Source organism: Arenibacter arenosicollis (assembly GCF_014397245.1).
Classification (GTDB): domain Bacteria; phylum Bacteroidota; class Bacteroidia; order Flavobacteriales; family Flavobacteriaceae; genus Arenibacter; species Arenibacter arenosicollis.
Window position 1 is genome coordinate 1 of record NZ_JACLHY010000026.1, and the last position, 57,671, is coordinate 57,671.

54 protein-coding genes, 1 pseudogene and 1 riboswitch (1 of these 56 running past the window's edge) are annotated in these 57,671 nt (G+C 37.2%); of the genes and pseudogenes, 24 read left to right on the forward strand and 31 right to left on the reverse strand.

What is annotated here, in order from left to right:
• The first annotated feature begins 1,106 nt into the window (after positions 1-1,106).
• Together H4O18_RS18575 and H4O18_RS18580 are read left to right on the forward strand one after the other, a co-directional pair.
• Positions 1,107-1,259: a YqaE/Pmp3 family membrane protein gene (locus tag H4O18_RS18575; RefSeq protein WP_187587444.1), complete on the forward strand. Its 153-nt coding sequence runs from the start codon at positions 1,107-1,109 to the stop codon at positions 1,257-1,259.
• A gap of 24 nt (positions 1,260-1,283) precedes the next feature.
• The gene (locus H4O18_RS18580) at positions 1,284-1,856 is read left to right on the forward strand and encodes a hypothetical protein (RefSeq protein ID WP_187587446.1); all 573 of its coding nucleotides are present in this window, start codon (positions 1,284-1,286) and stop codon (positions 1,854-1,856) included.
• Between the two features lie 79 nt (positions 1,857-1,935).
• Here the strand turns inward: H4O18_RS18580 and hpf are convergent, their stop codons facing one another.
• On the reverse strand, positions 1,936-2,238 hold the full coding sequence (hpf, locus tag H4O18_RS18585; RefSeq protein WP_187587448.1) for a ribosome hibernation-promoting factor, HPF/YfiA family: 303 nt from the start codon (positions 2,236-2,238) through the stop codon (positions 1,936-1,938).
• Between the two features lie 352 nt (positions 2,239-2,590).
• Between hpf and H4O18_RS18590 the strand changes: the two genes are divergently transcribed.
• Together H4O18_RS18590 and H4O18_RS18595 are read left to right on the forward strand one after the other, a co-directional pair.
• Positions 2,591-2,761, forward strand: a complete 171-nt coding sequence (locus H4O18_RS18590; protein WP_187587450.1) for a hypothetical protein — start codon at positions 2,591-2,593, stop codon at positions 2,759-2,761.
• Positions 2,762-3,055, forward strand: coding sequence for a hypothetical protein (locus H4O18_RS18595; RefSeq protein ID WP_187587452.1), 294 nt, complete (start codon positions 2,762-2,764; stop codon positions 3,053-3,055). It abuts the gene before it with no gap.
• 169 nt (positions 3,056-3,224) lie between these two features.
• Here H4O18_RS18595 and H4O18_RS18600 read toward each other — a convergent pair whose 3' ends face one another.
• The 4 genes from H4O18_RS18600 to H4O18_RS18615 form a co-directional block, all read right to left on the reverse strand.
• Positions 3,225-4,139 carry a GlxA family transcriptional regulator gene (locus H4O18_RS18600; RefSeq protein ID WP_187587454.1) on the reverse strand — a complete coding sequence of 305 codons (915 nt, stop codon included), beginning with the start codon at positions 4,137-4,139 and terminating at the stop codon, positions 3,225-3,227.
• Positions 4,140-4,543: 404 nt separating this feature from the next.
• Positions 4,544-5,119, reverse strand: a complete 576-nt coding sequence (locus H4O18_RS18605) for a helix-turn-helix domain-containing protein (protein ID WP_187587456.1) — start codon at positions 5,117-5,119, stop codon at positions 4,544-4,546.
• 32 nt (positions 5,120-5,151) lie between these two features.
• Positions 5,152-5,553 carry a DUF6010 family protein gene (locus tag H4O18_RS18610; RefSeq protein ID WP_187587458.1) on the reverse strand — a complete coding sequence of 134 codons (402 nt, stop codon included), beginning with the start codon at positions 5,551-5,553 and terminating at the stop codon, positions 5,152-5,154.
• 44 nt (positions 5,554-5,597) lie between these two features.
• Positions 5,598-6,260, reverse strand: a complete 663-nt coding sequence (locus tag H4O18_RS18615; RefSeq protein WP_187587460.1) for an adenylate/guanylate cyclase domain-containing protein — start codon at positions 6,258-6,260, stop codon at positions 5,598-5,600.
• A 320-nt stretch (positions 6,261-6,580) separates the two neighbouring features.
• Here H4O18_RS18615 and H4O18_RS18620 point away from each other — a divergent pair, with 320 nt between their 5' ends.
• From H4O18_RS18620 to H4O18_RS18630, 3 genes are all read left to right on the forward strand, one after another.
• Positions 6,581-7,450: a DMT family transporter gene (locus H4O18_RS18620; RefSeq protein ID WP_281387370.1), complete on the forward strand. Its 870-nt coding sequence runs from the start codon at positions 6,581-6,583 to the stop codon at positions 7,448-7,450.
• Positions 7,451-7,602: 152 nt separating this feature from the next.
• Positions 7,603-7,714: riboswitch (TPP riboswitch) on the forward strand.
• Between the two features lie 60 nt (positions 7,715-7,774).
• Positions 7,775-8,377, forward strand: coding sequence for a nicotinamide riboside transporter PnuC (pnuC, locus tag H4O18_RS18625; RefSeq protein WP_187587463.1), 603 nt, complete (start codon positions 7,775-7,777; stop codon positions 8,375-8,377).
• Positions 8,346-9,365: an acyl-CoA dehydrogenase family protein gene (locus tag H4O18_RS18630; RefSeq protein ID WP_187587465.1), complete on the forward strand. Its 1,020-nt coding sequence runs from the start codon at positions 8,346-8,348 to the stop codon at positions 9,363-9,365. Before pnuC ends, H4O18_RS18630 begins: the two co-directional genes overlap by 32 nt.
• A 119-nt stretch (positions 9,366-9,484) precedes the next feature.
• Here the strand turns inward: H4O18_RS18630 and H4O18_RS18635 are convergent, their stop codons facing one another.
• From H4O18_RS18635 to H4O18_RS18685, 11 genes and pseudogenes are all read right to left on the reverse strand, one after another.
• Positions 9,485-11,746: a carbohydrate binding family 9 domain-containing protein gene (locus H4O18_RS18635; protein WP_187587466.1), complete on the reverse strand. Its 2,262-nt coding sequence runs from the start codon at positions 11,744-11,746 to the stop codon at positions 9,485-9,487.
• A 373-nt stretch (positions 11,747-12,119) separates the two neighbouring features.
• Complete coding sequence (locus H4O18_RS18640) at positions 12,120-12,290, reverse strand: Lacal_2735 family protein (protein WP_142189554.1); 171 nt, start codon at positions 12,288-12,290, stop codon at positions 12,120-12,122.
• Between the two features lie 5 nt (positions 12,291-12,295).
• Positions 12,296-12,835 (reverse strand): glutathione peroxidase, encoded by a 540-nt coding sequence (locus H4O18_RS18645; protein ID WP_187587468.1) that lies wholly within the window; start codon positions 12,833-12,835, stop codon positions 12,296-12,298.
• Positions 12,836-12,838: 3 nt separating this feature from the next.
• Entirely contained in the window at positions 12,839-13,522 is a 684-nt protein-coding gene (locus tag H4O18_RS18650; RefSeq protein ID WP_187587470.1) for an SDR family NAD(P)-dependent oxidoreductase, read from the reverse strand.
• A gap of 11 nt (positions 13,523-13,533) precedes the next feature.
• Positions 13,534-13,764, reverse strand: coding sequence for a hypothetical protein (locus H4O18_RS18655; RefSeq protein ID WP_187587472.1), 231 nt, complete (start codon positions 13,762-13,764; stop codon positions 13,534-13,536).
• 53 nt (positions 13,765-13,817) lie between these two features.
• Positions 13,818-13,949, reverse strand: a pseudogene (locus H4O18_RS18660) (TIGR03643 family protein); the annotation flags it as partial.
• Complete coding sequence (locus tag H4O18_RS18665) at positions 13,946-14,377, reverse strand: hypothetical protein (RefSeq protein ID WP_187587476.1); 432 nt, start codon at positions 14,375-14,377, stop codon at positions 13,946-13,948. The pseudogene H4O18_RS18660 and the gene H4O18_RS18665, both read right to left, overlap by 4 nt.
• A gap of 117 nt (positions 14,378-14,494) precedes the next feature.
• Entirely contained in the window at positions 14,495-15,919 is a 1,425-nt protein-coding gene (locus H4O18_RS18670) for an SDR family oxidoreductase (protein WP_187587477.1), read from the reverse strand.
• 42 nt (positions 15,920-15,961) lie between these two features.
• Positions 15,962-17,272 carry an ABC1 kinase family protein gene (locus H4O18_RS18675; protein ID WP_187587479.1) on the reverse strand — a complete coding sequence of 437 codons (1,311 nt, stop codon included), beginning with the start codon at positions 17,270-17,272 and terminating at the stop codon, positions 15,962-15,964.
• A gap of 9 nt (positions 17,273-17,281) precedes the next feature.
• A complete protein-coding gene (locus H4O18_RS18680) occupies positions 17,282-17,938 on the reverse strand; it encodes a TetR family transcriptional regulator C-terminal domain-containing protein (RefSeq protein ID WP_187587481.1) in 657 nt (218 codons plus the stop codon).
• 285 nt (positions 17,939-18,223) lie between these two features.
• On the reverse strand, positions 18,224-19,123 hold the full coding sequence (locus tag H4O18_RS18685) for a MerR family transcriptional regulator (protein ID WP_187587483.1): 900 nt from the start codon (positions 19,121-19,123) through the stop codon (positions 18,224-18,226).
• Positions 19,124-19,329: 206 nt separating this feature from the next.
• Here H4O18_RS18685 and H4O18_RS18690 point away from each other — a divergent pair, with 206 nt between their 5' ends.
• Both H4O18_RS18690 and nhaA read left to right on the forward strand, forming a co-directional pair.
• On the forward strand, positions 19,330-21,564 hold the full coding sequence (locus H4O18_RS18690) for an FUSC family protein (RefSeq protein ID WP_187587485.1): 2,235 nt from the start codon (positions 19,330-19,332) through the stop codon (positions 21,562-21,564).
• A 240-nt stretch (positions 21,565-21,804) separates the two neighbouring features.
• Positions 21,805-23,112 carry a Na+/H+ antiporter NhaA gene (gene nhaA / locus H4O18_RS18695; protein ID WP_187587487.1) on the forward strand — a complete coding sequence of 436 codons (1,308 nt, stop codon included), beginning with the start codon at positions 21,805-21,807 and terminating at the stop codon, positions 23,110-23,112.
• 47 nt (positions 23,113-23,159) lie between these two features.
• Here nhaA and H4O18_RS18700 read toward each other — a convergent pair whose 3' ends face one another.
• From H4O18_RS18700 to H4O18_RS18710, 3 genes are all read right to left on the reverse strand, one after another.
• The gene (locus tag H4O18_RS18700) at positions 23,160-24,314 is read right to left on the reverse strand and encodes a PepSY-associated TM helix domain-containing protein (protein ID WP_187587489.1); all 1,155 of its coding nucleotides are present in this window, start codon (positions 24,312-24,314) and stop codon (positions 23,160-23,162) included.
• A gap of 20 nt (positions 24,315-24,334) precedes the next feature.
• Positions 24,335-26,713, reverse strand: a complete 2,379-nt coding sequence (locus tag H4O18_RS18705; protein ID WP_187587491.1) for a TonB-dependent receptor — start codon at positions 26,711-26,713, stop codon at positions 24,335-24,337.
• Positions 26,714-27,055: 342 nt separating this feature from the next.
• A complete protein-coding gene (locus tag H4O18_RS18710) occupies positions 27,056-27,898 on the reverse strand; it encodes a universal stress protein (RefSeq protein ID WP_187587493.1) in 843 nt (280 codons plus the stop codon).
• Positions 27,899-28,256: 358 nt separating this feature from the next.
• On the opposite strand from H4O18_RS18710, the gene H4O18_RS18715 reads away from it, so the two are divergent.
• Together H4O18_RS18715 and H4O18_RS18720 are read left to right on the forward strand one after the other, a co-directional pair.
• Positions 28,257-29,339: a DUF6544 family protein gene (locus tag H4O18_RS18715; protein WP_187587495.1), complete on the forward strand. Its 1,083-nt coding sequence runs from the start codon at positions 28,257-28,259 to the stop codon at positions 29,337-29,339.
• A gap of 218 nt (positions 29,340-29,557) precedes the next feature.
• A complete protein-coding gene (locus H4O18_RS18720) occupies positions 29,558-30,526 on the forward strand; it encodes a bile acid:sodium symporter family protein (protein WP_187587497.1) in 969 nt (322 codons plus the stop codon).
• A gap of 80 nt (positions 30,527-30,606) precedes the next feature.
• Here H4O18_RS18720 and H4O18_RS18725 read toward each other — a convergent pair whose 3' ends face one another.
• From H4O18_RS18725 to H4O18_RS18755, 7 genes are all read right to left on the reverse strand, one after another.
• On the reverse strand, positions 30,607-32,028 hold the full coding sequence (locus tag H4O18_RS18725; protein ID WP_222942469.1) for a sulfatase family protein: 1,422 nt from the start codon (positions 32,026-32,028) through the stop codon (positions 30,607-30,609).
• A gap of 73 nt (positions 32,029-32,101) precedes the next feature.
• Positions 32,102-33,184 carry a phosphotransferase family protein gene (locus tag H4O18_RS18730; RefSeq protein WP_187587499.1) on the reverse strand — a complete coding sequence of 361 codons (1,083 nt, stop codon included), beginning with the start codon at positions 33,182-33,184 and terminating at the stop codon, positions 32,102-32,104.
• A 48-nt stretch (positions 33,185-33,232) separates the two neighbouring features.
• Positions 33,233-34,411, reverse strand: coding sequence for an acyl-CoA dehydrogenase family protein (locus H4O18_RS18735; protein ID WP_187587501.1), 1,179 nt, complete (start codon positions 34,409-34,411; stop codon positions 33,233-33,235).
• Between the two features lie 85 nt (positions 34,412-34,496).
• The gene (locus H4O18_RS18740; RefSeq protein ID WP_187587503.1) at positions 34,497-35,831 is read right to left on the reverse strand and encodes an enoyl-CoA hydratase-related protein; all 1,335 of its coding nucleotides are present in this window, start codon (positions 35,829-35,831) and stop codon (positions 34,497-34,499) included.
• A 69-nt stretch (positions 35,832-35,900) separates the two neighbouring features.
• Positions 35,901-36,689 (reverse strand): SDR family NAD(P)-dependent oxidoreductase, encoded by a 789-nt coding sequence (locus H4O18_RS18745; RefSeq protein ID WP_187587506.1) that lies wholly within the window; start codon positions 36,687-36,689, stop codon positions 35,901-35,903.
• 84 nt (positions 36,690-36,773) lie between these two features.
• On the reverse strand, positions 36,774-37,517 hold the full coding sequence (locus H4O18_RS18750; RefSeq protein WP_187587508.1) for an SDR family NAD(P)-dependent oxidoreductase: 744 nt from the start codon (positions 37,515-37,517) through the stop codon (positions 36,774-36,776).
• Between the two features lie 371 nt (positions 37,518-37,888).
• Positions 37,889-38,392 (reverse strand): hypothetical protein, encoded by a 504-nt coding sequence (locus tag H4O18_RS18755; protein ID WP_187587510.1) that lies wholly within the window; start codon positions 38,390-38,392, stop codon positions 37,889-37,891.
• 187 nt (positions 38,393-38,579) lie between these two features.
• On the opposite strand from H4O18_RS18755, the gene H4O18_RS18760 reads away from it, so the two are divergent.
• The 3 genes from H4O18_RS18760 (at position 38,580) to H4O18_RS18770 (ending at position 41,274) form a co-directional block, all read left to right on the forward strand.
• Complete coding sequence (locus tag H4O18_RS18760; protein ID WP_187587512.1) at positions 38,580-40,151, forward strand: hypothetical protein; 1,572 nt, start codon at positions 38,580-38,582, stop codon at positions 40,149-40,151.
• 89 nt (positions 40,152-40,240) lie between these two features.
• Complete coding sequence (locus H4O18_RS18765; RefSeq protein WP_187587514.1) at positions 40,241-40,648, forward strand: arsenate reductase family protein; 408 nt, start codon at positions 40,241-40,243, stop codon at positions 40,646-40,648.
• 134 nt (positions 40,649-40,782) lie between these two features.
• Entirely contained in the window at positions 40,783-41,274 is a 492-nt protein-coding gene (locus H4O18_RS18770; RefSeq protein ID WP_187587516.1) for a Dps family protein, read from the forward strand.
• A gap of 533 nt (positions 41,275-41,807) precedes the next feature.
• Here the strand turns inward: H4O18_RS18770 and H4O18_RS18775 are convergent.
• Positions 41,808-42,293 (reverse strand): YciE/YciF ferroxidase family protein, encoded by a 486-nt coding sequence (locus tag H4O18_RS18775; protein ID WP_187587518.1) that lies wholly within the window; start codon positions 42,291-42,293, stop codon positions 41,808-41,810.
• A gap of 480 nt (positions 42,294-42,773) precedes the next feature.
• Here H4O18_RS18775 and H4O18_RS18780 point away from each other — a divergent pair, with 480 nt between their 5' ends.
• From H4O18_RS18780 to H4O18_RS18805, 6 genes are all read left to right on the forward strand, one after another.
• A complete protein-coding gene (locus tag H4O18_RS18780) occupies positions 42,774-43,031 on the forward strand; it encodes a SemiSWEET family sugar transporter (protein ID WP_187587520.1) in 258 nt (85 codons plus the stop codon).
• A 282-nt stretch (positions 43,032-43,313) separates the two neighbouring features.
• Positions 43,314-44,327, forward strand: a complete 1,014-nt coding sequence (locus H4O18_RS18785; RefSeq protein ID WP_187587522.1) for a DNA topoisomerase IB — start codon at positions 43,314-43,316, stop codon at positions 44,325-44,327.
• Positions 44,328-44,487: 160 nt separating this feature from the next.
• Complete coding sequence (locus H4O18_RS18790) at positions 44,488-45,693, forward strand: NAD(P)/FAD-dependent oxidoreductase (protein WP_187587524.1); 1,206 nt, start codon at positions 44,488-44,490, stop codon at positions 45,691-45,693.
• Positions 45,694-46,136: 443 nt separating this feature from the next.
• On the forward strand, positions 46,137-47,825 hold the full coding sequence (locus tag H4O18_RS18795) for a hypothetical protein (protein ID WP_187587526.1): 1,689 nt from the start codon (positions 46,137-46,139) through the stop codon (positions 47,823-47,825).
• Between the two features lie 692 nt (positions 47,826-48,517).
• Positions 48,518-48,757, forward strand: coding sequence for a hypothetical protein (locus H4O18_RS18800; RefSeq protein WP_187587528.1), 240 nt, complete (start codon positions 48,518-48,520; stop codon positions 48,755-48,757).
• 24 nt (positions 48,758-48,781) lie between these two features.
• Positions 48,782-49,471, forward strand: a complete 690-nt coding sequence (locus H4O18_RS18805; RefSeq protein WP_187587530.1) for a hypothetical protein — start codon at positions 48,782-48,784, stop codon at positions 49,469-49,471.
• Here the strand turns inward: H4O18_RS18805 and H4O18_RS18810 are convergent.
• Positions 49,468-49,659: a hypothetical protein gene (locus tag H4O18_RS18810; RefSeq protein ID WP_187587531.1), complete on the reverse strand. Its 192-nt coding sequence runs from the start codon at positions 49,657-49,659 to the stop codon at positions 49,468-49,470. The two genes, H4O18_RS18805 and H4O18_RS18810, sit on opposite strands and share 4 nt — an antisense overlap.
• 476 nt (positions 49,660-50,135) lie before the next feature.
• On the opposite strand from H4O18_RS18810, the gene H4O18_RS18815 reads away from it, so the two are divergent.
• Positions 50,136-50,399: a hypothetical protein gene (locus H4O18_RS18815; protein WP_187587532.1), complete on the forward strand. Its 264-nt coding sequence runs from the start codon at positions 50,136-50,138 to the stop codon at positions 50,397-50,399.
• A gap of 14 nt (positions 50,400-50,413) precedes the next feature.
• On the opposite strand, the gene H4O18_RS18820 is transcribed toward H4O18_RS18815, so the two are convergent.
• Both H4O18_RS18820 and H4O18_RS18825 read right to left on the reverse strand, forming a co-directional pair.
• Complete coding sequence (locus tag H4O18_RS18820; protein WP_187587533.1) at positions 50,414-51,001, reverse strand: hypothetical protein; 588 nt, start codon at positions 50,999-51,001, stop codon at positions 50,414-50,416.
• 196 nt (positions 51,002-51,197) lie between these two features.
• The gene (locus H4O18_RS18825) at positions 51,198-51,644 is read right to left on the reverse strand and encodes an MgtC/SapB family protein (protein ID WP_187587534.1); all 447 of its coding nucleotides are present in this window, start codon (positions 51,642-51,644) and stop codon (positions 51,198-51,200) included.
• A gap of 562 nt (positions 51,645-52,206) precedes the next feature.
• On the opposite strand from H4O18_RS18825, the gene H4O18_RS18830 reads away from it, so the two are divergent.
• Together H4O18_RS18830 and H4O18_RS18835 are read left to right on the forward strand one after the other, a co-directional pair.
• On the forward strand, positions 52,207-52,413 hold the full coding sequence (locus H4O18_RS18830; RefSeq protein WP_187587535.1) for a hypothetical protein: 207 nt from the start codon (positions 52,207-52,209) through the stop codon (positions 52,411-52,413).
• A gap of 559 nt (positions 52,414-52,972) precedes the next feature.
• A complete protein-coding gene (locus H4O18_RS18835) occupies positions 52,973-55,321 on the forward strand; it encodes a glycosyltransferase (RefSeq protein ID WP_222942470.1) in 2,349 nt (782 codons plus the stop codon).
• Positions 55,322-55,640: 319 nt separating this feature from the next.
• Here H4O18_RS18835 and H4O18_RS18840 read toward each other — a convergent pair whose 3' ends face one another.
• A complete protein-coding gene (locus H4O18_RS18840; RefSeq protein ID WP_187587536.1) occupies positions 55,641-57,098 on the reverse strand; it encodes a glycoside hydrolase family 130 protein in 1,458 nt (485 codons plus the stop codon).
• 400 nt (positions 57,099-57,498) lie between these two features.
• On the opposite strand from H4O18_RS18840, the gene ku reads away from it, so the two are divergent.
• Positions 57,499-57,671, forward strand: the start of a protein-coding gene (gene ku / locus H4O18_RS18845; RefSeq protein WP_187587537.1) for a non-homologous end joining protein Ku. Its footprint extends 601 nt past the window's final position; only the first 173 of its 774 coding nucleotides appear in the window; it begins with the start codon at positions 57,499-57,501; the stop codon falls past the right edge of the window.

Sequence of the window (57,671 nt, forward strand, 5' to 3'; positions counted from 1 at the left end):
TACTCTAATATTCCTTCTGGTAATATTAAACTTAACAAGGATAACTCAGTGCCTTTATTCATCAATGTAATTTAAAGCACAAAGAAAATTATTTTTCTCTTTAGACCCAACTTTTGAGATTGATCCCAAAAAAGACTTACAGGCGTTAGCCTGTATCGGATTATCTTGAGCACCGACCCCCAAACAGGTTCACCGAACGCAGTGAGGTAATCCTGGAACGAACTCCATAATGATTTATAGTTGGCACCGCTAGGTGTATAAGCTGTGGAAACAAAAAAGACTTACAGGCGTTAGCCTGTGTCGGATAATCTTGAGCACCGGCCTCTAAACAGGTTCATCGAACGCAGTGAGGTAATCCTGGAACGAACTCCATAATGATTTATAGTTGGCACCGCTAGGTGTATAAGCTGTGGAAACAAAAAAGACTTACAGGCGTTAGCCTGTGTCGGATAATCTTGAGCACCGCCCCCCAAACAGGTTCACCGAACGCAGTGAGGTAATCCTGGAACGAACTCCATAATGATTTATAGTTGGCACCGCTAGGTGTATAAGCTGTGGAAACAAAAAGGACGTACAGGCGTTAGCCTGTGTCGGATTATCTTGAGCACCGCCCCCCAAACATGTTCACCGAACGCAGTGAGGAAATCCTGGAACGAACTCCATAATTATTCATAGTTGGCACCACTAGGTGTTTAAGCTGTGAAAACAAAAAAGACTTACAGGCGTTAGCCTGTATCGGATTATCTTGAGCACCGGCCTCTAAACAGGTTCATCGAACGCAGTGAGGTAAGGATAAAATTACCTCAAATCTTCCAAGGTTTTATTTTTTTCCTTGTTAGGTTGGGTGTGCCTTGTTTTAAATTTTCACTAGTCGCCAATTCCTTTGATTTCCACGTTTATCATGAGCATCCCAACGGGGCCATTTAATCTACCTTTTAATATCTTTTGAGAACGAAATTTTTTGGATTGAATTCTTGTTCGACTTGCCAGCACCTCAATAAATTCATAGGAGATGGTATAGTAATGTCGTTCGTTTTTTTCGGAATTGCGTCAATCTATTCCCTATAAATCCCCGACTTTTGTATTGAATCAAAAAATAAATAACGATGTCTTTACTAACTATAATTTTAAACATTTTGTTACCGCCTTTAGCGGTTTTTCTAAAGCATGGAGTCGGAACCACCTTGCTTATAAGTATTCTTTTAACTCTAGTGGGGTGGTTACCTGGAGTAATCCATGCATTTATTGTTAATAAATAATATAAACACTTAAAATTTAAGAACATGAAAAAAATAGTATTACCATTATTAATAGTTGCGCTGATTAGTAGTTGCAATGTAAAAAAAGATGAGAAGGGCGAATTACCTAATTTGGACGTGGATGTAAGCGCGGATGCCGGGGAATTGCCTGAATATGAGGTCAATTGGGCAGATGTAAATATTGGCACCACTACCAAAACCGTAGAAATTCCAAAAGTTATTGTGGTTATGGAGGAAGAGGAAGTTGAGGTTCCTGTGATTGATGTAGACATGCCGGGCGAAGATAAAATGGAACGCACTATAGTAGTTGAAGCGGAAGTGACAGGTAATGAGCACAATCTGGAGATTCAAGAAGTCAGGGCCTCCGATCGTAGGTTATATGTGATTTCAGAACTTGACAAATTGGAAACCAATTTGGGCGATAAAAAGATGCGTGTGCAGGATCAAATAGAAATCAACGCGCCAGATTTGGACGTCGTGCATATTATTGTTGGAGAGCATGCCGACAATGTATTGAACAACCAATACCGTTATGTAAATTCTATGAACGACTTGGATACCAAAGTGCGAGATGCCCATGTTATTTACTCTAAATAAAATTATAGTAGCTTTAGTTTATAAAGTGCCGATGAAAGCTCATCGGCACTTTATATTTTCAAGTAGAAGATATATTAGTTTAATATTCTTTCATTTTCTCTTTGCGTTTTCGAAGTTGCCGTTCAAGGTCGTTGATCGATTCTGAAATAGAACTAACAAAATCTTTATGACTTGCCTCGGCAAATAGTCGAGGGCCCGGCAAACTTAGTCGTATGTTACAGATTTTTCCAGTTTCCTCCGAAGTGGTATTTTCTTCCTTAAAAAATACATCGGCCCGGATGACCATATCATATTTGGCTCCCAGTTTTTCTAGTTTTTCCTTTGCAAGTTGTTCCAAGCGGTCGCTTTGGGATACATTGTGATATTCAAAAATTATTTGCATATTCATTATTTTTAATTTTTAGAGAGATAACTATTATCATTCAAGATTTTTTAAAATTAGGAGGAAATCAAGAAAAGGATTAATTCTAAAAACGTCAATTTTAATGCAAAACCTGAAGAGTGCTCCAGTTTTATAATTTTTAATTATTACCAATCTGGCCTAATGCAGAATCAGCTCATGGGTAGGTAGCCAAAAAGCTCAATTTAATCTTGACTATAATTAGAACAAAAATGGCGAACAGATGCTAGCTCATGCTGGATTTACTTGAGTACAGCCCCATAAACAGGTTCACCGAGCGCAGTGAGGTAATCCTGGATTGTGTTGTAACTTTGTTTTTTAATCGCCAACAATTATGAACAAAAAGGCCATAATCGTATTTAGTATATTTTTTATTGTAACTATAAGCTGTAAGGAAAAGTTCAGGGTTCAATTGGACGGGAATGAAGTAAATAAAGACATATGCTTCACCAGTGGTGAAAGGGAAAAAATTATTAAATCTATACTTGAAACTCCTGATTTTTAGATGTTTTTACATCCCAGCGTGGAAGGAAGACTTCCCATTAAACTGTTGGAAAATGAATTCATTACTCCTGATTTAAAAATCGAATCCAATGGTTATGCAATTGTATTCAAGGACTCGTTGAACATACTTGAAGGAACAACACACAGAATACGTTTTTCGGATATAGACTGTGAGAATAAAAGAGTTTCATATTCTATATTTTACCCTATCGAGGGTGCCATACTCACTGGAAATGTGGTGAATTCAGATACCCTGTGGTATGCTGAGCATACTAACTGGGGCATAAAAGATTAATTCACAAATAATGTTATTGGAATAGTTCTAATCCAAATTCATTTTTAGTGTCGTATCACAGAGTGTTTCTAAAATCATTTTAAACTTTTCCAAGGATGTAGTTGTCTCTAAAATCCATTAGGGAATTACACCTCAGGGCTGTGTTAAATATTTTTAGTTTCACCTTGGCTTACTGTTCCAAAATTCTTTGCAATTGCCTAGCACTTTTAAATCCACATTTAGAGGCTATATATTCGATAGTATAGTCGGGATTATTAAGCATGGTATTGGCATATTCCTTACGCAATAGTGTAAGGTATTCCAATATGGTTAACCCTGTCCTGTCCTTAAATACCCTGCTAAGATTTCGTGAACTCATTCCTACGAGTGACGCTAGGGACTCTATGTCATTCTCTTTCGAAAGATTCTCAATTAGGAAGTCCTGGACCTGATGCACATGTGGATTGATATGGTTTCTGTAATCGAGGTAAATACTTTGCTGTCTGTGTTTTCCGCTCCTTCTGTGATAAATAACCAAGCCTCTTGCTACTTTATGCGTAAATAGAGGCCCCTTTAAATCTTCAAGAATGGCCAAGGCAAGATCAATCCCTGCACTTATGCCGGCACTGGTGTACACATTATTACTCTTGAGATATAAAATATCGGCTATAACCTTAGCCTGTGGAAATTGGAGTTGCAGCTCATTTATTCTGCGCCAGTGTGTAGTACATTCAGTATCCTTTAACAACCCTGCATACCCCAAAGCAAAAGCTCCGTTACAAATGGAACACACCGTTATCCCTTTCTCAGAACAATCCTTGAGCCATATGAAAAATTCTTTTTCTGCCTTAAAAGCGATACTACTAACATAATCGAAATTCATTCCTGGAACAAAGACAAAATCCCCTTCATTTAGTTTTGCATCATTATAGTTATTGATTTTTTCAAAGCCTAATCCAGCCGTACTAATGGGGTTATCCTTAAATTGAAAAAATTCAATATCCATTTGAAGACCATAGAATTTGGCTTCGGTAAAAACCTGTACTGGACCTGCAAGGTCAAGTAATTCTAAAGTTGGTGGAATAATAAAAGCGAATTTTTGCATATTTTTGTTTTTGATCGGTTTAATAAATATAAGCCAAGTCAATTTTAATATCAGACATTAAGGCGTCAATTTCAGCCAATCCCTAATCGTTGACTGGAATTTGATAATTCCAAAGGATTAGTGGATCTAAATAGACAAAAAAAGCCGTCCACAAATGAACGGCCATAAAAATTTAAAAAAGTGTTGTTTAAATGCAATTTGCACAGGTACAAGTTGAACCGCAATTGCAATTGACACATTTACAATTTGGATTTCCGCATTTTACATTGTCTGTTTTTTGAGTACTATTGCTCATTATTGTTGTTTTCATAATACGTTTTTTATTGTTTCTTAATAAAGTAAAATTAGCCTATGCCTGGATGTATTTGTTATACTTCTTTGGGAATTGATTGTATAGTTTTGGGTTAAATCTTGTCAATTGGGAAACGGTGGGCAATACCCTGGTTCTTAAATAAAGAGGGTGTTAATCCAGTAATAATCTTAAACTGTTTTGATAGGTGTGATACACCACAATAATTTAGTTCACAGGCAATTTGAGATAATGTCATCTGGCCATAGGTCAGCAACTCTTTCGCTTTTTCAATGCGCTGTTCTATAAAATAATTCTCAATTGTTCTTCCTTCAATAAATGAGAATAAACCGCTTAAGTAAGTATACTCATGATGAATGTTGGCAGAGAGGTAAGTGGACATATTTATCCTGTTTACTTCTTCATCCACTTCATTGCGTGCCATTTTTATTACTAGGGTTTTAATTTTCTCAATAAGTTGCCCGGTATTATTATCAATAATTTCGAATCCAATTGTATTGAGTTCTTTATTAAGCCGTTCTTTTTCATTTCTTGAAGGCGCTACCATTAACCTAATTTCCCCAATATTGACTTTTCGAAAAGGGATTAAATTATTTTTTAAAATATTTTCGACTGCAAGTATACAGCGATGACATACCATATTTTTGACGAGTAGGGTAGTTGTAATCATAATACCTAATTATTGGTCAATGCTATTCACTTTTATTGGTCAATGCTATTCACTTTGAACTGGTTATTGAAGACTAAAATATAGGCACCTACAGTAAAATCAAGTGATGAGCAAAACATATCGTAGCTTGGAGGAATCAGTCCTGGGTCCGAAAAAAAATTATAGGCAACATCCCAACATCCATGCAAAAAATAGCCAAGAGCTAGTATATGAACTCCTTTTCTTATGCCGTAATAGGCTAAAAATAGGAACAAAACTGCTTGGATGGTATTTACCACCAATGTTTGTAAATCTGTCCATACAAAACCTACATAGAGGAATCCGATTCCGGATAGAATAAGTCCATAGATTATCATTTTATTCAATTGTTTTAATATGCTAAACACTAATATAATCAGTAGTCCAGAGGATATTCCGATAGTGATTGGTATCATAGTATTTTATTTTTTAGCTAGACTTAATTAGAAATTAACTGATTTTAAGATTGCTTTTGCATTTCTAAACCTTGAACTATACAGTGGGTTTTATTATATTCTTCGCGACATTGTGTGGAGCAAAAATAAAGTTCGTTTTCATTTGGATGATGGATTGCATTTTGAGGGTTGACGATCAACATTCGGCAAATGGGATCGATATAGGTGGTCCTTGCTTTTTCTATACCCACTTCAAATAATTCTTTTTGTCCATTAATATTTTTAAATAGATGACGGCCTAAGGATTTAAATGCGCAGATAGAGTTATTTGTTAATGACGCTACAAAGTCATCAGAACACCAGAAGGTGCCAGCTGCGGCCTTAGCGGCAATTCTGGCTGCGAGATTTACTGTAGATCCAAAATAACTATCGCCCCGGGTCAAAACATTGCCAAAATGTAAGCTCCCATGTATCTGAAGAAAATTTTCTTCGTTGGTTGTACTGGTTTCTAAATTAAGTGCTGTAGCAAGTAAAAAGTCGGGATAATCTGATATAAACATTATTTCATCCCCTGTTCGTTGATGAAGTTTGCTGTCACCCACTAGGCAATTTTCTGCGATTCTAATATATTTATCAATTAAATCGGCAGCAGAAGTGGCGCCGTGTGTTTCCGTAAGTGCGGTATACCCCGATAAATCTGCCATTAGAATAGCTATATTCTTTTCCATAATTAATGTTTTATAATACAAATATATCCCAGATTTTAGGCATGATACGGACAACAATATGTCAAAAACGGACAACATTAATTTTGTTTTTACAGAAGTTAGTTAGATATTGAATAACCAAATCCGAAACCAACTTCTCCTAACGCCTTAAGGTAGTATCACCACCTTCAATAAGCTTGAAAAATACAGACTGTGTAAAAACCTAAAAAATATTGAATCCTAGAATTTATACGGCTATAAGCGTAAGTAAAGGTGAGGTATTCATACCTTAGCATTTTTATGTCAATGGTCTTTGGCTTTGGCGAAACAACAGCGCTATTTTGTTAAATATTAAATGGAGTAAACCTTCCGGATTGGATTTTAAAAAAGCTGTGCTTTTTATGGTTATCAGCACCTTTTCATTTGCCTTGATGAATGTTTCAGTAAAATATTTAGCTCGTATCCCAACATTCCAAATTGTATTTTTTAGATGTTTTGGCTCCTTTGTGTTGGCAACTACTTTTATTCTGAGTAAGGGGATTCCAATATTCGGTAATAAACGAAGATTAATGTTGTTAAGAGCCATTCTGGGCTTAACGGCTATGAGTTTGTTTTTTCTTTCCTTAAAACACTTACATGTAGGGACAGCAGTTTCATTGCGCTATGTGGCCCCTATTTTTGCGGCTATTTTTGCTGTTTTCGTGTTAAAGGAAAAATTAAAAAATGTTCAATGGCTTTTCTTCCTAACTGCTTTTGCAGGGGTTCTGGTTTTAAAAGGATTTGATGGCAATATTAATACCACAGGATTAACTTTAATCCTAACTGCATCCGTTTTTAGTGGAATGGTATATGTGGTTATTAGAAAAATAGGGGTGTCTGACCATCCAGCAGTTGTAGTAAATTATTTTATGTTCGTAGGTACTGTTATTGGCGGACTTCTAGCTATTTCCGTATGGATACAACCCATTGGTTACGAATGGGCGTTTTTGCTTCTCTTGGGTGTTTTTGGTTTTATGGGGCAATTATATATGACCAAGGCGTTTCAAATTGCAAAAACAAATCTTGTAGCTCCTTTAAAATACATTGAGGTAATTTTCACTATTTCCATTGGCGTTTTTTGGTTCAATGAAGCCTACTCTATTTATAGCTTCATAGGATTATTTATGATTATCTCTGCTTTGGTATTGAATACTTTGGTGAAAAAAGATTAGAAAGATTGGAACCGAAGCATCTTTACTTTGTTAGGTCCTGCACATATCAAATTCTAAAATTGTTTTTTAGTTGTTGATTTTCCCGAAAGGGGCATTCTTTTTTTAATAATTGTACAAAAATGAATAACAAATCATAAATTAGTTTTAGCTTTGTTTTTGAAATGGGGTGCTTGCCATAAACCGCAGGCTGAGATGATACCCAGGAGTTTTTGCTCTGAACCTGATCCGGATAATGCCGGCGTAGGGATTTTGATTCGATGTAGCAATCTTGCCTATCGATACGATCTTCATCTTTCCATTTCACTAATTTAAGTAAGGAAATCGATGGACAATTTTTTCACGCATATTACCGTGTTGCAATCCTTGGGAACAGCTTTTGGCGTAACACAGGTGCTCCTGGCACGGAATAACAATATTCACAATTATTTATTTGGGATTACTTCAATTCTAATCGGTATCTGGGTGCTTTATCAATCAAAACTGTATGCAGATATTATACTCCATCTATATTATCTGGTTATGAGTATCTACGGTTGGTTTTATTGGAAATTCGGTATACAAAAAGAAGAAACTCCAATTTCTTATGCCAACACCACGGAACGTATAACAGCAATGGGCATTGTACTGCTTTGTTTCGCACTTATGTGTTTCTGGCTGGTATTTTACACCAATTCAGATGTTCCCATCTGGGATGCCGCCGTAAGCGCATTTGCATGGGCCGGAATGTGGCTCATGGCCAAAAGAAAGATGGAAAATTGGATCTATCTCAATATTAGCAATATTGTTGCTATCCCCCTTCTCTTCTATAAGGAACTTTACATATACGCCGGACTTACCATTTTCTTATTTATCGTGGGAACCTCAGGTTATTTTAAATGGAGAAAAATAATTACATATGATACAGGTAGACAAACTGCAAGAGCTTAGGAAACTTTGTTCGGGAGTAGAAATTTTTCCTAATGAAGTTTTGGATTGGATAGGGGAGGAAAACCTTTGGAGTATATGGGTCCCTAAAACTTTTGGAGGATTGGAGCTGTCCCTAACAGACGGACTTAATAAATTGAAGGAATTGGCTCGGATCGATGCAAGCCTTGGCTGGACGGTTACACTTTGCAGTGGTGCCAACTATTTTATTGGAAACTTGGAGGAGTGTGCAGCCCGGGATATTTTTCTAAGTTCCAAGGCTCCTGTTTGTTTGGGAGGAAGTGGAGGTGTTTCTGGAACCGCCGTGATATGTGACGATCATTATAAAATATCGGGTAAATGGCGCTATGCCACTGGAGCCCCTTATCTTACACATTTTACCCTAAATGCCGAAATTCTTAAAAAAGGAATTAAATTAATAAATGATGATGGATCACCAAAAGTGCGATCATTTGTTATCTCAAAAGATAAGGTTCAGATTATTGAAGACTGGAATACGATGGGATTGAAAGCTTCGGCTACCCATTCTTTTGAAGTAAAGGATCAATTGGTTCATAAATCCTGTAGTTTTCTGTATAACCAAAATTACTTGCCTCAACCCATTTTTAAAATTCCATTCAGCCTTTTTGCCGATCTAACACTGTGGGTAAACTATATTGGAATGGCCGAACATTTATTGGAGGAAGCTGCCTGTTTTGTGTCAAGTGCGAAAATGACAGATTTGGAAGGTGTGGTTGTAGTTTCCGAACAAAAGATAACTAATTACGCGGCGGAAATAGAGAAAAGAATAGATGAGGGAATGGTTTTTAAAACCGATTACATTGAGCTGATACATAATGAAGCTACAAATTCGGTGAAAAGTATTTCTAGGAATATCATAGAAATTTTCCCTCATTTGGGTGTAAAAGCAAGTAGAAAGAACCATCCGTTAAACCAAATTTTCTCCGATTATTTTACAGCGACACAGCATCATATTTTTACAAAAGAATAAGCAAAATTGCTGTAGGAGTACATTATGAAATACATCTTACTTGATGATTGAACAGGACTTTAGCTGGGGCAACACAAATGGTAGGATTGTTTTGTAGCCCTTTTGATATAAAAGGTTGATTAGAGATTGATCCAATAGGTAAGTTTAAAAACCAATGCCCTATTCTTGCTTGTGAAATTAGAGGGAAAATAATTTTCCGTATAAACTATGTAGAAATCCGAAGCGGGCTTATATCTCCATTGAAACCTTGCGTTCAAATTCATATTGTCCGTTAAATTATTGTACTGGTAATAACCTGTAAAGAAAAGTTTATCTGTAAAGGTGACATCCAACTTTGGTCCTAAAAGAATTAACTCTGCTCTTCCGTAGTCTTCCTCCAATTTTAGATTATTATAATCAAAACGCATAGCAATATTTACATAGGGTTGAAATCGCATATCCAGCTGCCCGGCTATATTTAGATTGGTACCGTTGTAAAACCCGCCATAAGTGGAGTTTAACAAGAAATTCATTTTTTTTGTAGTGTTACTCTGATAAGTGGCTGAAATAGTATTCCAGCGATATTCCTCTCCTTCCAAAAATTTTCTGGACTCGGCATCGTTCACAGGATTGAAATCAAAGGTCAGTTGTTGAAAAACATGTTCTACATCCAAACTTAGGTTAGAAGAGTTTTTAAATTCAAATGCATATCCTATGGCATATTCCCTATCCACCAAGGTACCGTTGGGTAAATAGGTGTCATTTATTCTAGCCTGGGGTCCAGCGTAAAGCAAACTATTGTTCTCTGGGTAAATTTTATAAGCTACTTCCGAATAATAGCCCATTTGTCCAGGATATACCATACTTCCAGGCACATAGCCAACTTCAGCATTAAAATTTTTATTAACGAAAAAGGTTCCCAAATTTGCCAAGAGACTACGGTCGGAATACTGGAAAAAAGCTGAGCCGGACATGGTCTTTGCCTTGTTTTTGTCGTCAAAGGATTGGGCTAAAAAAGAACTATGGTACCATCTGTTGTCTTTACTTCTCAGCACCAGATCAGCATCAATGACTCTATTGTACGTGTTTGGTCGAACACGCTCATCCATAGTAGGCCGGCCAAAAATACTGGGATGGTAATATTTCAGTGAATCGCTTTCAGAAACCCCTAAACTTTGTTTGTTCACAAAGGTCATGGAAAAACTGGATTGTTCATGAAACATTCTTTGAACGGTTGCTACAGTGTAGTTTTGGGCAGGTAGTCCCAATTCCAGCATTTTCTTTGTTTGCATATTCATGACCCCTAAGCGCCATTTTTCATTTATGGTTCCACTAAGTCTGGCCCCATACATTATGGGTACTTTCTGAGCAATTCCTGATGTATCCTGTATTATGCCAATACGTCTTGAGAAAAACGGTCGGGCAGAATCAAAACCGGCATTGTCAAAAAGATCACTATTTTCCAAGAAGAATTGCCTTCGTTCGGGAAATCGAAATTCGAATCGCGACAAATTAAGAATTTGCTCGTCCACTTCTATCTGGGAGAAATCCGGGTTAACGGTGAGGTCCAAATTCATAGAGGGCGTTATGCCTATTTTGGCATCGAAACCGGTCTGAAGTTCGGTAGAGGATTCAATGGGTTCTAGCTCCCGATCCTGAAATGCCCCTCCAGAAATATAGGGTATTAGTGAAATATTGGAACTAGCCTCGGGAATAGGATCTTCCCATACCAGCTGGCCCGCATAGGCAAAGGTGCCTGTGTAGAATTGTCGTGGAGTACGGACCCAGGCCGACTTAATATTTCTCTTTTTATCCAGCCTATCAAAAGTAACATTCCATTCTTTTACATCACTTTTATACTTAAAACTCTTAAATGGGATCGCCAATTCGGCAATCCATTTATCCTTGTATCTAACCACTTTGGAATACCACTTATTATCCCAGTAAATATTGAAGGCATTTTCGCCATTACCACCACTGGATACGGTACCTTCCCTTTGTGCCCCGATGGCTGTAACGTTAAAAAAGTATCCGTTCAAACGGTCATTGTAAGGCCCAAAAATAAAGGAAACATTATCGTTTATGGCATAATTGAAATCCCTTCGAAGTGTACTTACCACATCTGGGGTATCATCGTCGTAACAAACAAATGAGACATATAAAAATTCATCGTTATAAGTCAGGCGTGCCTCCGTTTGAAAAGGGGAAGGCAAACTATCCACGGGAAAGTTCTGATACCAATTATCGGCAACATCGGCCTCCTTCCAGGCAACTTCATCCAAGATACCATCCAACACAATTTCACCAGAGAATTTTTTGATTTTTAATTTGGTTCCAGGAAGGTTTTGGGCATTTCCAATTAAGTATAAAAAAAGTGTGGCCAAAAGTATTGATAACTTCATCTATTCCTAATTATTTAACTCATTGTCAGACTAACCGTACTAAAGATAGGGTATTTATGCTTATTTTTTCCAGTGTTGTCACACTCCATTTTTCTTGTAGATTTAATTTAAGGAATAATGAAAATGAAAATTAAGGGCAGGTAATTGTGTGTTTAAAGTACACAATAAAATAAAAAGTGGTCTTGAATGTTAAAACGAAATAGCTTCAGAACCTAGAGAAAATAATAAAGAAAGTGAAGTGGAAGGAGTAATAATGGCAAGTTAAGAACTTTAGGTCAATAACAGATATAGAGGGTGGTTATTGCAAGTACATGGCCAAAGGATTATGTGATGCTATAGAAGTAATTGGAATAAGTGCATTTGAATGTTGTGTTCAATTCTTTTGAAGGGCCACCAGTTCTTCCAAAACTTCCTGCGCCTCAGCATATTTTTTATCGCTTTCCGATCTATTGATACTGGAAAGTGTGTGCCATTCCTTCATTAGGCCGTTGTATTTTTCTTGAAGCTTTTCTTCTTTTGATTTATTTTTGAAAATTCCGAACATGACTATTATTTTAAGTGTTTTGTGATTTTGGAACTCATGGGGCTGGTATTTGAAAAGAAATAATCGACTAAATTTCCTTTGTCGTCCACAAGATATTTTTGAAAATTCCATTTTACCGTAGAATTTTTAAGGCCGTTTATAGATTTGTTTGTAAGCCATCTATACAGGGGATGCTGGTTTTTGCCTTTTACCTCAATCTTTTCGGTTATTAGGAATTTTACCCCATAATTTACTTCACAAAATGTTTCAATGTCCTTGGCCTTGCCAGGTTCCTGGCCCCCAAATTGATTGCATGGGAACCCAATGACCGCCAATTTATTTTTATAGGCTTCATGAAGTTCTTGTAGTTCTTTGTATTGGGGAGTAAAGCCGCATTTTGAAGCCACATTTACAAATAAAATATGCTTTCCTTCAAAGGCTTTGAGGTGTATCGGCTTACCGCTTAAGTCATTTATATTTATCTCATATAGGGTTTGCAAATCAATCTTTTCATCAGGTTTTGAACCCGAGAATAGAGTTGCCGCAAATATTTTAAACGGATTCATACATTAAATTTTAAAAGTTACAATTCCGCAGTCCATTTCAAAAATTTGACCGGAGATAGAGGAGGCTTTGTCCGATAATAAAAATTCTGCCATATCTGCCACTTCTTTGGGGTTTAGAAATTTCTTTAAAGGGTGTCGTTCTTTAATGTTTTCGATCATCTTATCGTTGCGCAGAAGCTTTGAAGCCAATTGCGTATCTGTAACCGTGGGTGCAATGGCATTTATGCGTAAGGTGGGTGCTAATTCCGCACCCAAGGATTTCACCAATCCTTCTACACCGGATTTGGCAGTGGCAATACTTGCGTGGTAAGGCATGCCTAATTTGGAAGCCACCGTGCTAAAGAGTAAAACCGAGGGTCGTTCGCTTTTTTTTAATATGTTCAAATACTTTTGAATAGCCTTTACGGCGCCAATAACATTTATTTCAAAGTCTTCCCTAAAGTCTTCCAAGCTTAACCTTGCAATAGGTTTTAAATTGATGCTTCCTGGACAGTATACCAAGGCATCCATAGCTGTAATTTCTGGTAATTCGTCCTTAAGTATATCACAATTAAAATGTGTTAAATTGGAGTGGGTTAGTTCTGGGACAGACCTACTAATGTTGATTACTTTATGGGAATCAACCAAAGTTTCAAGAATAGCATTACCTATCCCTTTGCTACCTCCAATTATAACTACTGTTTTCATTTTATGGATGTCTATATGTTGGAGACCAACTGCCTACCCTTTAATCTTTTTTCTACTTTTCGTTTTATTGCTGTTAAGCGCTTCATGATGTCCATGATCTTTTCATCCTTTTGGTGCTTATAAATTTCGTTCAAGCCCAAAATTAAAGCCTTTGCTTTTCGTGAAATTTCAATCCTGTCACTTGTTGAAAGCGATTTTAGTTTTCTTTGTTCAAATTCTAATGCTTCGTTAATGAGATCCATAATATTAATTTTTAAGATAGTTTTGTAATTCTGCTATTTTTGCCGGAGTATTAAATTTCCCTACGCATCAGTTTTATTACTTCCGTTTCAGAAATTGAAAACTGATATTCGATAGCTTCAAAAGGTGTTCTGTCTTCCCAAGCCATTTCAATAATTCGATCTATATCCCTTTCGCTTTTGATCATTTAAAATTTAGAAAATCATATTTGGCCTTATAATTTGCCTTTTGAATAAAAAGTTTGTCAAAGAAGTCTTTGTTTTCTTTGAAGTTCTTGTCTACTCCAAACCGTATAAAACGTCCTTGGGAATATATATGGTTGCTGTTACTTTTGTAAATAACCAATTGATAATAGGGAATTACCCAAGTAAAATTGCTCAGGCCTTTTATAATTCTTATAAGTATTCCCAAGGGGCGTAATTCTATATTTGCAAAGGTAGCGTCAATGGCCCGATTTTGGTAGGCTTTCAAATTTGGACTAGAATCTTCGATAATCATTTTTTTAGAAGTGCACCCTTTCATTTTTATGGTTTTTATAAAACTGAAAGGCTTCCCTACAACATCATTGATAAGTAGGGAAATGTCTTTGTTTTTATGTGAAGTTTCTAAAATCATCTTGATTTAATCCTGTTATCAAAGCTACAAAATGTTTAATAGTTTTGAAAATTAGTTAAACAAAAAGGGATTCTATTTGCTTATGACGGTATAGGCTATTACTATGCACGTAAAGTTTTAATTGGAAACCAGTTTATTGATCAACCCACTGAAGATTAAACCGTGGAACGGATAGACGCTATACCAATACAAACGGCCAGCAAGTCCACGTGGCCTAAAGGTCGCTGTTTGTTTTAAAAGGCCATCTTCAATTTTGAATTCCAACCAAGCCTCTCCCGGTAGCTTCATTTCAGCATAGAGCAATAGTTTTTTTTCTTTTTTATCACTGAAAATTACACGCCAAAAATCTAGGGCATCCCCCGCATTCAATTCGGAGATATGGGTTCTACCACGGCGTAATCCAATACCACCTACCAGCTTGTCTATATAACCTCTTATTTTCCAAAGGAAGTTTCCATAGTACCAACCCGTTGTTCCGCCAATAGACCAGATTTTATTAATGGTATCTTCCTCATTTTGGACTTCACGTTCTTTATAGTCTTTAAAACAGCCATATCTGGGAACATTAATATATTTGTGCAGGCTATTCCTTAAGCGACCACTGCTTACCATGGAATCTTTCCAACTGGATACAATGCTGTTCTGTTCAATTTTTTCAAAAGCCAATTCTACAGCTTCTTTGTAGGTTATGGGATTTACCTCCAGAAGTTGATTTATATTGCTGGGTTTCCCAACAATTTGGACGCCCATACTATCTACTAGTGCTGTTGCCAATTTGTAGGAGGTTGAGGTAACAAAGTACAGCCAATACGAAGAAAGTTTTGGGGTCATTACCGGCACTGTTAGGATATAACGCTTTAGTCCCCTTATCTCTGCAAACTCCAGGAGCATTTGTTTATAGGTCAAAATTTCGGGTCCAAAAATATCATAGGAAGTGTTGAATAGCTCTTTTTTTCCTTTTGCCCTTGATAAAAACGCCAACACATCCCTCACTGCCAATGGTTGTGTTTTGGTATTGAGCCATTTCGGCGCCACCATGACCGGTAATTTTTCTACCAGGTCCCTAATAATCTCAAAGGATGAACTTCCTGATCCTACAATGATACCAGCCTTTAAGACGGTAAGAGCGTATGAATCCGAAGCCAAAATGTCCTCTACATTTTTTCTGGATTGTAAATGTTTGGAAAGTTGCTCATCGTTGGTTATTCCACTTAAATAAATGACCTGTGTTAATTGGGTAGATTGAAAATAGGTTTTAAAATGTGACGCACAAGCGGCCTCCAAGCGTTCAAAATTGTTGGATGAGTTAGACATGGAGTGGATTAAATAATAAGCCACATCAATATCTTTAGGGATATTTTTGAGTGTTTCAGGTTTTAAAAAATCTGCCTCAACTATGGTGATGTGTTCATCCTTAAGATAATTTTTGTCGGCTCTCAATTTATCCCTTACCGCACAGACCACATGATGACCTTCGTTGATCAAAATGGGGATCAATCGTTTTCCGATATAACCTGTGGATCCTGTTACGAGAATTTTCATCTGTTACCTTAATTGGATAAATCATTAAATGGTAATACTGCATTACAAGCCAATAAAATTATTGATCTTAATATCGTTGGCTTTTAAATCGAACATGAGGTTATATAAGCCAAAAAAGGTCCTGTTGATATAAATAAAATGTTTGGAACCTCTATTTCCATTCATTTTTCGTAATTCGGTACTCTTAGAATAACGTTGTCCCAATTCGGTGATTTTTCCAAAGAATTCACCATCTGAAAAGTCAAAGGTTTCTTCATGAAACGGTTGGGTGAAAAGAGATAATAATTCATGGAACATATCCGTGAAGAATTTCGTTTCTTCCTTTGAATCGTCTTCACGTAAAATTTCCAATTCGTATAGTTTGGAAACAAAAAAATTATAATCCCTAATATTTTCCGGTTTGGCGAGTTCAAAATAAGGGATATAGAATTCATTGGGAATAATTTTCATACAACCAAAATCCAAAGCAATCAATTCACCTTCCTTGGACACCAAGAAATTACCTGGATGTGGGTCGGCATGCACTTTTCTGAGTTTATGAATTTGAAACATATAAAAATCCCATAGCGCTTGGCCTAATTTATTGGCTTTAGCTTGATCGGTATTGTAGGCAGCAAACTCGGAAAGGTGTTCGCCTTTCATATAGTCCATAGTAATAATGCGATCAGAGGATAATTCTTCATAATATTCAGGGAATAAAAGGTTGGGAATAAATGAGCAGGCTTTAGCAATTTCCTTGCTCTGTTGCATTTCCAACACATAATTTGTTTCCTCAACCAGTTTTCCTTCAACTTCTTTAAAGTACTTGTCCGAGTCTTTACCTTTTATGTTGAACATTTTTATAGCAATGGGTTTAACCAAGGCTAAATCGGACGCTATACTCTCTGCAACTCCAGGATATTGGATTTTCACAGCAAGTTTTTTCCCATCCTTAACTGCCTCATGGACTTGCCCAATGCTGGCGGCGTTGACTGAAGTTGTGTTGAAGGAATCATATAATTCACTTGGCAATTTGCCAAAATAATTTTTAAAGGTTTTAAGTACCAGAGGGGGAGACAAAGGTGGTACGGAAAATTGGGCCAAGGAAAATTTTTCTACATAAGCCTGCGGCATTATACTTTTTTCCATGCTTAGCATTTGTGCTACTTTAAGTGCACTTCCTTTGAGTTGTTTAAGGCTGTCATAGATATCCTCGGCGTTGTTTTCGTTGAGTCGCGTCCTGGCCTCAATTTCCGTTTTGGTAAGTTCATCGCCGTAGTACTTGAGATAATTAACCCCAACGCGGGCACCCGTGGAAACCAATTTTGAGGCACGATGTATTTTTGAAACAGGTATATTGTCTATTGTTTTCATCAACGGAATTTAGTTCGTGTGCATTCTTTCCTTGAAAATGAATTTTCCAAAATCGATCACACTTTTAAGAGGCGCAATATTTAAAACATCAAAACTAGCGTTGACCGATTTTTCTATAAAAATGTCGGTCTTTTCAAAAGAGGCAGAGGTGTCGTCCATCCAGAATTTCATGGTCAGCAGTAATTGCAACCAGGCCGATTCCCTTAGCGCGCGTCGCTGAATTTTATCTATTTGTTCCTGTTTAATATCAAGAGTCTCTATGTTAAGACCCTCAATGTATGAGGTAAAGCTCTGTTTTAGCTCCGATAGTAAGGTTAGACTTTTAAGACCGTTCTTATGGCGATCCAGTGCATGAACCACATAACTTCTATTGGCAGTCAAATTTTCAAAAAAAGTGAAGTAGAAACTCAATAGTTTATTACGGGCATCGAAAGATTTATAGTCTTCACTTTTTTCCAAAACAGAAAGAGTATTGTCGAAAAAGGCTTTGAAAACGCGTTTATCAATAGCCTCAAAAGAACCAAAAAATTGATAAAATTTTGATTCTTCAAAGTTGTTGGCTTTAGCAAAAGCGTAGACCGATTTTGGGTTTTCGTTATGTTCAAGGACAAAATCCATATAGGATGAAATAATGTCGTTTTCTGAAAGTGTTTTCTTTTTTGCCATGACTTAGGATTGTATGGCACAAGGTACAAAATGTTTAACCTTTTTATTTAAATATTAAACAAACTTTAACTTGATTTTAGAATATGGTGGTTTACTATGAGCTTTGAAGTCCTGAATTGCTTCCTTTTATAGTGGATAAAGTATCAAGTAAAATAGGTAGTCCAGGTTAAATCCCTTGATTTATATCCATGGAGTACGGATTTCTTAGCAAACTGGAGATAACATTAACAATTGGGCGCAGCAAATTTTTGGAGGTTCTCCTATTTTAATGAAGCAATATGTAGATTAGAGCTTTTGGACCAATTGATCTATTCGGGAAAAAGGAACGATGGCTTTGGGCAAGTCTTTTTGATTTATTTCCCGAAGCATATTGCCCAATACCCACAGCTCTGAGGTATTGTCTGTTAATAGCAAATCATGAAAATTTTTGAAATATGCCATAATATTGTCTTTGCCCGGTTGAACGGTAAAATAGGAAATGAATACAATATTGTCATATAAGGGCTTTAAATCCTTTAAACTAAATATTGGGATACTTTGTCCAAGAAAAATGGCATGGTAGCCTTTAGACAGGATTTCATAATTAAGAAACATTAGCCCCAACTCATGTATTTCATTATCAGGAAGATATAGCACAAAGGTTTTGGAAGTTTTGGTGGGTGTGTTAAATTGTAACTTTTCAGTATTCACCAAAACCTTTTGCTTGATCAAGGCGCAAATAAAATGTTCGTGGGAGGGTGTAATGGTATTAGTCTGCCAAAGTAGTCCCAATTCATGTAAAAAGGGAATAAAATCTTCATAGAAGATATTCCGAAAAGATTTTGCTTTTAATAGCTCGTTATAAGTTTTGAAGAACAGACCTTGGTCAAAATTCATCATCGACATTTTAAAAGAATTTAAAACATGTCCGTTGTTACTTTGCTCCGAAACCAAATCTCTCACAACGTTTGGAATTTTATCCTCTCCAAGTTGCGATATCTTTGAAATCTTATAACCGTTATTATAGAGAAACGTAACGTTCAGTAGTTTCTGTAGGTTCTCTATATTGTAGCATCTTATGTTGGTATCCGTTCTGTTTGGTTGAAAAAGATTGTAACGTTTTTCCCATATTCTGATAGTATGAGCCTTTATGCCAGAAAGATTTTCAAGGTCCTTGATGCTAAAGTTACTTTTAACGTTGTTCATTATTTTGGAAAAAAAGTTAAACAAAAGTATAATTTTTATGGCTCATTTCAAAGTTGGGGTAAAAGCTAAGCTCAACGGAGCTCAGTCCTTTCTTATTTTACTGGACTGTAGTGTTATCTTAAAATCCGGAAACCCAACAAATACTAAATTTTAATATTTGTTGTGCAATTGGCCAAATCGTATCTTTAGGGCTGAACAATTACATTTTGATATCAATTTCCCAATCCATTTCCTCTAATAGTAGGGAACTGTTGCAGTTCTTGAAAAGTACTAGTTTCTCCAAGGCAATACTCATCGCCATTGCGGTTACCTTGCCCATTTTAGGGGGTATTTTATCTGGACATTTAGAAATTGGACTGGCTCTTTGCTTAGGGGCCTTTTGGAGTTCACCAAGTGATGTCAGTGGAAGTTACCGCCACAAAAAATTTGGAATCCTGTTTTCTGCGGTATTGGTCATGGTAGTGAGTTTTATTGGAGGATATTTGAAGTTTGAGGCTTGGTTGCTACTGCCAATTTTAGGGATTTTGACATTTGCCATTGCGTTTATCTCGGTTTATGGGTTTAGGGCATCATTAATTAGTTTTTCGGGCTTGTTGGCCTTGGTGTTGAGTTTCGCCCATGATTCCCAGGAATTGGAGATCTATGAATATGCCTTTTTGGTAGGTGTTGGTGGACTTTGGTATTTGTCGTTGGCAGTCCTTTGGTACCGCATAAACCCAAAAGCTCAGACTGAGGAACTTTTTGGGGAAACTTTTGTTCTTACTGCTGAATTTCTTGAAACTCGTGGTAATTTGGTTGGACCGCAAACCGATCGAAAGGAATTGCAGACCAAATTATATGAAATACAAAGTAAATTAATTGAGCATCACGAAACCCTAAGGGAAATTTTGCTTCTGTCACGGAGAACCTCAGGCCGATCTAATTATCAGGCCAAACGATTATTGGTATTTGTTCAATTGGTAGATATGCTTGAAACGGCAATTGCCAATCCCGTGAATTATGATAAAATGGATGCGCTTTTCAACCACCATCCGGAATATATAAAGAGCTTTCAGAACCTAATATTCGAAATGTCCCGTCAATTAAGGGTAATGGCCGAGGTGGGAACCGACCAAAGTAAGTTTCCGAATAATTCTAAATTGGCCGATTGTTTTACCAAGGTGAAACAGGAAATTGATTTTTTTAGGAAGGAAAGGGAGGCTTCCGATTACGAGGGATTCCTAATGCTTCAAAACCTTTTGGAATATCAGGAAAAGCAATTTGAAAAACTTAAAAAGATAAAATGGCTCTTAGGGAATCCGGATATGGGTTCTGTCGATTTAGTGGACCGGAATGCTTCCAAACGTTTTATAGTGTCCCAAGATTATGATCCCAAATTATTGTTAAGGAACTTTAGTTTTAAGTCGACCATATTTAAACATTCGTTGAGGTTAGCGGTTACTGTCATGATTGGGTACGCTCTTGGTTCGTACTTCGATTTTCAGAATCCTTATTGGATTCTCTTAACCATAATCGTAATTATGCGCCCAAGTTATGGGCTTACCAAATCTCGATCAAAGGATAGAATTATCGGAACTCTCATAGGCGGTGCCATTGCAACCGGCTTTGTTTTTCTAACTCAAAATCCCTATGTATTTGGAGTTCTGGGAGTGGTGTCGTTGGTTATTGCCTTTTCAATGGTTCAAAGGAACTATAGGGCCGGGGCAACCTTTATAACCTTGAGTGTTGTATTTATTTACGCCATTATGCGTCCAGATGTCCTAACCGTAATTCAATACCGAGTATTGGATACTTTGATCGGAGCAGGACTTTCCCTTGTGGCCATGTTGTGGATTTGGCCGGCTTGGGGATTCATGGAAATAAGACATCAATTGGAAAATAGCGTTAAAGCCAATAGGGAGTTTCTTTCCCAAATAGCCAATTATTATGAACGCAAGGGAAAAGTGACCACTACCTACAAGGTGTCGCGCAAGGAAGCTTTTGTTGAAACTTCCAACCTTAGTTCTGCTTTTCAACGAATGGCACAAGAACCCGTGTCCAAACAAAAATATTTGGATAAAATTTATGAACTGGTAGTGCTGAACCATACCTTTCTATCATCATTGGCATCGTTCAGTACCTATATCCAGAACAATCCTACCACAGAAGCCTCTGTAAAGTTCAAAAACTTTATTTCTAAAATTGATCAAAACCTGGGGCAAGTACTACTCGCTTTGAAAGATTCAGAATCATACGAGGCACCTACGGAGCTTCAATTGGAAGAATTTTCCAAGGAGCAGCTTCCGACATTTTTACCCCAGAACATAGGGCTTTCCCCAATGTTGGATATTCAATTGGATCGGGATCTTCAAGAAGCCCACCTTGTTACGGAGCAATTGCAATGGCTATTTTCCTTAAGCGGGAAAATGCTTAAGTTGATATCAAAAATCGAGTTTGATTAAAATCCGTCCAGACATATATTAAATTGCCAATAGGAAAAGTAGGGAAGCCATGGCAGGCCTAATGCTTGAACGTTGTAATGGGATTTTTTGATCTAAACCAGGCCCTAATGCCTTTTTGATTGGTGTCAATATGGCTTGGAAGAGAAACCGCACTTAGGAATTAAAGCTTGTACTTTGGTATTTGTGGCATTTATGTATTTTTACATTTATGGCATTTCCGTTCACTCACTTTTAAATTATATGATTAAAAGAATTATTCTTACACCGTTTCAAAAATTTGTTAAAATAGAGAGTTTAAGTGGTATCCTCTTGTTTGGTGCCACGCTCGTAGCCCTGATCTGGGCCAATTCTGGGTTTAGTGAATCTTACAATTCTCTATGGCAATATAAAATTGGCATCGGCTCCGACGCCTTTCAGCTTACAAAACCACTTTCTCTTTGGATAAACGATGGGCTGATGGCCTTATTTTTCTTTTTGATCGGATTGGAGATAAAAAGAGAGCTGCTTATAGGAGAACTTAACGAACTGCGCAAAGCTATATTTCCCTTGTTTGCGGCACTCGGGGGAATGCTATTTCCGTTGGCCTTATTTCTTTTTTTAAATAATCAGCCTCAAACGGCTCCAGGTTGGGGAATTCCGATGGCAACGGATATTGCCTTTTCATTAGCAATTCTTCAGCTCCTAGGGAATAGGGTTCCCTTAAGTTTAAAAATATTCCTAACTGCCTTTGCCATAGTGGATGATTTGGGTGCTGTCTTGGTAATTGCTATTTTTTATAGCGGTGGGGTTGATTGGCTTTTAATTTTATATTCTTTAATTCCCTTACTGGTGCTTTCGTATCTCGGTTTTAAAGGTATTTATTCCAAATATCTGACGGTAATTCTTGGCTTTATTATTTGGTTGTTATTTTTAAAATCGGGCATACATCCTACAATTGCTGGTGTATTAGTGGCCTTTACCGTGCCCATACGGCAAAAGGTGGATATGAATTATTTCAAGGAGAACCTATCCAAAATAATTGAAGGTATTTCCCGATCTAATAACGAGAAGGTTCCTATCCTGTCCAAAGAACAAATAGAACATATGGACGACCTGGAAGATTTGACAGATAAATTTACCTCGCCACTTCAAAGGTTGGAACATCGACTTCATGGTTGGGTAGCTTATTTTATTATGCCGGTTTTTGCCTTGGCCAATGCAGGAGTGGTTTTCAGTGCCACAGTAGATTTTGATACCTCGTTGATGATAAATATCGCTATAGCTTTGTTTCTAGGTAAATTGATTGGGATCACTTTGATGTCTTGGTTGGGTGTTAAACTCAGGTTAGCATTATTGCCCGATGATATGAACTTTATTCAGGTTGCGGGAATAGCTATTTTGGCGGGGGTAGGCTTTACCATGTCCATTTTTATTGCCAATCTGGCATTTTCAGATAATGTAATGCTCATAGACTCTGCTAAGGTGGGTATTTTGATAGGCTCTGTTTTTTCCGGTTTGGTGGGATATCTGGTACTAAGATTTAGCGGTAGAAAGGAAAAGGGCCAATAATGGCCCTTATGTTCACTATATTTTTGTGAAATTATATTAAAATTGCTTTAAGCCAGTACCGGTTGTTTCTTTTTCGACTTTTTTATTTTCAGTTTTTTGATCCATATAATGGTTCCCGTAATGGGTAAACTAGTAGCGACCAAGCAAGCTAAAAAGTAAATGATCTTTGAAAATGAGCCGTATATAGTACCCATATGTATGGGTCTGATCAAGGAGGCTATCTGAACGTTCAATGGTTTGCTGGAAAAAAGTTCCTTATGGATTATTGTTCCGTCCCTGTCCAATACAAGCTTATCGGTTATCACAGGTGAAAATCTGGAAGTATTGGTTTTTGTAATCGTATAAACATCATTTTCTTGGACAGGAACAGCAACATTGGTCTCGCCCTTGTAAGCTAGTTCAGCAGAAGCAATGTACAGTATCTCTTCAAAAGATTTTATGGAAGCATTGGGCTTTACGGCCGACTCAAATTTAGGTCCGCCACCGCGATTGCCAAAAACTTTAGTCCCTAAAACGGCACTGCCAGCGTCCCTGTACCACTCAAAGGACCAAAAGAGTCCGGTAAGGGACATGATAACCAAAAAAATACAAGCGTAAAATCCAAGTGTGTTATGTAGGTCGTGGTTGATCCGTTTCCAATTCGCCTTAAACTTAATTTTAAAGCCTGGTTTAAAATTCTTCCATTTCAATTTTTTAGGAAACCATAATACTATACCACTGATAGCTAGCAAGATAAATATTATGGTGGCTACACCTACGATGGGTCTACCTATTTCGGTATCCATCAATAACCATCTATGCATTTTGAACATGGTTAAAAAAAATCCCTCCAATGAAGATTTTTGTTCTTTTTGGTATTCCCCTGAAAATGGATTTACAAAATAGGTAGTGCCCCGCCTCTCCTTAGAGGAAGTTTTTACACTGAATTTTAGCGCTTCTTTTGTTGATTCGGGAATGGTGATAGTGCTTACGATGCCTTCCGCAGCTAAAGATTCTGATAATTGCTCCATAGAAAGCGTATTGCCTGTGGCATCGGCAACAACAAAATCTTTGACAAAAAGGTCCTTGATTTCCTCTTCAAAAGTCAATACAGTACCACTTAAACAGACAAGGAATAAAATAATTCCACTGCCTATCCCCAGCCAGAGATGCGCATCATTGATAAACTTTCTAAAAGTATATTTTTTAACTTTTTTGGACATAATTCAAGAATTGTAAATTGTTAAAGTGTGTATCGCAGTATACCAGCGAAGGATCTAGGGTCTGTTTGATTGATATAGCTGGTACGATATGCATTGTATCCTATTTCATTAAAAACGTTGTTCATCATAAGCCGAACTTCCCAATGATTATTGAACCTATAACCTGCCTGAAGGTTGGTCAAGGTATAAGCTTCCACGTTGAATGGCTTTTCATTTGGAACTATTCCTTCGTGAGTAACCGGCCCTGACGACCAATCGTTTATAGGTCTTTCTCCTGTATAGTATACCCCACCACCCAAGGAAAGTCCTTCGAGCATACCTTCAAATTTATAGTCCAAATATACATTTGCGGTGTGTTTAGGGGTATTCAATGGGGCAGAACCGTATACGTAAGAGGTGTGTTCCTTGTATTGTGCATCTATATAGGAATAGCCTGCAACCGCAGTCAAGTTTTCCAAGATACGTCCTGTGAGTTCCACTTCCAGTCCCTGCCTCTGATCGTTACCACCCTTTTGGTAAAAACCTGTGGCTACCCAGTTTTCGTCATACACCGGTAAATTAATGTTCTTGTTATTGATTTTAAAAAGGGTAAGGTTAAACCTTAGGCGGTCTGTGAACCAACTGGTTTTTACACCTGCTTCCAATTGGTCAAAACGTTCATTCCCCAAAGCTTCGCCATTGACACCCAAGCGAGCGGCAGTTCTTGGGTAGGCACTATTGGTATAGGAGGCAAAAACGTTAATGTTCTTATAGGGGCTAACAATAATACCGCCAAGTGGACTAAAGGCATCACTTTTATTATTTTCTAGATCGGTGATGGTTTCTGTAGTACTATATCTAATTCCTAAAAATGATTTAAACCATTGGTTCCAAGAAACCACGTCCTGGGCTACAAGTCCCAAAGATTTGCTTTCTGCTCCCCCTGGGTTTCCACTGTTAAGAGTTACATTGGGCAAAGTACTTGAATTGTTCTCAAAAACATTGATGGTGTCTATGGCGCTTAAAGACTGACTAGTGGTGTTATATTTGGAAGTACGATAGTCGAATCCCACCTGAAAAGTGTGTGTAATGCTTCCGGTTTTAAAATCATCGCCTATAAGATCCACTTGTAAAACGCCGTTATCATCAGATCGGGTAGAGGTAGAGTATCCTCTGGTTCGCAGATTGTATTGCTCCACATCGTCTATTGAAACTACATTACCAAGGCTGGCTCCTTTGTCGTTCAATTTTAATTGGGATTTGTAAAAAGCAGTCTTTAGGGTTAGTTTATCGTTTAGTTGTCTATCAAAACGCAGGGAATAAGTGGTGTTTTTGGTAAGGGAGCGGTCGTTTTCATATCCTAGAAATTGATCTCTGGGAAGATCGTAAATGGCATTGACCTCGTTGGTGGCTAGATTTACGGTACCTACATCTGGGGTTCTACTGTCATCAAAATGGTCGAACTCCATGGTAATTTTGGTCTTATCGTCTATTTTCCATTGTAATGAGGGGTTTATATAGATACGCTCTGAACTGACTCCGTCACGGAAGCTATCTGCACGTTCCAAGGCACCGTTGATACGGAAGGCCATCGACTGATTGTCATCTAAAGGCCCATAAATATCGAATGTGGGTCTAACCTGTCCAAAACTTCCGAAACGTTGTGAAACTGAGCCACCAAATTGGTAGATAGGAGTTTTGGTCACTATATTGATTACCCCTCCTGGACTCCCCAAGTCCGTGGCAACACCTTGTGTAATCGAAGCTGCCCCTTTCAATACCTGAATATTATCTACCCCTTGCATATCTGTTAATATTCCCACACCCCTAAAATCGGAATGTACCCTTACGCCGTTTTTTAAGATAGGTATTCCTCTAAAACCTCGTGACGACATGCTCTCACGCTTGTTGCCATAGGTGGCGAATGTATATACGCCAGGGACGTTTTTGGTAGCTTCCGAAATGGTGAGGGCGCCCTGGTTACTGATCAATTTTTCAGAAATTACGGAAATGCTCTGTATCTGTTCGTAAGGTTCTAAGGGGAGGCGAGTAAGGGCTTCAATCTTGTCTGGGTGCGACAGTCGTCTTCCGAATACCTCTACTTCGCTCAGGGCATTGTCCATATTCAGTTTAATAACCAGATTGCTGATTTGGGATGAGGACAGGTTTAAAGGAAATTTTATAGTTCTAAATCCAACCGAACTAACTTTAATCTGCCATTCGCCATAGGGTATGTCGGTTAAGGTATAATGGCCAAACTCATCGGCCATACCACCTTTTTTCAAGTTCTCTATGAATACATTGGCAAAAGAAACAGGATTGTTTTCACTATCAACTATAGTACCGCTGACAGTGCCGAAATTCTGTGCGCAAATGACGGTTGTGACTAATAAATTGACAAATAAGAGTATTTTTTTCATTCTATTTTAATTTAGACTGGTTATAAATAAAGCGCTAAAATAGAATGGATAATTATATTGACCAAAATTATTTAGAATTATTTTAAATAAGGAGGTATGGAAGTTGATGGGGCTTTATTTAATGGGTGATTACAGCAGATAAGGGGTCCAAAAAAACCTACAGATATAAGTATTTAGGATGATTTTTGAAGTGAAATTATAATGGGATACCATTAGAAAGACCGCCTAAATGGTCTTGGAAAATAACAAAAAGGAATCAAAAATCAGGCCTCAAGACCTTGTAGGGATAATGAAACTTCTGGGCTTGACCATGTCGTGGAGCAAAGGGGTTTACATTAGATTTTATAAACCGGCAGTATTAAAACTTAAGAGGGGTATGGTAATACTCGACACCATTTTTTTTACCAAATCTTTTTGTAGGTATCTTTGAACAAAGGAGTTGTCCTTTCTTTCCAGCATAGCAAATAAGTTGGCTTCGGATTTATCCAAGTATCTATTTAATTCCTCAAAAATTTGATCGGAGAATATTAAATCGAAAGTTATTTTCCCATACTGTACTTTTTGCAGTAGCATGTCTTTAAACCATTCCATCTGTTGATCTCCTGCATATTCCTCTTTAGATGAAATATGTACTATCCTGATCTCAGCGTTGAATATATTGGCGATTTTTACAAGTTTATTGATGGCAAAAATATCGGCCTGTTCAAAATCGGTAGCATAGACCATGGTTTTAAAAGTTTCTAGTTTGGACATTTCAGGAACCGACAAAACTGAGCAAGGTGCTTTTTTGATTAGGCCCGTTGTTGTACTACCCAAAAGAAATTCCTTAATAGCACTAGCTCCCTTAGTCCCCAGAACAATAAGTTCAACATCAAATTCTGTAGCTTTCTCCATAATTGCGTCCACCACCGAAACGTTTTCCTCGACTATGAAATCAATATTGCTGTCTTCCCAAGTATCCCCCAGGTGCTGGGTATAAAACTCTCTTAACTTCAAGTGGTTTTCGGACAATAGCCTTTTTTCTTTTTGAATGTGGCTAACAGAGACCGTGCTAAGGGTTAGAGGAATATCAAAAACGTGCATTACAATTAATTTGCAATTGAATTTTTTTGCCATTAAATGGGCCAACCTTAAAGCGGCGACTGCCTGTAGGGAATAGTCTGTTGCGTAGAGAAAGGTTTTCATCTTTTAATGATTTGAATTTCATTTCCTAAACTATGTCATTAATGGCATTTGCAAAATGACCATTGTCATGAAAAGCCTATTAACCTGATGATATATGTCATTTTCATAATGCCTTAACTGGACTATATTTAATTTATTAAATCTTAAAATTTATTTAGTAATCAACAACGAAGATCAATTTGCGAAGGATAGACCCTGGGCTTAACTATATGTGACGCTTGAGCACAGGAAATTGGACTTGGAGTGTTATGGTGGCAATCTTCGTTTATTACATCATCTACTGGATAATTACTTTATATAGATATGTAAAATGAATTATGAAATTACTTAACTCTTATATAATTCAAAGGTGTAGAATATGCGTATTGCAGTGATAATTATCTTGGTCATTCATGGCCTCATACATTTTGTGGGTTTTGCCAAGGCTTTTCATTTAGGAGATATGGCGCAATTTACCAAAGAAATTTCAAGGCCTATCGGGTTGCTTTGGCTCTTAACGGCATTGTTGTTTCTGGTGACTGCCATTCCAATACTTTTAAAAAAAGATTGGTGGCCAATTCTTGGTATTTCAGTAGTGTTCCTTTCCCAATACTTGATTTTCACCGTTTGGGCAGATGCAAAATATGGTACTATTCCCAATGTCATTATTTTTTGCGTAGCAATCGCGGGCCTTGGCAACCTAATATTTGAAAATAGTTATAAAGAGGACGTAATATCTGTCATGACGGACAAATCACCGGTTAATGAAGTTTTAACGGAAAAGGACTTGGGGCCTTTGCCAATTTGCGTACAAAAGTATTTGAAATATGTAGGTGTGGTGGGAAAACCCAAAGTAATTAATGTGAGAATTGTTTTCGAAGGCGAAATGCGGGAAAGGGGAAAGGATTGGTTCCACTTTAGATCGGAACAATATAATTTCTTTGGTTCGCCAACTCGATTGTTCTTCATGAAGGCCAAGGTAAATGGAATTCCAACAAGTGGTTACCACAAATACAATAAGGACGGAGCGAGTATGCGTATTAAACTCTTATCCTTATTCCCAGTGGTGGACATTGATAAACCCCAATTATACCCTACTGAAACCGTCACTTTTTTTAATGACCTCTGCTTATTTGCCCCTGCTGCCCTAATTGATGATCGAATTACCTGGGAACCTATAGATTTACTGAGCACAAAGGCCATCTTTACAAATAATGGAACTTCCATATCAGCTATTTTGTACTTTAATGAAAAGGGGCAGCTGGTAAATTTTGTTTCCAACGACCGTTATTCCGTTTCAGAATTAAAAGTCTTTCCCTTTTCCACTCCTGCTAGTAGTTATAGAGATGTAAATGGCTATCAATTGCCCACCTATGGAGAGGCCATATGGCATTATCCAGAAGGGGAATTTGTTTATGGGAAATTCAGGGTTATGGATATAGATTATAATGTCACCGATTAAAAATTATAGATAGTAGGTGGAAAGATGAATAAGGAGGTGAAACAGTTTCCACCTTACAAAATAATATTTTAATTTTGATGCCGTAATGTCAGCTTGTTTGAAGGCAAAATAGTAAGGATTATAATTTGTATTGACCTTAGTTTCTGGTTGTATAAATTTATCCAACATGGAATTACTTCAAATATTTTACCAGACCTGTCGTAACATAGAAAACAAATATGAAAATTAAGATCGATGGGTTTGTCCTGTCCATTATAGCTGTCATTGGGATAGCTTATTTTTTTCCGCAATGGGGAACGTCGGAAAGTAGCATCCCGATCGATACGATTAGTGCTATGGGCATTTTCTTGATTTTCTTTTTTTACGGACTTAAATTGAGTCCTTCCAAGATAAAATCGGGTCTTAAAAATTGGAAACTGCATCTGTTGGTACAGGCCACAACCTTTATAGTTTTTCCCCTTATTGTATTGGCTTTTCATCCAATTTTGCAAAATGAAGAGCAGGAGATGCTTTGGTTGGTCTTCTTTTTTTTAGCAGCTTTGCCGTCTACCGTCTCTTCCTCAGTGGTTATGGTCTCCATGGCCAAGGGTAATATCCCGGCCGCAATTTTCAATGCCAGTATTTCCGGTATAATAGGTATCGCCATTACCCCACTTTGGATGGGACTCTTTGTACAGGCGGCCCAAGCAGATTTTGATTTTACAGAAATCTATACAAAACTAATTGTGCAAATAATTTTACCGGTAGTATTGGGAATTATTCTTCAGCGTTACTTTGGCGAATTTGCACAAAGAAATAATAAGCGGTTAACCCTGTTTGATAAATCCATTATCCTGCTTATCATTTATAAAAGTTTTGCAGGATCTTTCGAGGGAAATATATTTAGTTCAATATCCTTAATGAATCTATTGTTTCTCTTTTTTGCTGTGCTGGTATTGTTTTATACAGTGTTTTATTTAACAGGCTTTGTAGCCAACAAAATGAAATTCAACACTGAAGATCAGATTACTGCCCAATTTTGTGGCACAAAAAAATCCTTAGTGCACGGTACCGTTTTCTCCAAAATTTTGTTTGGAAATATGGCTTCCATAGGCATTATTTTGCTGCCGCTTATGATATTCCATGCTACACAGATTCTGATTTTAAGCATAATTGCCAGTAAACGTGCCAGCAGATCAGAGGAGTAGGAGCCTATCGCAGAAGCATAGCCTAAAAACACAATAGACTAAGCTTTTATTGAACTTTAGGGCTGTTGCCTCACAATAATTTATTCTATATCCACCAGTTGGTCTTTACCCTTTACCAATTTGGATTGGTGCTCCTTGACCATAAGATTAATTTCGGCAAGAATTTCTTGGTGACTTGCCCCCAAATCAAAGTTTTCAGATGGGTCCACACTTAAATTATATAAGATAGGTGGATTATGTACCTCCTTTTTGCCAAACTGGCCGTAGGAACCCTCGGTAATATAATGCGCCTTGTAATCTCCAAGTCGGGCCGCATACAACTGTGTTCCCCTGTAGTAGAAAACACCTTTTCTTTGAGTTGGTTCGTTTTTTAATAAGGTGCCACTAATGTCAAAGCCATCCATAATCCTGTCCTTGGGCATGGGTACACCGGCCAAGGCACTAAAGGTAGAGAAAAGGTCCATGGTGGTACCCAACTCGGATATCACGGCTGGCTTAATGTTGGTAGGTGACCAAAATATGCAGGGTTCCCGCATGCCACCTTCCCAGGTCATACCTTTTCCGGCTTTCAGCAATCCTGCACTACCGCCATTAACCCCATAGGAAAGCCAAGGGCCATTATCGGAAGTAAATACCACAATGGTATTCTTGTCCAATCCTTCTTCTTTTAGGGTAGCAATAATTTGTCCTATGCCATGATCAATTTCCTCCAGTACATCTCCATAAATACCCCTTTTACTTTTGCCCAAAAAGTCCTCTGATGCAAATAGGGGTATGTGGGGCAGATTGTGCGCCAAGTAAACAAAGAAAGGATTGTTCTTATTTTTTTTGATGAAAGAAATAGTTTCCTCCGCATATCTTTTGGTAATGGTATTTTGATTGGCAGGCCTTTCTATTATTTCCGTATTCCTCATCAAGGGAACATTAAAATTTTCGGTGGGTAAATTTCCTCTGGCCTCCTTAAATTTTGTTCGGTCGCCCACAAAATCCATGTCGTTGGAGTAGGGGATGCCAAAATAATAATCAAAACCATTGTTGGTGGGCAGGTATTCTTCCTTATGGCCTAAATGCCACTTGCCTATACATGCGGAATTATATCCAACTTTCTTCAGTTGCTCTGCCAAGGTAATCTCGGAGCTTGGTAAACCATATTTAGAGTTTGGAAACAACACCCTTTTTGTATCACTTGCCATTCCGCTTCTTACGGGTAACCGTCCTGTTAATAAGGCAGCCCTACTCGGGGTACAGACACTGGCCCCTACGTAAAAATTGGTCCATTTTTGGCCCTCGGACGCCATTTGATCCAAATGCGGTGTTTTAATGGTGGGGTGACCATAAATACCTAAATCGCCATATCCTAAATCGTCCGCAAAAATGATAATGAAATTGGGGGTTTTACCTAAATTTTCCTGACTATAGCCATTGCAGTAGAATGAGGCAACGAACAAAAGGGTCATTAGAATTCTAAAAATTTGAACTGCAGCGGGTTTGGATTTAATCATGGAAGGGTTTATAATTTAAATGGGTTGGAAGATAATAAAAAAGATTCTAGGTATTTATGAAACTTATTTTAGTTTAAAATAGATTGTCCAATCTTTTTTTTACTATGGCCTGATTTGCTATTTCACCAAGTAGTTTTACCCCGTCAATCAGTTTTTCAAATCGGGGATCCTGTGTAAATCCTTTTTTGTAGCGGTAGTATATTTGTTGAATAATCACCGCTATTTTGAATATTCCATAGACGTAGTAAAAGACAATATTGTTTACTTCCCGTCCACTTTTAAGAGTGTATTGCTGAACCAATTCTTCCCGAGATAGGTTTCCAGGCAGATTTGTAGGTGTAAGGTTCAAGGCCTTCATAAAGTCGGGGTCATTGGGGTTTACCCAATAACCAAGAGAGGTTCCCAAATCCATTAACGGATCTCCTATTGTGGCCATTTCCCAATCCAGCACAGCATTGATTTTGGTCCAATCCTGGGTGTCCAACACTAAATTATCGTATTTAAAATCGTTATGGATCAGCGTATAGCTTTTAGACTCCTTTGGCATATTCACGCTTAACCAATTTGCAGCAGCCTCAATTTTTGGTATTGGGTCTGTTTTCGATTTGTAATAACGTCCGGTCCAACCTTCAATCTGACGTTGCATATACCCTTCCGGTTTACCAAAATCTTCCAATCCAATTTCCCTAACGTCCAGCTTGTGCAGGTCTACCAAGGTATCCACAAAACTTTTTGAGATGCCTAGCATTAGGGCTGGGTCGGGAATCATATCAATAGGCATATTTGCCCTCAATATTACACCTTTCATTCGCTCCATCAGGTAGAAGGGACAACCCAAAATAGTTTCATTATCACAATACAGAATAGGACCTGGTACTTTGCCGTAATTTGGTTTTAAAGCAGTTAAGATGTCGTACTCCCGCTTCATATCGTGCCCAGATTTTACATTGGCACCAATAGGAGGTCTTCTAAGTACATATTCGGTCTTTCCTATTTGTAACAGATATGTTAGGTTGGAATAGCCACTTGGAAATTGGGATATCTTTATGTCACCCTCTAGGGATAAGAATTGGTTTAAATAGGATTTCAAATTATCCATTGGTAATTCCTCCCCTTTACGTACCGTGGCTGATTTATCGTTCCAAGTGTTCAACATCCTTATTCCTTTTTCCAGACCAAGTAGGTTATTAAAACCTATTGGCTCTTATGTTCTATAATCTTTCAAAATCTGTCTGGCCAAACTGCTTTTGTGTACCTCGTCCGCACCGTCATAAATTCTGGCGGCCCGCTCATGCCTGTAATAGAAAGCCAAAATGGTATCGTCCGTAAGGCCCAAGGCACCATGGACCTGAATGGCCCGGTCAACTACTCTTTGAAGCACGTTGGCGCAATAAAATTTTATTATTGATATCTCCTTTCTGGTTTTGTAGGCTCCCTGTGCATCAATTTTTTTAGCGGCATCCTGAATCAATAATCGGGCAGCATTAATTTCAGCCCGGGATTCGGCAATCCAGTTTTGAACGGTCTGTTTATCTGCCAATGTTTTGCCATGGGCCAATTCCCTAGAAACGGCACGTTTACACATTAGATCAAAAGATCGCTCGCAAATACCCATCCATCGCATGCAATGGTGAATACGTCCTGGCCCCAATCGGTTTTGGGCAATTGTAAATCCCCCACCTTCAGCGCCGAGTAGATTGGATTGTGGTACTATTACATCTCGGAATCTTATTTCGGAATGACTCTCCCAGCCACTACCGGAATGGCCCATTACGGGTATATTTCTAACCAATTCTACGCCTGCGCCATCTGTTGGCACTATGACCTGACTAGCTTTTTTATGCGCATTTGGGGCATCGGGATTTGTTACCAACATCACAATGGCAAAAGCAGCGCCATCAAAGCCAGTGGTAAACCATTTATGGCCATTTAAAACGTAATTGCCTTCTTTTTTATGGGCCATTGTACCCATATCCACAGGATTGGAGCCGGCATAATCTGGCTCCGTCATTGCAAAACAACTCCTTATATCTCCGGCTAAAAGAGGGTACAGGTATTTTTCTTTTTGTTCCTTGGTTCCAAACTCGATGAGTATTTCCATATTTCCCGCGTCAGGAGCCTGGCAATTAAAGGTGTAATGTCCATACGGACTGGCCCCTAAAATTTCACTAATTTCACCATGCTCGGAATTGGTGAGCCCTAAACCTCCATATTCTTTTGGAATCTGGGGTAACCATAGTCCCTGAGCTTTTACTTTTTTACGAAGTTCATTAAGCTTTGGTAGTTTTTCCTCCCAACTGCAATTTAAAATCCAAGGTTCCAAGGAAAATAATTCTTCCTGAACAAAGGCTCTTACGTTGCTTTTTATTTCTTCGAAATTCATGTTTTATTATTTAGAAGCTTCAATCTACAGGTAACACAGGCCTAAGATATTTTATTGGTAATTATTGGTCCATATGGCGATACTACTATTTGCCAATAAATTTAGCTGGGCGTTTTTCTAAAAAGGCACTTACACCTTCTGCAAAATCATAACTTCCAAAAGTGGCAACTTGTTTGTCGGCCTCAAAAGCTATGGTTTCATATAAATCATGGCCCATAGCATAGAACATATCTTCTTTGGTGATGCCTACCGCCATGGTTGGGCGTTTGGCCAATTCGTGGGCCCAAGCTTTGGTTGTTGAAAGCAAATCAGCATCATCCTTAACCAACTTATTCGTGAGGCCAAGACTTAAACATTCCTGGCCCCCTACTTTTTTACCCTCTACCGCTATTTGCAGGGCTTTACTATATCCCACTTGTCTGGCCAAAAGCCAGCTACCTCCACCGTCCGGCCCCAAGCCAATATTTACAAAAGCATATAATAAGGCACTGTTCCCAGACATTACCCTAAAATCACAGGCTAATGCAATGGAAGCTCCTACACCGGCAGCAGTTCCGTTTATTGCCCCGATAATGGGCTTGCGAAGTGTAAAAAGAGTACGCATTAAGGGTAGGTAGGTTTTGGTAATGTAAGCACGGCCTTCTTCAGGTGTAATTTGACCGAAGACAGCCATATCCGCACCGGCACAAAACCCTTTTCCAGCACCTGTAATTACAACTGCGCGTATGTCATCATCCTTGCGGATTTTGTTGATGGCACTGGTAATTCCGTTTACCACATCGTCTGTAACTGCATTGTATCTTTCGGGTCTATTGAGGGTTATAATTCCGATATCACCCTCCTTTTCAAATAGAACGGTATTGTTTTCGTTTTTTTGGTGGCTATGGTCAGTTTTATTATTGGTAACAGCATCTTCTTGCTTTTTATGGGGGTCGCTATATGCCTGCGCAATAAATTCTGCAACACATGCTGGTTTCTCTTCCCCTTTTAGCTCAAATACAATCTTCAATTTGTATTTTCCACCACCTTCAAAAGCATCAAATTCCATTAGGGAAACACGGGCCCTTAGTAGGGATCCCACTCGTGTGGCATTCATGAACCTCACTTTGTCCAATCCATAATTTACCCCCATTGCAATATCCATGATTTTGAGAGTTTCAAAGCAGAACTTAGAGGCCAAGGATAAGATTAAAAAACCATGTGCCACCGTTTTTTTGTAGGGCGAATATTTGGCTGACTTTTCTGGATTTACATGAATCCATTGGTTGTCGTCTGTGGTTCTGGCGAAACTGTCGATCATTTCTTGGGTTATGGTCATCCAATTGGATAATCCCAACTCTCTTCCTATGTAATGAGTCAAATCTGATAGATTTGGAATTTCTGTGGAATAAGCCGTATTGGTTACTTTTTCTTCTGCCATTTTCTTCGTTTTATGTATATCGCTATATTCTTTTTTATAAGCTGGGATGTCCAAAGTTTTATGTGTGTTTTAACTGAATCCGCCAGCAATCATATGACCTCCATCGGCCGTGAATACCGATCCGGTACAGTAACTAGAAGCGTCCGACGCCAAAAAGCAGGCTAGTCCAGCCATTTCATCGGGAACAGCCATTCTACCTGAAGGCAGATGACGGGTTACCTGATCCATTATTTTTTCGTTTTGCCATAGTGCCGAGCTAAATTTAGTCTTGATTAGACCTGGACAAATTGTATTGGAACGGATACCGAATTTGCCCCATTCCACTGCTTGCGATTTGGTCAACATAATTACCGCTGCCTTGCTCATGCTGTATAATGCCAATCCTGCGGTAGGTTTCATTCCCTCTACCGAGGAAATATTGATTATACTTCCGCCTCCTCTTTCTTTCATAATAGGATAACATTTATTGGCCAATAGGAAGGGAGCCTTGACATTTATATCCATTATTTTATCAAATAGGGCATGATCCATAGTATCCAATGAGCCATAAAATGGATTGGTAGCGGCGTTGTTAACCAAGATGTCCACACCTCCGTAGATATTGAGAGTTTGTTCCAACAAATTGTGGATTTGATTTTCATCTCCAACATGGCAGGCTACCCCTATAGCTTCCAGTCCATCTAATTTTATATTGTTGGCCACTTCGTCAACAGCTTCTTGATTTCGCGAACTAATAACGACTTTGGCACCATATTCGGCCAGACCTCTGGCAATTGATTCTCCAATGCCCTTACTTGCTCCGGTAACTATGGCCACTTTATCCTTTAAATCGAATTTTTGTTTTATTCTAGTTTTCATGATGGTTTTTATTGGAAGGCCATACGAGTATGAATTTGTTTTGGCGTCTTAAATTTCGATTTTACAGAATATTAATTATTTGTATTACACTGGCATGGCACCACCGTTGGCGTGTAAGGTATGTCCACTTATAAATCCGGCTTCTTTGGAGGCTAGGAATAGATAGGCGTGCCCCATATCTTCAGGAGTGCCTATACGGCCCACAGGTATCATAGAAATCCCCGACTTAATTACATCCTCTGGCATGGAATCCGTCATTTCGGTTTTTATAAATCCAGGGGCAATTGCATTTACGGTGATATTGTATTTGCCAACTTCCCTGCATAGGGAATGGGTAAAGCCCACTATGGCCGCTTTACTGGCGCTGTAGTTGGTTTGCCCGAAGGCTCCATGGAAGGCATTAATGGAAGATGCCGAAATAATCCGTCCATAATTGGCTGCCTTCATATGTGGTACTACCGCCTTGGCGGTGATGTATAAGGAATCTACATTCACCCGCATTACCTGGTCCCATTCCTCACGGCTCATTTTTAGGATAGAGCGGTCACGAATAATTCCTGCGTTGTTGATCAGCACATCTATTTTTCCGTGGTTGGATATAATCTCGGCAACGGCATTATCAACGGATTCTTGGTTAGTAACGTCTACCTTTTGAAAGAATATTTTGCCTCCATTCTTGGTAATTTTGGTGGCTGTTTGTTGGCCATCCTCCAAAACATCCCATAAGGCTACAGTGGCGCCCTCATTACAGAAGACCTTACAGATTCCTTCCCCAATTCCCCTTGCCCCACCAGTAACGATTACGAGCTGTCCTTCCAGTTTTTTCATTTTTATAAAAGTTTGACTGATTTTACTTCAGTAATTTAAAAAACTTTAAAGACAAACTCTAATGATCAAACAAGTATTATTAATAAAGGAATCAGCTATTGCCTTTTAATACTATTGGGGAATTTCCAATACCCGACAATCTATATAAATAAAGATTGAAATATTACTGTGGGGGTATTGTCTGGGTTTGTAAAACCTAGGAAGGTCTAACGAGAGAGTACTTATTAATGGAAATGAAGAATAAAATGAATTATAGCAGCAGCCAGCTATGTAATTTTTAACAGGGATTATTCTAATTTTAAATTTTACGGTAAAGCAGTGAGTTTAAAAAATCCTGGGATTAAATTATTTGACCCCAGGATTCATGTGATTTAAAATTGATATCTTAATCCTAGTGCAATATCCAAACCTAAATCGTTATTATTATAACGTTCATCACCAAAAGCTATTTCTGGCCTAAAGTCCAACGAAATTAACAAGGGGATATCAAAATTGTATTCAATACCTATATCACCTGCGCCAAACACAAAAGTATCGGTATAATCATTACCGTCATTAAAGTTCTTTTTGTCATTAAAACTATAGGATCCAATGCCACCGCCAAGACCAACATACCAATTAAAGCCATTTTCAATATTCCAAACCCATTGGTGCAAGCCGGCAAGTTTAAATCCATCATAATTTTTACCATCTCTCCAACCTAAGTCCAATTCTAATCTATGGGAAGTGCTTAAGCGTGCTTGATAGGAAATTTCACCGCCAAAACCGTCATTGTCACCTAATCTTAACCCTAGGGCATTTTTGGAAATGGATTGGGCATTGGCCGCTACCATTGTTATTGCAACAACTGCTAATACACTAAAAATTTTTTTCATGATTATCTGTTTATTTTTGGCAAGATTAGTGAAAATTTAGCTTCAAAAAGGGTCGCATCAAAACAATTTATAACGCAATTACTAATCGGTGGTTTTATTGTTCAATTCAGTTAATTTTAAATTTTGTTGGACCAATAAATAGGGTTTTAAATCCGATTTTTGTGTTTGATGGTTTTTACTCCAAAATATGGCAATCCAAATTTTAAAAAATACATTATTCAGAACCATCGCTATTGCGGTAGCTATAATTTTTACGATAGTCCTAATTCTGCAATTCGGAGCCAAAAAATATATTATCAATTTCCTTGATAAAAAAATACCTGATCACATTCACTTGGTATATGACCAAGTAGAAGTGAACCTTTTAACGGGCTTTGTTCAATTACAGGATATTACCTTGGGCTTAAGCGACAGGGATTCCGGTGTTAAACTTACCGATATGCAGATGGAGGCAATTAGCTTGGAAGGCTTTGGATATTTCAACTATTTTTTTGGGAACAATATTGGTGCTGACAAAATAAAGTTGCTTAACCCTAAGGTTAGATATTATAGTGGCAATAATTCCGGGAAAATTAATTCCGATTTACCAACGCAGTCGGAAACAGGGAAAGTTTTCACATTGGACCGTTTGGAAATTGTGGACGGTGAACTTGTGGATATTCAAAAAGAAACAGACACTATAAAGCTAATGGTAGAAAAATTGAATTTGTCCGTTGAAAATTTAAAAACGGATAAAATTCTCATTGAAAATAAAATACCATTTTCTTATGGAGCTTACACCTTGAGTACAGGGAATATATTTGTTGATTTGGGCCCTTTTGAAGCTTTAACCGTAAGGGATGCAAGCATAAAAAATAAGGAGGTGGAACTAAATAATGTATCCGTGAAGTCCAAGTATACCAAAGTAACTCTTTCTAAGATATTGGAAAAAGAACGTGACTATATTGCATTGGATATGCCAGTGGTGAAATCGTCCAAAATGGAATTTGGATATAATTCGGACCGATTTTTTCTAAAGACCAATTCAGTTTATATCCAAAACCCGAATTTGGAAATATATCGCGATAAACTGATTCAGGATGATTGGGTGCAAAAAAAATTATACAGCAAGAAATTACGGGAAATGCCCATGGATTTGGATATTTCAGAGATCAGCATTAAAAATGGCCATTTATCATACGCTGAATTGGTGAATGGGGAGACGGTGCCAGGAAAGCTGGTGTTTTCGGATTTGGAGGCAACATTGAACAACATTTCAAATACCTATGAAAATGGAAAGGAGACCGAGATAGAGGCTAAGGCCCTTCTTATGGCGAATGCCCCAATTCAGCTCCAATGGAATTTTGACTCTAGCAAGGAGAATGATGCATTTTACGTATCTGGAAAAGTTAAGGATTTTGAATCTGAAAGTATCAACCAATTTCTTAAATCCAATCTTAGGACGCAGGCAGAAGGTGATATAAATGAGCTTTATTTCACTATAAGTGGAGATGCCATAAGTTCTAGGGGGGATATGAAAATGAAGTATCAGGATTTTCGTTTTATGGTCCTGAAAAAGGATAGGATGGGTGTAAATAAGTTTTTAACATTTATAGGTAATATCATCACCAATGACGGTTCTAAAACCGATGATATGGGCTATAGATATGGAGAGATATATGCTGAGAGGGATACCACCAAATCTTTCTTTAATTATTTATGGCTCAATGTTATGGATGGTATTTTGGATACACTCACCGGAGACGGTAAAAAAGAATAGTTTTTTTTGGAAGTGTAATAGCATCAATCTATAAATTGAATGCGACATTCCAATTTATTGTATTCGCTTAATTTCAGTTAAAAAGTAAAATGGGCATCATTTCAAAAGATAAAAGAAAAATTACACTGTATTACCACTCTGAAACCTCTTTGGGGAAGCAAACCTATGCTTATGTGGAAACTTCAAGGAAGCATGTTCTGGCCATTGATATTGCAAAAACCGAGGTTACTGGTACTCAATGGACAGAAATAGCGGAGGGTTTAGGCATAGAAATAGCTAATCTTGTAAACAAGAACCACCCGGATTTTATTAAGGAGTACGGAGGTCCAAATGTAAATTTGGAGACAGAGGGTTGGATCAACGTACTGAAAAATAACCCACATTTGTTGGTTTGTCCAATTGTAGTTATGGATCATAAGTTTATTAAGCTACCATCTCCTTCCGATTTTGTGCGATTGTTGGAATCTGATAGTGCTGGGACCGAAAATATTGATTGACAATTGAGCGATTTAAGGGTTTCAGATTTTCTAAGGAATTAAAATTAATAGAGATAAGCAAAGAATGGTTTCAATCAATATTATTGAGCCAAGAGCATTAAATTGTGTTAATTAATAAAAATTATAGAAGTACTATGAAAACAACACAAACCGATATCGGAATAAAGAAAGATAATAGAAAGGCCGTGGTAGAAATGCTCGGTAAATTATTGGCGGACGAATATTTGCTATATACCAAACTCAGAAACGCACACTGGAATGTGGAGGGAATTGACTTCCATACCAAGCATGTGTTTTTTGAGGAAGAATATAATAAAATTGAAAAAATTGTAGATGAGGTCGCCGAGAGAATTCGAATGTTGGGATTTTATTCCCCTGGAACCTTAAATGAATTTTTAGATCTTTCACATCTCAAGGATGAAAGTCCAAAAAAGAACGATAGTTATAGTTTTATGGAGGCCTTATTAAAAGATCACACAACCATTATTCAGTTTATACGAGAGAGTATTGGCGAAAATGCAGAGGAACATAACGATGAGGGTACGGCCGATTTTATAACTGGGATTATGCAATTACATGAGCAGATGTCCTGGATGCTCAGGGCATCCCTAAAAACCTTTAAATAGCAGATATACTATACTCAACTATCGCGAACGGCAAGAACAAGTTTCTTGCCGTTTTTTATTCTAGAGGGGTGAATACCCCGAGACTTGTCTCGTTAGTAAGTGGCTAAAGTTTGAAAACGTGTTCCTTTAAAATGCTCCGTGGGCTTGCCCCGGAGAAATTTACTCTATTAGCGTAAAAGGTAATTGCTTGTCGCACAAATTCTTCTCAAATTTATAACGCCTGAAGCTGTATTGTATACTTGGTTAGCCTAAAGGTCTGTTAACATGGGTCTTTAAGTCAATCCAATATCCATTTTATTTTATTCCATCGCATATTGTCATTAAAAAAATTAGTTCAAAAGATGAAGCATCGGGCTACATGACGTTACTTGCCAGGTGTTATATTCAAAAAGATTGGAGACATTTGGGTGTAACTTGATATTTATACATCTATAACTTCGTAAAATTATTTACTTCTTAGAAGTTTTTGAAATAAAAAAGCACCCATATTAAGGGTGCTTAAATGTGGTTAAGCTACTAATCTCCCTTGTAATTTAGGAGATTGATTCCTTGTTAAGTCTACCTTCCGCAAGCTTGTCCAATTTGTTGTCTGCATTGTATTCCTCATCCAAGGTTTTTTGAAGTTCTTCGGCAATTTTCTTATGCCCTAATTCCTTTGCATAGCGCACTGCCGTACCATAACCGGAGATTTCGTAATGTTCTACCCGTTGAGCTTCAGCAATTAGGCCTGCATCCATTACATCATCGTCTTCTGCCTCATCCATAAAACTTTCGGCTTCTTTAATCAGTCCTTCCATAGCCTTACATTTTTCATCCCCAAGTTCTATATCCAATTGTTGTCCAATTTTTTCCAATCTTGTCTTTTGCTCTTTTGTTTCGTCCAAATGGCTTTCGAAAGCTTTTTTAAGCTCTGAATCCGAAGCATTCTTGACCATTTTGGGAAGTGCTTTCAAGAGTTGGGTTTCAGCGCTGTACAAATCCTTTATTTGATGTTCAAATAATTCTTTTAAATTTTTCATGATATATAGTGTTTTATAGATTAATAAATTTCGCTAAAAGTAGTGCAGAGCCTAGCAGAATACAGTGCCAATCAATTATAAAATTAGCTGTATTGATCTATGTGGATTGGAAACTTGCACCATGAGACATTGGTAATATTAAAGAAATATTATTGGGTTAATTTTTTTGGTGAAAACGACCCATATATTTGCCCATTATTCCGAAGTTCAAATTATTGAACCTTCACCATAAAATTTAATAACATTCTAAATGACAGAAGGTTCAATTATTGGCACTTTTGGATTTTGTAGCCTTGACTATTGTTTCTTTAATACAAGGCTGGCAGTCCAATTTTTTCGCCTAAATAAAAAGAGAATACTAATATGGACAATATAACCACTGTAAACTTTTTAATCTTTTTTATAATTGTTCTGTGATTGTAAAGGAGGGATAAGAAGTGGAGGTGAAATTCTTTCTGATAATTTTAAGCCTAAACACCGATGAAAGTAGCTGAATGGATTGGGATATTGGCCGGCATCTTTACGACCATTGCCGCTATGCCCCAGATTATAAAAGTATGGAAGTCTAAAAAAGTTGACGATGTTTCATGGGGTATGTTCTGCATATTAATCTTAGGTGTTTTTTTGTGGACGGTATATGGAATAATTAAAGAGGATTATCCGATTATTATTACAAATGGTATTTCAACAATTCTGAATTCTATTATGTTGGCCCTCATTATAAAATACCGAAAATAACTACTCCATGGATTCCTTTTTATATAATGATTTTATTGGATTTATGGGGCAAGGTCCTTAAAGTCGTTGAGGTTTTTCTTTGGTTGTTGACAAGTATTAAAGTCGCTGGATATGGAGTTGTGTTAGACATTATCAATGAATTTTAATTTCTCCAATAGGGTTGTTGGAATAATCTTTTGTGACAAACATATTTTTAATTGGGTTATCCATAGGAACGGTAATAATTTAATTTAACAATAGCTAGTTCATACATCAAAATCAATTTGTTGGAAAGGGGATATTATGAAAACTATAAAAGAAATTGATGATTCGGCACTTTGTATCTCCCGTAGAAAATGTGGTAGAGGTTATCGTTACTTTGATGAGAATGGATCGCCAATTAAGGAAAAGAAAACCTTAAGACGATTAAAGGGTATGGTTATACCGCCCATGTGGAACGATGTTATGATTTGCCGCTTTGACGATGGTCACATTCAGGCTATCGGCCGAGATCAAAAGGGTCGAAAACAATATATCTATCATTCTATATATGAAAAGAAGCGCCAAGAGGATAAATTTCGTAAGATGTGCAATTTTGCCAATGTTTTACCAAGGATACGAAAAAAGGCCTATCAGGAATTGAAAACTAAAGATTGGACCCGAGAGAAACTTCTTGGACTTATCATATTAATCCTTGATGAATATGGAATTCGTATCGGCAACAAGCAATATAGAGACAGTAATGACACTTATGGCTTGACTACCTTAAGAAGAAAGCATATGGAAATTGAAGATGACGAACTAATTTTTCACTTTAAAGGAAAAAGCAAGCAACTGCGAGAAGTTCATATCGACGATCCCGAACTTATTCCTTTTATTAAGGAAGCAGCTAGTCTGCCCGGTTATGAAATATTTAGGTACCAAGATTCCAATGGGGATTTTCACGATGTGGACAGTGATGAGGTTAACGAATATATAACAAGGCATATGGGCGAAAATTTTTCAAGTAAAGACTTCCGTACCTGGGCAGCCAGTCGGTTGGCTATAGAATTTTATCCGGAAGCATTGGAACAACAGAAAAAAACACAACGTAAGAAATTTAGCAATATCGTTATTAAGATGGTTGCTTCTGAATTGGGCAACACGCCCAGCGTTTGCAAGAATTATTATGTTCACCCAGCAATATTTAACGAAATTGACAAGCAGACGCTTGCGCACCCCAATCCTTTCAAGGAACCAAGAAGTGCCTTTAAACTTTCGGCAAGCGAACAACTGGCATTGGATGTAATAGATCGTAATTATCAGAAGAATGTTTAAACCTTCCATAAGGGTTTAAATTTTAAACATTTGGCGATCATTGTAACCAAATTTACGGGTCGAGGAGTACTTATATTGTATACAATATTACTTTTTTTTAATAGAATATTAATCTTTTAATACAAAACTATAATCGGCAATTGAAATATTGTTATAAGATATGAAACTGAGAACGAGCGAGCCTTTTTGGCTAGTTAAAAATGGATTAATAAATTCCTATTCCTCTTTGAGAAATGATATAAATACTGAGATCCTTATAGTAGGGGGCGGAATTACGGGTAGCTTATTGGCCTACCAATGCATGGCCGATGGTTATGATACTGTTTTGTTAGACCGAAGGGAAATTGGCAACGGCAGTACTTCTGCCACAACATCTATGCTCCAGTACGAAATTGATATTCCACTCTATAAACTTATTGACTTGATAGGAAAGGAAGGAGCGGTTGAGAATTATAAGGCCTGTTCTGATGCCATCGACCGTTTAGGTAAAATCTCAAAAAACATTGGTTCTACTTGCGGGTTTGAAAAAAAAGAATCCTTGTATTATGCAGCGTTTAAAAAAGATGTACCCAATTTAAGAAAAGAGTTTAATGCACGAAAAGAAAATGATTTTTTTGTAAAATGGCTTTCTGCTGAGGAGATTGAAAATAGGTTTGGAATACAAAATAGTTTTGGTGGAATATTATCGGACCAAGGGGGGAGTATTGATGCCTTTCGCATGGCACACGACCTACTAGCCTATAATTCAAAGAAAGGTCTAAGGGTCTTTGATAAAACAGATATACAATCTGCAATTTACAATAGGGCGAATGTTTTACTTAAAACAGGAAGTGGACATTCCATAAATACTAAAAAGTTAATCTACTGTACGGGATTTGAAAGTGTGGAATTAATAAAAGACAAGTTCGTCAATTTATTGTCTACTTATGCCTTGATAGGAGAACAGCAAAAATCGGGTTCTAAAAAGCTGAATAATACTTTATTCTGGAATACTGCAGATCCTTATAACTATATGCGGACAACAGATGATAATCGATTACTTATCGGTGGTGCGGACGAAGATTTCATTGACGCGAAAAAACGGGATTTACTTATTCCGGGGAAAGTGGGGAAATTGGAAAAGTACCTAAAAAGAATATTACCGGAATATGATTTTGTGCCGGATTTTGCATGGGCAGGAACCTTTGGGGAAACCAAAGATGGACTACCATATATAGGCAAGCATCCTAATTTTAAGAGCACCTATTTTGTTCTTGGTTTTGGTGGAAATGGAATTACTTTTTCGACAATTGGTATGGACATAATTTCTAAGTTACTTAAAAATAGAAGGCATCCGTTGTTAAAATACTACAGATTTAGAAGGTAGTTATACTTTTATTATAAAACTTGTTCATTTTAAACCATATACTTCTGTTCTGTAAACATTCACATTATCAACAGAAGGAATCACGATTAACTTGTTTTTACAGTTTAGAGTAATATTGAGGTGAATTCAATCCAACCAATTGTGCCTTGAAAAAGAGTGTCCTGGTTTCACAAGAAAGTGGATAGAAGATTAATTCATTTAACTCATTTTATGTATTCCTTATGTTGATATCCATGTCAGTTTTGGAAGTTTCATATGATCTTGTGCATACTTTGAGAATAAAATAAATAAATCTCATCTAATACGTACAAGTTCAAAGCGATATAGCTAAACTTTTGGTGAATTGGGGCATTCTGCGGCCTGTACAATATATAATTTTACTTATCCTCATTCGGTAAAATCGGGATAAGATTTTTTGATAAAATAACCTTAAAAACAATAAAATGAAAAAATATCATATTTTAATCGCTTTGTGTTTCACCACGGCGCTTCAGGCGCAGGCTCCGATAGTGGACAATGATGTAATACTTACTCCTAATTTTTTTATGGCAATTCTGGCAGGTGTAATACTGGCACTTACCTTTCAGTTTATGCTTACAGTGATATCCATAGCCGGAGGTATCACCGCCGTAGGGGATATCCGAAAAAGTTACGTAAAATCAAAAGTCAATTCGGGGGATAACAAAGAGAGTGAAGACGATACATTTGACCAAAATAATTCGCCAGATGTTTCGATGGGCGTTAAGATAACGACAGCCTTTGGTATTTGGAGTGTTGTCACAACCTGTGTGGCTCTATTTGGTGCGACTGCTTTAGCTTTGAACCTGTCTGCCATTGAATCCACGGCCATCAACACTACCGTAGCTTTGGTTATTTGGGCATTATTTTTTTTAATTCTATTTTACCTTGAAACGAAGATTGCGAGTACTCTTATCGGTAGTCTGATTTCTACAGCTACATCAGGTTTGAAAGCCTCTGCCAGCACAGTTTCCAGCCTTTTTACTACTAGTCCGGAGGCAAAAGTTGATAATATTATAGGTAATACAGTTGACAGGATACGGGCGGAATTCGATTCGGGCTTTAATACCGATAAATTATCCGAAGTTCTTGATAATTTTTTAACCAGAGTAGATAATAAGATTCCTGATTATGAAACATTAAGAAATGACTTGGAAGGTATTGCCAAAAAATCCCAAAATAAGAACACTTCGGCAAAATGGATGGCCATACAACAAATTCTGACTAAGTTTATTGCCGAAAATAACAATAGTACAGACCCCGAAAAACAAGGAAAAGCAAAAAAATTACAGGAAACCCTCAATGAACTTCTCGAAAAATATAAAGCTGGCGATAATAGTGAAGAGGGAATAAAAAATGTGGTATCTGAAATTTCATCAATGGACAAAGAGGAAATTGACATGAAAACCCAAAGGCTTAAAGAATATTTGTCTACTTCTGCCCTGGACGGTTTTTCGTTGGTAAAATTAAAACAAGCTTTTAAAGGAATAGTAAACCATCCACAGATGACTGCTTCTATTCTTTCGAACCAATTAAGTGGATTAAACCGAGAAAATATTATTAAGGTGTTGGCTAGCAATACCAACCTGAAGGAGAACGACTATGAAATGTATGCAGATCAAATTTCTGATACACTAAAAAATGTGAGCTATGAGTTCGATATCGAAAATGAAAATCGATTGGTAAAACGAATTGAGGGGCAGGTTGAAAATTTCTTTAATTCCACGGGCCGGCAAGAATTGAATTACGGCCTTTTAAAAAATGATGTTAAGAGAATATTCGATAATCCAAAAGACAGTTTGGATGTCATTAAAAATAGGTTTTCCACTTTTGATACTGATACCCTTCGAGCCGTAGCAACTAATAATAAATATCTCAAAGATGAACATATAGATGGAGTTATAAAAGCACTCACTGATAGTCAAAAGGAGGTCCTTGATAAAATAGCTCAAATTGAATCCAAAGCAAACCAGCAAATTGAAACTTTGAAACGGAAAGCGGTAATTCAAGCAGAACATGCACGCGCTACTGCTGCCTCAGCAGCATGGTGGTTGGTCTTGACTGCGATACTCTCGGCCGTCGCTGCCATGGGTGGGAGTATGCTTCCACTGTAGAACAATGATTCTGATTTTGGGCGTAGAGAATTATAAATATTAGGTGGACTTGTTGGATGTAAGATTTTATAATTTGCCTTACTCTATTTGATGGAGGAATAAAGATGTTTAAAAGGGTAACGCCGTTTATACCAAGTTAATTGGCGATTGGAGCTATTTTATGATAGAAGGAGAGTACAAAAGCCAATTTGATTATAATTAAGATGCTTGATGGAAATTATGTTGTCATCTTAATGGAATTCGGTCAAAAAATGGGAATTAATTGAGGAGTAAATAAGAATATAAACTGAAAAAATAAAGTTGTGGATAGTGCAATCATACTTTCAGTGCTGTGAGTTGAACTATTTGACGGTGGTCGAAGTTTTTAGCGATATTTTTTAAGTGGATATAGTTAATTTTTTGATGAAGACTTGAATAGTTTTAAGTAGAAATTACATTCAAGAATAATAATGGGCCGATAATTATAAATCGCTGTTTGAGGGTGAATAATTCTTCTTCAAATGTTGGCAGTAAATGAAATGTAATATTTAAAAATAGTTGATGAGGGACTGAATAAAGTTGGGGTAGGAAGGAAGCATCCTCAGGGTCAAGAATTAAATTAACATAGTATCAATAGTGCTAAAATTACAGATATTTACTGGTTTATAATTGGTTAATATCCTTGAAAATTAATAAAATTTAAATTAAAAAATATGGCAGAAATAAAGATTAAAAAGAAAAGTTCGGTTTGGCCTTGGATTATATTGGCTCTTATTGTTCTGGCAGCGATTGCCTATTATTTTATTACATCTACCAGGGTTGATATGAATGATAATAGACCGCATATTGGCCATGACGAACAGATTGAAAATGAAACTGGACATAATCATCTTAGGTTAGATGGCACGAAAGCGCTTTGGCCGGAGCTAGTTACCACAATAATGGAATGTTAATAGGTTGATTTAAAAAATTTAGATATGGGCACTCAAGAAAAGCAATTGTATTATTTAAGCGATCTTAAGGACTATAAGGTAGATAGTAGCTACGCCGATGTGCGAAACTGGAGCGTAAAAGATTCCGCGCTTCGGAATATAGGAATTGTAAAAAACCTTTTGGTTAACAAACAAACCGAGAGGGTGGTCTACCTTGATGTGGAGGTAGACAGTTCCATAATTGACGCGAAACATGATCCCTATGGGGGACCTGCCAACAGCCCTATTCGGGAATTTATAAATGAGGATGGCCAAAATCATGTTATTTTGCCTATTGGTCTTGTGGACATTAATAGAGATGAACAATACGTATTTACTGAAAGTATTGATCACACAACATTTGCGGAAACTAAACGAATTAAACCAAATACCCCTATTGAGCGTGATTATGAAACGGCAGTATTGGATTCCTACGCTAGGAGGCCCAGACAAACGGCTATGGCTGTTGATTTGGACAGGGAACGCTTGGAAAAAATAAAACGAAGAGATAATATTGGCGAGTACCGTAATCAGGATGAAGAGACTATAAAAACCGACGATGATAAATTTGATTGGTTCGATGCGGAAAATGAAAGTGCCAAAAGTTTAGATGATACAGAAGAAATCAGGGATGAATCCAACTTTTACCGACGTAGTGAATTTAATGATAGTAAATTCCGTCAGAAAAGGACTTAAAAAATATCAATGGTATTATCCATATTTCCGGCCATTCTCATCGCGGGAATTTCGGCCACGACTTTGATGACTCTTTTCAGCCAATTGGTGTCAAAGTATCGAGGTATTGAATTTAATGAAGCGGACTTACTGGCTAAGTTTATAAACCATACTAAATATTTCCCCAATGCACCTAAATTAAATCTCATTTTAGGTTGGAGTATACATTATCTTATAGGGATTGTACTTGCAGCGTGTATGTATTTCATTTATTGCTATTTTAATATGAATATAACGATTCTTAATGGGGGGTTAATAGGCCTTATTGCTGGGTTTATAGGAGCTATGGGATGGATGGGTCTCTTTGCTTTTCATTGGAACCCACCTCAAACGGAGGTCAAAGAATTTATATTACAGCTCATGATTGCGCATTGTATTTTCGGATGTACAGCCGCGATAATTTTTAAAACTTTTTTATAAGTTAAGAAGTTTAATAATTTTCGAAGTGATTCTACAATGCTACACAAACTAAGCGTACCTGGTACATTTCAACGTTAATACATATTTTTCTGGTTGAAGAGAAGAGGGAAGTATGGGGAGAATACGGAAAAACTGTTTAATCCCAAGTTTGAATGGTAGATATAGAAATGGTCAATTAAGATTTTTAAAATTAAAGTTTATGTTTATGGGTGATAGTAAAAAGTTTGCCGACGATTTGGATAGTATGGGTAATGGCCCAAAGAACGATAAAAGTTCGGATCTGAACCAATTTGACACGGTGCATGATAAATGGAACGCCATACAAGAAGAATACCTTCAGAAATACCCCGAACTGGAGGTAGAGGATATATATTTCGAAGGCGGTGGTTTTGAACGCGTTTTGGAAAAAATCAGCGAAATCAGGGGTGCATCTATCGAGGAAATTCGCTCCGAAATTTTAGAGTGGTAGTAAGGCCAAATTTATTATTCCCGCACGTTGGCTAAAAATTGAGGGTAACCATAGGATTGATTTATTGTGAACTTAGTATCTCCTAAAATTTCATCCACAAAACCAGGTTCAATTTTTAAACAGGTATCTCCGAACCATTCCATCCCAAAAGTATAACATTGTTTGTCGTATAAATTAATTTTGGCATATTCTATTTGGCAGCCATAATCGACCGATTTAGATAGAGGATGGGTTTGTATATTTCCTTCCGATTCAATGACTTGGATGGCGTATCGTTCCTTTGAAACGGGAATCCACATGGGGTAATTATCGTTCCTGATTTCGGAATAGAGTTTATCGTCGAATGTATCAAAGCTCCACTTTATCCAAGTTTCAAAAGAGCCCCACGCATTAGGGTTCAATTTATCATTGGCACGCTGACCTATACGATGTTTAATTTCAGTTTTGCCTTGTCTTAATTTTACTCCTACATCAACTGTTTCTAGGTTGAGGTAAAAATCCTCACGCTTCTCCGTAACGTCTAACCCTATATTGTTGAACCATTTTTGTATGTTTCTATTTTCTTGGGAAAAAAACCAACGTATTTCTTTTGTTTTAAACATAATCTAAAATTAAATGAATTTTAAGGCTCAGAATAAAGGGCCTATTTAATTAACTTTTCTAAACCTCTATTTTTTGACACTACTTCTTTTTTTCTGTTTCTTAATGATTTTCTTATCATGTTAAATTTGTTGACATCTATAAGTACTTTGTACAGGCGGTTTGGAACTTGGAACGAGAATAATATTTTTTAAAATATTATTCCTTGTTGATAGGTTCAATTTTAGAGTCGATATAACCAAATATTAAATTGAATAAAACTACTACCATCGTAAAAATAGCTAACTCTACGAACAAACCTGTGGCGGCAAGACATCCGGCGGCTGCGCTGCACCAAACGGTTGCAGCCGTTGTAAGACCTTTGATCTTATCCTCCTTCTGAAGTATCACACCACCCCCCAAAAAACCAATACCTATAATTACTTGGCTCAGTACTCTTGTAATATCCACATTTGCCTCTCCTTGGTATTTTAATGATATGAGGACAAAAACAGCAGCCCCTAAGGCTACTAGGGAATTTGTCTTTAACCCCGCATGCTTGCCTTTGTATTCTCGTTCCAGCCCAATTAGCAACCCTGAAAATAATGCTGCACCAATTTTGACGCTGAATTCTATAACAGACTGGTTTGTACTTATTTCTAACATAAAGTTATAAATTTTTAGTTTCTGAAAACCTAATGAACCTTATAACCAATCAAGGGTAATCGTATCTTAGTTTGCGGTTAAAAATACAATAGGGTTTGAGAATTTATTTACTTTAACGAATAGGATTTTAACCTAAAACATTACGTTGTATATACCGGAGAATAGTATGATAAGTTTTGAATATTAGTGCTGGCAATGGAAAATAAAAGAAGGGCAATTATTAAAAAAGTCCGTAGTAGTTGTAGATTCGGAATACATTATGTAATATCAGGATTTTATATCCTGTAAGGGTTGAAATTTTCCTATCTTCCTGTTGAGGTTATGCTATTATACTTATTCAAGTTGCTCCTTTAAAAATCCAATAATCGTGTGATTGAATCTAAGAACATACCATTATACCGGCGCTAAGAAAAACCCTTGTTCGGGTTATTTAATTCTCATTTTTATTTTTAAGATGTGGTCATTATGGACAATAATATAATCTTTAGAGATCAGAGTTGATCATTGGTTCATTTAAATTAGTTTCCATGTAATCCTAGTTTCATTAGAAAAAATAATAATCATGGAAAAAAAAATATTGGACAAGAAGCAATCGGAAGAAAATACGGAATTGGTCAAAGAAAAAAATGATCCGAAGACCAACTATATCTTTCAAAAGAACGGTATTACTAGAACCGGATTTATAATTATTGTAATGGTCTTAATTCTAATAATCCTGGGCATTACACTTTCTGGGGCATTTTTTGAATCGACCACTACCAACCCATAAATTTACGTTGTTGTATATTTTTTACTGGGATTAACTAATTTTTTTTCTTCCCTATTATTGATTATGTAAGTGGTAAGGAAGTTTACAGTTAATTGATTTGTAAATAGTTTACGACCCATTGTAAGAATATTAATTTCGGGCTAATTGGTCACTCATTATTAACAGTTATAAAATAGATTTCGGGCAGATCTTACTGTTTGGGTCTAAACATGGGTGTGATTAACCCAATTGACTTGCACTTTCATTTTAGAAGTCTACTTTGCCTAACTCGTTTATTTATCAGTGTATTACATTAAATATATAATTTACCTCCGTTTGGTTTGGTAACAATATTTTGGTATATCTCCAGAAAGATTAAAGAAAAAATTCTTTGGCAATAATTAAAGAATTCTTGTAGGAAAATTCAATTGGGGTACTATTAAGTTCGATTACAATAATTACATGAGAGGGTTAAAACTATTTTTAAATTTCGGTAAGGTCTAAATGGTCCTGCCTTATGGACAAGAGATTTTGATCCAGCTTTTTTACTCTCATTATCAATCGCAAAAAAAAGTACACTATGAATACAACAGAAGACGGGACTACTATAGACACAAGGTCCGATAAAAGAATAACATCCCTCAGAAATATAAGCCAGGTCAATATAAAACCTCAAATTAATAGGTCAATCTCAGTGCCCAAGGCAAAACAATTGACTGAAATTGTTTGTTTAACATCTTATCCTCCACGCGCATGTGGTATTGCCACATACTCTAAAGATTTGGATCGGGTACTTACTGATAAATTTGGGGATACTTTTAAATTGAATATCCGACCCTTGGAGACAAGTTCGTCCACACATAAATATTCTGAATCAATAGATGGTGTTTTAAACACCGATTCGCCGTTGGATTTCCTACAGACTGCTTATAATATCAATTCGAATCCTCTAATAAGCCTGGTCATGGTACAACATGAATTTGGACTTTTTAGTCAGAATGAGAAATATTTTTATGAATTTTTGGAGTATTTGGACAAACCTGTCGTTATTACCTTTCATACGGTCTTGCCCAACCCAACACGAGAATTAAAGCAAAATGTGGCAACTATTTCCTCCCATTGTGCTGAAATTATTGTAATGACCCATAATTCTGCAAGAATATTGACAAATGATTACGGTGTGCCACCAAATAAGATTACAGTAATACCACATGGAACACATCTTATTGCCTATGACGACAAAAGAGCCTTAAAATCAAAATACGACCTGGAGGATAGAACTGTATTGTCAACCTTTGGATTATTGGGGCCAGGTAAAAGTATTGAAACTACATTGAAGGCCCTGCCTAAGATTGTGGAGGAACGTCCGGATGTGATTTTTTTAATTATTGGTAGAACACACCCAAACGTGGTAAAGGAAAATGGAGAAGTGTATCGGAATTTGTTGAAAAAAAAGATTGATGAGCTTGGCCTTCAAAATCACGTTAGATTTATCGACGAATTTGTGCCACTCAATCATTTATTGGAATATTTGCAACTAACAGACATATATCTTTTTACCTCCAAAGACCCCAACCAAGCCGTTAGTGGAACCTTTGCTTACGCATTAAGTTGTGGATGTCCAATCATTTCTACACCTATACCACATGCGCTGGAGGTTTTGAAAAATGGAGCAGGAAAATTATTTGATTTCGAGAATTCAAGTCAATTGCAGCAAGCGATAATTGATTTATTGGATAATGAAGAGGAGAGATTTAAGATGAGCCTCAATGGGTTACATACTTCCGTCGCAACGGCATGGGAGAATGCTGCAATTGCCCATGCAAAAGTATTTGAAAAGGCATTGAATGGCTCTATGGAATTAAAATACGGAAAACCTCCAATAAATTTGAAGCATCTTAAAAATATGACTACAAATGTGGGGGTCATTCAATTTTCACTTATTAATCAACCGGATATTGAAAGTGGATATACCTTGGATGACAATGCACGGGCTTTAATTGCGCTTTGTCAGCATTACGAGATAACTGGGGATACTTCCGATTTGAAATATATTAAGACTTATTTTAATTTTATCTTCTGTTGCTTTAGACATGATTGCAAATTTTTGAATTACGTAAATAAGGAGTACCAATTTACGGAACAGAACGATATGGTTAATTTGGAGGATGCCTGTGGTAGAGCTTTATGGGCTTTGGGATATTTCCTCTCAATGTCAGGACAATTTCCAGAAGAATTCGCAAAACTAACAGATAAGGCCAAATTTGTTTTTGAACATTCAGCCAAAGCAATGGAGACTTTCCAGTCCCCCCGTGCAATGGCCTTTATTATCAAGGGACTTTACTTTTACAATCGTTTCGAGGAACGGGATTGTTTAAATGCCGCGGTTGTCGAATTTGCCGATCGCTTGGTGTTAAAATATAGAGATGAATCCGATGAAAATTGGCATTGGTTCGAAAGTTATTTGACCTATGGTAACAGTGTACTTCCTCAGGCGATGTTAATGGCATATTCCTTGACTTTGAAACCAGAATACAGAAAAATTGCAAAGGCATCTTTTGATTTTTTATTGTCCAAAATTTTTATCGATGGTAAGATTTCAGTTATTTCCAACAAAAATTGGCATCAAAAAGGCGATAATTTCGATTGCCAATATAAAGGAGGGCAACAACCCATTGACGTGGCCTACACTATTCTAGCTTTGCGCTATTTCCACAAGGTATTTCCGTTGGGCGGTTATTATTCCTTGATGGAGACGGCCTTTGATTGGTTTATGGGAAAAAATGCATTAGATGTTATTGTTTATAATCCCTGTACGGGCGGATGTTATGACGGCCTAGAATTAGAGAATGTAAATCTAAACCAAGGTGCCGAATCCACCATTAGTTACCTTTTATCTAGATTGGCCTTTGAAAATATTGATGAATAAATTTTCCAATATTTTCCCAAATGTAGGGACGCTTGCCAAGGACAATGTTATTGTCTTTGGGAGGTGGTCCCTTTTTTACTTGCAGGGATTGGATTCAATAGTTCCGACCTGTTGATGATGTAAGATTATATCTAGATAGCATTTATCAGAAATCCGATATCAATTTTGCGGTGTTTGAGCAAAATGGCAATATTTGGGATTTATAATTTTAGAGACCAGTAAAAGATGATTGATACACGGAAGACTATATAGTGGCTATATTGAGCAGGTGAGTATGTTAAAGGAAGATATGGAGGTACAATAAGGAATTTAAAATAAATCATTTTCGAAGGGCATGCAACAACTCATCCATTGCTACGGTAGCATAGGATGAAGAATAGTCGGAAACTGCATAAGGTAGTACCAAACTTCCATTATTAATTAAGGAGCCACAGGAATATACCACGTTGGGGACATAACCTTCACGCTCTTCTTCCAACGGCGAAAGCAAAGGCTGTGACAATCTACCTATTTCTTTGGTGGGGTCGTCCAGATCGAACAAAGATGCCCCAATACAATAACGCCGCATCTGACCTACCCCATGTGTAATAACGAGCCATCCCTCCTCGGTCCATAAAGGGGCACCACAATTTCCTATTTGTGTAAATTCCCATGGGTATTTTGGTTCTTGAATTTTAATCGGATCATTCCATAAAGTATTCCTATCTGAATACATTAAATAATTATTGACCCCATCTACCCTAGCCAATACCGCATATTTGCCGTTTATCTTTTTAGGGAATAAAGCGAAATTCTTATTCTGTGCTGCTTTTCCGTGCATGGGCATTATCCTGAAAGTATTAAAATCCTCGGTTGATAATAGTTTAGGGAGTATGGTATGGCCATCATAAGCCGTATAGGTAGCATAGACTTTTATGGAGCCATCATCTTCCGTAAACCTTACAAATCGAGCATCCTCTATTCCCCTGCTTTCGGATGGTGAAATAGGAAAAATGACACGTTCCGAAATATCTGAGTCCAAACTAAATTTTACGTCGTAATAAGAATCTACTAACCATGTCATTTCTTCCAGGGCTAAACGTTTATCCGTGCTTATCCCATTTGCAAGAACGCGGTTAACCGAGGATTTTAAGTCATTATAATCAAAATGATCGGGCAAATCACTCATTATGGCAGAAGAGTATTGATGGGATATTTCCATCTCATGCATTTTTTGGACAAAGCGTCCTTTATCATAAGACTTTTTCTGAACTATGGTGGCCATATCTATATGGTTCCTAATTTTGTTGGGATGAAAATCGTTGTTTGCATCAAGAATTCCACGCCTAAATACGATTGAGGACAAATGTCCCTCACCGGTAGCACGGAAAGATATAATGACCCTTTTCTCACCTTTGGCCAGGAACGACTGGTCAAAATCCTCAATAATCGAAGGATTGAACATGGCCGCAGATTCTATGGAGTATTCCATAGTGGCATAGGAGCCAATAAGTAGTTTTTCTTCTTGCGAAATGCTTCCAACGTCCAAATTCATTTCTTCTATAAGACTTCTGTGATTTTCGAAGTGCCGGAGAAAAATTTTGGAAATATTGCGGTGCCGACCTGCAAATTCACGAAGGGTATGGTCCAATTCGCGATCAACGCCCGCCTCATCCAAAGAAATCACTCTTTTTATTAGCTCACTTGTACGTTTTTCACCATTGTTAAAAAAACGAGCTACTACTCGGCTATTATCAGGTAAAAATTTAACATCTTTTCGTTGAACTGTAACGTGCATTATTTATGAAGTTAGTAAGGTTAATCGCTATTAATTAAATTTTAATATTATTGACTAAATTAAGAATTATCAATTTTATTACAATACTTTATTAAACGAAGGACTGACCTTAATGCTTAAGAGTTGGTTTTATACCATCTAATAATTTCCCAGCTTCAAATATCTTTCAATATTGAATCTTTTTTTTGAATATTTATTTGCATAGAGCTAAAAATCTGTTGATTATAGCTATTTTCTTAAACGACTTTTGGATAACTTTAAATTGGACAATGGATATATTTTTATAATTGGGATTGTTTCTTATTTCTAAACAGAGTAAGCGGGTCACCCAAGTTATTATATTAGTGGAATTGTTTCATTCTCGTTTAATAATTACTGATTAGAACAAATATTACTCACGATGCGCTCGATTTGGAATGGCAGTATTAACTTCGGTCTGGTAACGATACCTATAAAACTATTTCCCGGTTCTGAGGAACGCACCTTGGATTTGGATATGTTGGATAGCCATGATGGTTCGCGCATACGCTATAAAAGAATCAATGAGAGCACAGGTGCCGAAGTTGAATGGAA

Excerpts from the sequence above, each read along its gene's own strand:
- H4O18_RS18770 (WP_187587516.1), top strand. The coding sequence starts at position 40,783 with ATGAAAACAACACAAACCGATATCGGAATAAAGAAAGATAATAGAAAG.
- H4O18_RS18755 (WP_187587510.1), bottom strand. The coding sequence starts at position 38,392 with ATGAAAAAAATTTTTAGTGTATTAGCAGTTGTTGCAATAACAATGGTA.
- hpf (WP_187587448.1), bottom strand. The coding sequence starts at position 2,238 with ATGCAAATAATTTTTGAATATCACAATGTATCCCAAAGCGACCGCTTG.
- H4O18_RS18800 (WP_187587528.1), top strand. The coding sequence starts at position 48,518 with ATGGCAGAAATAAAGATTAAAAAGAAAAGTTCGGTTTGGCCTTGGATT.
- H4O18_RS18615 (WP_187587460.1), bottom strand. The coding sequence starts at position 6,260 with ATGGAAAAGAATATAGCTATTCTAATGGCAGATTTATCGGGGTATACC.
- H4O18_RS18705 (WP_187587491.1), bottom strand. The coding sequence starts at position 26,713 with ATGAAAAAAATACTCTTATTTGTCAATTTATTAGTCACAACCGTCATT.
- H4O18_RS18810 (WP_187587531.1), bottom strand. The coding sequence starts at position 49,659 with ATGAGATTTAATTTAGGTGCATTGGGGAAATATTTAGTATGGTTTATA.
- H4O18_RS18785 (WP_187587522.1), top strand. The coding sequence starts at position 43,314 with ATGAAAACTATAAAAGAAATTGATGATTCGGCACTTTGTATCTCCCGT.
- H4O18_RS18815 (WP_187587532.1), top strand. The coding sequence starts at position 50,136 with ATGGGTGATAGTAAAAAGTTTGCCGACGATTTGGATAGTATGGGTAAT.
- H4O18_RS18715 (WP_187587495.1), top strand. The coding sequence starts at position 28,257 with ATGCGTATTGCAGTGATAATTATCTTGGTCATTCATGGCCTCATACAT.
- H4O18_RS18630 (WP_187587465.1), top strand. The coding sequence starts at position 8,346 with ATGATACAGGTAGACAAACTGCAAGAGCTTAGGAAACTTTGTTCGGGA.
- H4O18_RS18760 (WP_187587512.1), top strand. The coding sequence starts at position 38,580 with ATGGCAATCCAAATTTTAAAAAATACATTATTCAGAACCATCGCTATT.
- H4O18_RS18600 (WP_187587454.1), bottom strand. The coding sequence starts at position 4,139 with ATGCAAAAATTCGCTTTTATTATTCCACCAACTTTAGAATTACTTGAC.
- H4O18_RS18595 (WP_187587452.1), top strand. The coding sequence starts at position 2,762 with ATGTTTTTACATCCCAGCGTGGAAGGAAGACTTCCCATTAAACTGTTG.
- H4O18_RS18670 (WP_187587477.1), bottom strand. The coding sequence starts at position 15,919 with ATGAAAATTCTCGTAACAGGATCCACAGGTTATATCGGAAAACGATTG.
- H4O18_RS18645 (WP_187587468.1), bottom strand. The coding sequence starts at position 12,835 with ATGAATCCGTTTAAAATATTTGCGGCAACTCTATTCTCGGGTTCAAAA.
- H4O18_RS18795 (WP_187587526.1), top strand. The coding sequence starts at position 46,137 with ATGAAAAAATATCATATTTTAATCGCTTTGTGTTTCACCACGGCGCTT.
- H4O18_RS18610 (WP_187587458.1), bottom strand. The coding sequence starts at position 5,553 with ATGATACCAATCACTATCGGAATATCCTCTGGACTACTGATTATATTA.
- H4O18_RS18745 (WP_187587506.1), bottom strand. The coding sequence starts at position 36,689 with ATGAAAACTAGAATAAAACAAAAATTCGATTTAAAGGATAAAGTGGCC.
- H4O18_RS18840 (WP_187587536.1), bottom strand. The coding sequence starts at position 57,098 with ATGCACGTTACAGTTCAACGAAAAGATGTTAAATTTTTACCTGATAAT.
- H4O18_RS18750 (WP_187587508.1), bottom strand. The coding sequence starts at position 37,517 with ATGAAAAAACTGGAAGGACAGCTCGTAATCGTTACTGGTGGGGCAAGG.
- pnuC (WP_187587463.1), top strand. The coding sequence starts at position 7,775 with ATGGACAATTTTTTCACGCATATTACCGTGTTGCAATCCTTGGGAACA.
- H4O18_RS18685 (WP_187587483.1), bottom strand. The coding sequence starts at position 19,123 with ATGAACAACGTTAAAAGTAACTTTAGCATCAAGGACCTTGAAAATCTT.
- H4O18_RS18675 (WP_187587479.1), bottom strand. The coding sequence starts at position 17,272 with ATGAAAACAATAGACAATATACCTGTTTCAAAAATACATCGTGCCTCA.
- H4O18_RS18580 (WP_187587446.1), top strand. The coding sequence starts at position 1,284 with ATGAAAAAAATAGTATTACCATTATTAATAGTTGCGCTGATTAGTAGT.
- H4O18_RS18790 (WP_187587524.1), top strand. The coding sequence starts at position 44,488 with ATGAAACTGAGAACGAGCGAGCCTTTTTGGCTAGTTAAAAATGGATTA.
- H4O18_RS18635 (WP_187587466.1), bottom strand. The coding sequence starts at position 11,746 with ATGAAGTTATCAATACTTTTGGCCACACTTTTTTTATACTTAATTGGA.
- H4O18_RS18655 (WP_187587472.1), bottom strand. The coding sequence starts at position 13,764 with ATGGATCTCATTAACGAAGCATTAGAATTTGAACAAAGAAAACTAAAA.
- H4O18_RS18720 (WP_187587497.1), top strand. The coding sequence starts at position 29,558 with ATGAAAATTAAGATCGATGGGTTTGTCCTGTCCATTATAGCTGTCATT.
- H4O18_RS18680 (WP_187587481.1), bottom strand. The coding sequence starts at position 17,938 with ATGGCAAAAAAGAAAACACTTTCAGAAAACGACATTATTTCATCCTAT.
- H4O18_RS18780 (WP_187587520.1), top strand. The coding sequence starts at position 42,774 with ATGAAAGTAGCTGAATGGATTGGGATATTGGCCGGCATCTTTACGACC.
- H4O18_RS18735 (WP_187587501.1), bottom strand. The coding sequence starts at position 34,411 with ATGAATTTCGAAGAAATAAAAAGCAACGTAAGAGCCTTTGTTCAGGAA.
- H4O18_RS18820 (WP_187587533.1), bottom strand. The coding sequence starts at position 51,001 with ATGTTTAAAACAAAAGAAATACGTTGGTTTTTTTCCCAAGAAAATAGA.
- H4O18_RS18710 (WP_187587493.1), bottom strand. The coding sequence starts at position 27,898 with ATGAAAACCTTTCTCTACGCAACAGACTATTCCCTACAGGCAGTCGCC.
- H4O18_RS18650 (WP_187587470.1), bottom strand. The coding sequence starts at position 13,522 with ATGAAAACAGTAGTTATAATTGGAGGTAGCAAAGGGATAGGTAATGCT.
- H4O18_RS18830 (WP_187587535.1), top strand. The coding sequence starts at position 52,207 with ATGGAAAAAAAAATATTGGACAAGAAGCAATCGGAAGAAAATACGGAA.
- H4O18_RS18700 (WP_187587489.1), bottom strand. The coding sequence starts at position 24,314 with ATGTCCAAAAAAGTTAAAAAATATACTTTTAGAAAGTTTATCAATGAT.
- H4O18_RS18640 (WP_142189554.1), bottom strand. The coding sequence starts at position 12,290 with ATGTTCGGAATTTTCAAAAATAAATCAAAAGAAGAAAAGCTTCAAGAA.
- H4O18_RS18575 (WP_187587444.1), top strand. The coding sequence starts at position 1,107 with ATGTCTTTACTAACTATAATTTTAAACATTTTGTTACCGCCTTTAGCG.
- H4O18_RS18825 (WP_187587534.1), bottom strand. The coding sequence starts at position 51,644 with ATGTTAGAAATAAGTACAAACCAGTCTGTTATAGAATTCAGCGTCAAA.
- H4O18_RS18590 (WP_187587450.1), top strand. The coding sequence starts at position 2,591 with ATGAACAAAAAGGCCATAATCGTATTTAGTATATTTTTTATTGTAACT.
- H4O18_RS18740 (WP_187587503.1), bottom strand. The coding sequence starts at position 35,831 with ATGGCAGAAGAAAAAGTAACCAATACGGCTTATTCCACAGAAATTCCA.
- H4O18_RS18805 (WP_187587530.1), top strand. The coding sequence starts at position 48,782 with ATGGGCACTCAAGAAAAGCAATTGTATTATTTAAGCGATCTTAAGGAC.
- H4O18_RS18605 (WP_187587456.1), bottom strand. The coding sequence starts at position 5,119 with ATGATTACAACTACCCTACTCGTCAAAAATATGGTATGTCATCGCTGT.
- nhaA (WP_187587487.1), top strand. The coding sequence starts at position 21,805 with ATGATTAAAAGAATTATTCTTACACCGTTTCAAAAATTTGTTAAAATA.
- H4O18_RS18730 (WP_187587499.1), bottom strand. The coding sequence starts at position 33,184 with ATGTTGAACACTTGGAACGATAAATCAGCCACGGTACGTAAAGGGGAG.
- H4O18_RS18835 (WP_222942470.1), top strand. The coding sequence starts at position 52,973 with ATGAATACAACAGAAGACGGGACTACTATAGACACAAGGTCCGATAAA.
- H4O18_RS18775 (WP_187587518.1), bottom strand. The coding sequence starts at position 42,293 with ATGAAAAATTTAAAAGAATTATTTGAACATCAAATAAAGGATTTGTAC.
- H4O18_RS18765 (WP_187587514.1), top strand. The coding sequence starts at position 40,241 with ATGGGCATCATTTCAAAAGATAAAAGAAAAATTACACTGTATTACCAC.
- H4O18_RS18665 (WP_187587476.1), bottom strand. The coding sequence starts at position 14,377 with ATGATTTTAGAAACTTCACATAAAAACAAAGACATTTCCCTACTTATC.
- H4O18_RS18725 (WP_222942469.1), bottom strand. The coding sequence starts at position 32,028 with ATGATTAAATCCAAACCCGCTGCAGTTCAAATTTTTAGAATTCTAATG.